This is a genomic window from Phormidesmis priestleyi ULC007, assembly GCF_003003695.1.
GTDB classification, from domain to species: domain Bacteria; phylum Cyanobacteriota; class Cyanobacteriia; order Leptolyngbyales; family Leptolyngbyaceae; genus Phormidesmis_A; species Phormidesmis_A priestleyi_A.
Map to the genome: position 1 here is coordinate 1 of NZ_PVWG01000011.1, position 54757 is coordinate 54757.

The 54757-nt window shown below is 48.8% G+C and carries 60 protein-coding genes and 1 tRNA gene; 39 read left to right on the top strand and 22 right to left on the bottom strand.

All coding sequences use genetic code 11. The annotated features are described in order from the left end of the window. Positions 1-112 precede the first annotated feature (112 nt). Both C7B65_RS11615 and C7B65_RS11620 read left to right on the top strand, forming a co-directional pair. Positions 113-661, top strand: coding sequence for a DUF2808 domain-containing protein (locus C7B65_RS11615; RefSeq protein ID WP_073071243.1), 549 nt, complete (start codon positions 113-115; stop codon positions 659-661). Positions 662-1211: 550 nt separating this feature from the next. Further along, positions 1212-1826 carry a CHRD domain-containing protein gene (locus C7B65_RS11620; RefSeq protein ID WP_073071244.1) on the top strand — a complete coding sequence of 205 codons (615 nt, stop codon included), beginning with the start codon at positions 1212-1214 and terminating at the stop codon, positions 1824-1826. Between the two features lie 207 nt (positions 1827-2033). Here C7B65_RS11620 and C7B65_RS29245 read toward each other — a convergent pair whose 3' ends face one another. After that, on the bottom strand, positions 2034-2156 hold the full coding sequence (locus C7B65_RS29245) for a hypothetical protein (RefSeq protein WP_262983535.1): 123 nt from the start codon (positions 2154-2156) through the stop codon (positions 2034-2036). A 377-nt stretch (positions 2157-2533) separates the two neighbouring features. Here C7B65_RS29245 and C7B65_RS11625 point away from each other — a divergent pair, with 377 nt between their 5' ends. From C7B65_RS11625 to panB, 7 genes are all read left to right on the top strand, one after another. After that, positions 2534-3121 (top strand): sigma-70 family RNA polymerase sigma factor, encoded by a 588-nt coding sequence (locus tag C7B65_RS11625; protein WP_073071246.1) that lies wholly within the window; start codon positions 2534-2536, stop codon positions 3119-3121. Between the two features lie 2 nt (positions 3122-3123). Next, on the top strand, positions 3124-3894 hold the full coding sequence (locus C7B65_RS11630; RefSeq protein WP_223257360.1) for an anti-sigma factor: 771 nt from the start codon (positions 3124-3126) through the stop codon (positions 3892-3894). A gap of 439 nt (positions 3895-4333) precedes the next feature. Further along, entirely contained in the window at positions 4334-4522 is a 189-nt protein-coding gene (locus tag C7B65_RS11635; RefSeq protein WP_073071248.1) for a CsbD family protein, read from the top strand. A 143-nt stretch (positions 4523-4665) separates the two neighbouring features. Beyond that, the gene (locus C7B65_RS11640) at positions 4666-5067 is read left to right on the top strand and encodes a hypothetical protein (protein ID WP_223257361.1); all 402 of its coding nucleotides are present in this window, start codon (positions 4666-4668) and stop codon (positions 5065-5067) included. Between the two features lie 49 nt (positions 5068-5116). Further along, a complete protein-coding gene (locus C7B65_RS11645) occupies positions 5117-5641 on the top strand; it encodes a hypothetical protein (RefSeq protein ID WP_073071249.1) in 525 nt (174 codons plus the stop codon). A gap of 193 nt (positions 5642-5834) precedes the next feature. Further along, entirely contained in the window at positions 5835-6935 is a 1101-nt protein-coding gene (locus C7B65_RS11650) for a ligand-binding sensor domain-containing protein (protein WP_223257362.1), read from the top strand. Positions 6936-6989: 54 nt separating this feature from the next. After that, a complete protein-coding gene (panB, locus tag C7B65_RS11655; RefSeq protein ID WP_073071253.1) occupies positions 6990-7769 on the top strand; it encodes a 3-methyl-2-oxobutanoate hydroxymethyltransferase in 780 nt (259 codons plus the stop codon). 20 nt (positions 7770-7789) lie between these two features. On the opposite strand, the gene C7B65_RS11660 is transcribed toward panB, so the two are convergent. Both C7B65_RS11660 and C7B65_RS11665 read right to left on the bottom strand, forming a co-directional pair. Further along, positions 7790-8374 (bottom strand): D-glycero-alpha-D-manno-heptose-1,7-bisphosphate 7-phosphatase, encoded by a 585-nt coding sequence (locus C7B65_RS11660; protein WP_073071254.1) that lies wholly within the window; start codon positions 8372-8374, stop codon positions 7790-7792. Between the two features lie 4 nt (positions 8375-8378). Then, on the bottom strand, positions 8379-9341 hold the full coding sequence (locus C7B65_RS11665; RefSeq protein ID WP_073071256.1) for a glycosyltransferase family 9 protein: 963 nt from the start codon (positions 9339-9341) through the stop codon (positions 8379-8381). Between the two features lie 106 nt (positions 9342-9447). Here C7B65_RS11665 and ispD point away from each other — a divergent pair, with 106 nt between their 5' ends. Further along, positions 9448-10164, top strand: a complete 717-nt coding sequence (gene ispD, locus C7B65_RS11670; RefSeq protein ID WP_073071258.1) for a 2-C-methyl-D-erythritol 4-phosphate cytidylyltransferase — start codon at positions 9448-9450, stop codon at positions 10162-10164. 8 nt (positions 10165-10172) lie between these two features. Here ispD and C7B65_RS11675 read toward each other — a convergent pair whose 3' ends face one another. Continuing rightward, a complete protein-coding gene (locus C7B65_RS11675) occupies positions 10173-11288 on the bottom strand; it encodes a tetratricopeptide repeat protein (RefSeq protein ID WP_073071260.1) in 1116 nt (371 codons plus the stop codon). A 189-nt stretch (positions 11289-11477) separates the two neighbouring features. On the opposite strand from C7B65_RS11675, the gene C7B65_RS11680 reads away from it, so the two are divergent. Continuing rightward, positions 11478-11807, top strand: a complete 330-nt coding sequence (locus tag C7B65_RS11680; protein ID WP_073071262.1) for a YbjQ family protein — start codon at positions 11478-11480, stop codon at positions 11805-11807. 165 nt (positions 11808-11972) lie between these two features. Beyond that, complete coding sequence (locus C7B65_RS11685) at positions 11973-12626, top strand: hypothetical protein (RefSeq protein ID WP_073071525.1); 654 nt, start codon at positions 11973-11975, stop codon at positions 12624-12626. Between the two features lie 109 nt (positions 12627-12735). On the opposite strand, the gene C7B65_RS11690 is transcribed toward C7B65_RS11685, so the two are convergent. After that, positions 12736-12809: transfer RNA gene (locus tag C7B65_RS11690), tRNA-Arg, on the bottom strand. A gap of 39 nt (positions 12810-12848) precedes the next feature. Here C7B65_RS11690 and moaC point away from each other — a divergent pair. After that, positions 12849-13373, top strand: a complete 525-nt coding sequence (gene moaC, locus C7B65_RS11695; protein ID WP_073071527.1) for a cyclic pyranopterin monophosphate synthase MoaC — start codon at positions 12849-12851, stop codon at positions 13371-13373. Here the strand turns inward: moaC and rsmD are convergent, their stop codons facing one another. Together rsmD and hisH are read right to left on the bottom strand one after the other, a co-directional pair. Continuing rightward, positions 13374-13913 (bottom strand): 16S rRNA (guanine(966)-N(2))-methyltransferase RsmD, encoded by a 540-nt coding sequence (gene rsmD, locus C7B65_RS11700; RefSeq protein ID WP_073071264.1) that lies wholly within the window; start codon positions 13911-13913, stop codon positions 13374-13376. It lies immediately after the preceding gene. 13 nt (positions 13914-13926) lie between these two features. Next, positions 13927-14571 (bottom strand): imidazole glycerol phosphate synthase subunit HisH, encoded by a 645-nt coding sequence (gene hisH, locus C7B65_RS11705; protein WP_073071265.1) that lies wholly within the window; start codon positions 14569-14571, stop codon positions 13927-13929. Between the two features lie 199 nt (positions 14572-14770). Here hisH and C7B65_RS11710 point away from each other — a divergent pair, with 199 nt between their 5' ends. Further along, positions 14771-15658: an alpha/beta fold hydrolase gene (locus C7B65_RS11710; RefSeq protein WP_073071267.1), complete on the top strand. Its 888-nt coding sequence runs from the start codon at positions 14771-14773 to the stop codon at positions 15656-15658. A 12-nt stretch (positions 15659-15670) separates the two neighbouring features. Here C7B65_RS11710 and C7B65_RS11715 read toward each other — a convergent pair whose 3' ends face one another. Beyond that, entirely contained in the window at positions 15671-15925 is a 255-nt protein-coding gene (locus tag C7B65_RS11715) for a hypothetical protein (protein WP_073071269.1), read from the bottom strand. Positions 15926-16529: 604 nt separating this feature from the next. Here C7B65_RS11715 and C7B65_RS11725 point away from each other — a divergent pair. The 4 genes from C7B65_RS11725 (at position 16530) to recJ (ending at position 21144) form a co-directional block, all read left to right on the top strand. Next, the gene (locus tag C7B65_RS11725; RefSeq protein WP_073071272.1) at positions 16530-18023 is read left to right on the top strand and encodes an ATP-binding protein; all 1494 of its coding nucleotides are present in this window, start codon (positions 16530-16532) and stop codon (positions 18021-18023) included. 74 nt (positions 18024-18097) lie between these two features. Continuing rightward, on the top strand, positions 18098-18574 hold the full coding sequence (locus C7B65_RS11730) for a CRR6 family NdhI maturation factor (RefSeq protein WP_073071274.1): 477 nt from the start codon (positions 18098-18100) through the stop codon (positions 18572-18574). Positions 18575-18615: 41 nt separating this feature from the next. Further along, complete coding sequence (locus C7B65_RS11735; RefSeq protein WP_073071276.1) at positions 18616-19038, top strand: hypothetical protein; 423 nt, start codon at positions 18616-18618, stop codon at positions 19036-19038. A 60-nt stretch (positions 19039-19098) separates the two neighbouring features. After that, positions 19099-21144 (top strand): single-stranded-DNA-specific exonuclease RecJ, encoded by a 2046-nt coding sequence (gene recJ / locus C7B65_RS11740; protein WP_223257363.1) that lies wholly within the window; start codon positions 19099-19101, stop codon positions 21142-21144. A 130-nt stretch (positions 21145-21274) separates the two neighbouring features. On the opposite strand, the gene psb30 is transcribed toward recJ, so the two are convergent. Then, positions 21275-21394: a photosystem II reaction center protein Ycf12/Psb30 gene (gene psb30 / locus C7B65_RS11745; RefSeq protein WP_073071278.1), complete on the bottom strand. Its 120-nt coding sequence runs from the start codon at positions 21392-21394 to the stop codon at positions 21275-21277. A gap of 318 nt (positions 21395-21712) precedes the next feature. On the opposite strand from psb30, the gene C7B65_RS11750 reads away from it, so the two are divergent. The 4 genes from C7B65_RS11750 to C7B65_RS11765 all read left to right on the top strand — a co-directional run bounded on the left by C7B65_RS11750 (position 21713) and on the right by C7B65_RS11765 (position 24085). Then, complete coding sequence (locus C7B65_RS11750; protein WP_073071279.1) at positions 21713-22900, top strand: RNA-guided endonuclease InsQ/TnpB family protein; 1188 nt, start codon at positions 21713-21715, stop codon at positions 22898-22900. 53 nt (positions 22901-22953) lie between these two features. Beyond that, on the top strand, positions 22954-23304 hold the full coding sequence (locus C7B65_RS11755) for a YkgJ family cysteine cluster protein (protein WP_073071281.1): 351 nt from the start codon (positions 22954-22956) through the stop codon (positions 23302-23304). A gap of 64 nt (positions 23305-23368) precedes the next feature. Continuing rightward, on the top strand, positions 23369-23773 hold the full coding sequence (locus C7B65_RS11760) for a TMEM165/GDT1 family protein (protein ID WP_244913197.1): 405 nt from the start codon (positions 23369-23371) through the stop codon (positions 23771-23773). A gap of 15 nt (positions 23774-23788) precedes the next feature. Beyond that, a complete protein-coding gene (locus tag C7B65_RS11765; protein WP_073071284.1) occupies positions 23789-24085 on the top strand; it encodes a TMEM165/GDT1 family protein in 297 nt (98 codons plus the stop codon). A gap of 72 nt (positions 24086-24157) precedes the next feature. On the opposite strand, the gene C7B65_RS11770 is transcribed toward C7B65_RS11765, so the two are convergent. From C7B65_RS11770 to C7B65_RS11780, 3 genes are all read right to left on the bottom strand, one after another. Next, on the bottom strand, positions 24158-25525 hold the full coding sequence (locus C7B65_RS11770; protein WP_073071286.1) for an NAD-dependent succinate-semialdehyde dehydrogenase: 1368 nt from the start codon (positions 25523-25525) through the stop codon (positions 24158-24160). Positions 25526-25556: 31 nt separating this feature from the next. Then, positions 25557-25976: a Na-translocating system protein MpsC family protein gene (locus C7B65_RS11775; RefSeq protein WP_073071288.1), complete on the bottom strand. Its 420-nt coding sequence runs from the start codon at positions 25974-25976 to the stop codon at positions 25557-25559. Positions 25977-26183: 207 nt separating this feature from the next. Beyond that, on the bottom strand, positions 26184-26363 hold the full coding sequence (locus C7B65_RS11780) for a hypothetical protein (protein ID WP_073071290.1): 180 nt from the start codon (positions 26361-26363) through the stop codon (positions 26184-26186). A 229-nt stretch (positions 26364-26592) separates the two neighbouring features. Between C7B65_RS11780 and C7B65_RS11785 the strand changes: the two genes are divergently transcribed. Beyond that, a complete protein-coding gene (locus C7B65_RS11785) occupies positions 26593-27195 on the top strand; it encodes an SRPBCC family protein (RefSeq protein ID WP_073071292.1) in 603 nt (200 codons plus the stop codon). Between the two features lie 17 nt (positions 27196-27212). Beyond that, positions 27213-27623, top strand: coding sequence for a PPC domain-containing DNA-binding protein (locus C7B65_RS11790; RefSeq protein WP_073071293.1), 411 nt, complete (start codon positions 27213-27215; stop codon positions 27621-27623). Here the strand turns inward: C7B65_RS11790 and C7B65_RS11795 are convergent. The 5 genes from C7B65_RS11795 to clpB form a co-directional block, all read right to left on the bottom strand. Beyond that, entirely contained in the window at positions 27604-28359 is a 756-nt protein-coding gene (locus tag C7B65_RS11795; RefSeq protein ID WP_073071295.1) for a class I SAM-dependent methyltransferase, read from the bottom strand. The two genes, C7B65_RS11790 and C7B65_RS11795, sit on opposite strands and share 20 nt — an antisense overlap. Before the next feature lie 198 nt (positions 28360-28557). Next, positions 28558-30243, bottom strand: coding sequence for a GIY-YIG nuclease family protein (locus C7B65_RS11800; protein ID WP_073071297.1), 1686 nt, complete (start codon positions 30241-30243; stop codon positions 28558-28560). Positions 30244-30319: 76 nt separating this feature from the next. After that, entirely contained in the window at positions 30320-30691 is a 372-nt protein-coding gene (locus C7B65_RS11805) for a hypothetical protein (RefSeq protein ID WP_073071299.1), read from the bottom strand. A 2-nt stretch (positions 30692-30693) separates the two neighbouring features. Continuing rightward, a complete protein-coding gene (gene mnmH, locus C7B65_RS11810; RefSeq protein ID WP_073071300.1) occupies positions 30694-31761 on the bottom strand; it encodes a tRNA 2-selenouridine(34) synthase MnmH in 1068 nt (355 codons plus the stop codon). Positions 31762-31834: 73 nt separating this feature from the next. Then, positions 31835-34459, bottom strand: coding sequence for an ATP-dependent chaperone ClpB (clpB, locus tag C7B65_RS11815; RefSeq protein WP_073071302.1), 2625 nt, complete (start codon positions 34457-34459; stop codon positions 31835-31837). A 144-nt stretch (positions 34460-34603) separates the two neighbouring features. Between clpB and C7B65_RS11820 the strand changes: the two genes are divergently transcribed. After that, the gene (locus C7B65_RS11820; protein ID WP_073071304.1) at positions 34604-34792 is read left to right on the top strand and encodes a DUF6888 family protein; all 189 of its coding nucleotides are present in this window, start codon (positions 34604-34606) and stop codon (positions 34790-34792) included. Continuing rightward, positions 34779-34982 carry a DUF6887 family protein gene (locus tag C7B65_RS11825; RefSeq protein WP_073071305.1) on the top strand — a complete coding sequence of 68 codons (204 nt, stop codon included), beginning with the start codon at positions 34779-34781 and terminating at the stop codon, positions 34980-34982. Before C7B65_RS11820 ends, C7B65_RS11825 begins: the two co-directional genes overlap by 14 nt. A gap of 115 nt (positions 34983-35097) precedes the next feature. On the opposite strand, the gene C7B65_RS11830 is transcribed toward C7B65_RS11825, so the two are convergent. Then, positions 35098-35913 carry a squalene/phytoene synthase family protein gene (locus C7B65_RS11830; RefSeq protein WP_073071307.1) on the bottom strand — a complete coding sequence of 272 codons (816 nt, stop codon included), beginning with the start codon at positions 35911-35913 and terminating at the stop codon, positions 35098-35100. A 132-nt stretch (positions 35914-36045) separates the two neighbouring features. Here C7B65_RS11830 and C7B65_RS11835 point away from each other — a divergent pair, with 132 nt between their 5' ends. After that, positions 36046-36504, top strand: coding sequence for an EVE domain-containing protein (locus C7B65_RS11835; RefSeq protein ID WP_073071309.1), 459 nt, complete (start codon positions 36046-36048; stop codon positions 36502-36504). A gap of 146 nt (positions 36505-36650) precedes the next feature. Continuing rightward, positions 36651-38447 carry a translational GTPase TypA gene (gene typA, locus C7B65_RS11840; protein ID WP_073071310.1) on the top strand — a complete coding sequence of 599 codons (1797 nt, stop codon included), beginning with the start codon at positions 36651-36653 and terminating at the stop codon, positions 38445-38447. 251 nt (positions 38448-38698) lie between these two features. Here typA and C7B65_RS11845 read toward each other — a convergent pair whose 3' ends face one another. Beyond that, complete coding sequence (locus C7B65_RS11845) at positions 38699-39976, bottom strand: type IV pilus twitching motility protein PilT (RefSeq protein ID WP_083582865.1); 1278 nt, start codon at positions 39974-39976, stop codon at positions 38699-38701. A gap of 225 nt (positions 39977-40201) precedes the next feature. Between C7B65_RS11845 and C7B65_RS11850 the strand changes: the two genes are divergently transcribed. From C7B65_RS11850 to C7B65_RS11880, 7 genes are all read left to right on the top strand, one after another. After that, positions 40202-41344: a DUF58 domain-containing protein gene (locus C7B65_RS11850; RefSeq protein WP_106253996.1), complete on the top strand. Its 1143-nt coding sequence runs from the start codon at positions 40202-40204 to the stop codon at positions 41342-41344. 10 nt (positions 41345-41354) lie between these two features. Next, the gene (locus C7B65_RS11855) at positions 41355-41798 is read left to right on the top strand and encodes a DUF309 domain-containing protein (RefSeq protein ID WP_073071315.1); all 444 of its coding nucleotides are present in this window, start codon (positions 41355-41357) and stop codon (positions 41796-41798) included. Between the two features lie 223 nt (positions 41799-42021). Next, complete coding sequence (locus tag C7B65_RS11860; RefSeq protein ID WP_073071531.1) at positions 42022-42540, top strand: LptA/OstA family protein; 519 nt, start codon at positions 42022-42024, stop codon at positions 42538-42540. A gap of 43 nt (positions 42541-42583) precedes the next feature. Beyond that, the gene (gene lptB, locus C7B65_RS11865) at positions 42584-43312 is read left to right on the top strand and encodes an LPS export ABC transporter ATP-binding protein (protein ID WP_073071317.1); all 729 of its coding nucleotides are present in this window, start codon (positions 42584-42586) and stop codon (positions 43310-43312) included. Positions 43313-43339: 27 nt separating this feature from the next. Beyond that, positions 43340-44524 (top strand): LptF/LptG family permease, encoded by a 1185-nt coding sequence (locus tag C7B65_RS11870; RefSeq protein WP_073071319.1) that lies wholly within the window; start codon positions 43340-43342, stop codon positions 44522-44524. A gap of 103 nt (positions 44525-44627) precedes the next feature. Next, positions 44628-45668: a hypothetical protein gene (locus C7B65_RS11875; RefSeq protein WP_073071321.1), complete on the top strand. Its 1041-nt coding sequence runs from the start codon at positions 44628-44630 to the stop codon at positions 45666-45668. Positions 45669-45769: 101 nt separating this feature from the next. Continuing rightward, positions 45770-46420: a hypothetical protein gene (locus C7B65_RS11880; protein ID WP_143162046.1), complete on the top strand. Its 651-nt coding sequence runs from the start codon at positions 45770-45772 to the stop codon at positions 46418-46420. A gap of 260 nt (positions 46421-46680) precedes the next feature. Here C7B65_RS11880 and C7B65_RS11885 read toward each other — a convergent pair whose 3' ends face one another. Then, positions 46681-47883, bottom strand: a complete 1203-nt coding sequence (locus C7B65_RS11885; RefSeq protein WP_073071325.1) for a phosphoglycerate kinase — start codon at positions 47881-47883, stop codon at positions 46681-46683. A gap of 178 nt (positions 47884-48061) precedes the next feature. Here C7B65_RS11885 and C7B65_RS11890 point away from each other — a divergent pair, with 178 nt between their 5' ends. The 4 genes from C7B65_RS11890 to ispG all read left to right on the top strand — a co-directional run bounded on the left by C7B65_RS11890 (position 48062) and on the right by ispG (position 51506). Then, positions 48062-48469 (top strand): universal stress protein, encoded by a 408-nt coding sequence (locus C7B65_RS11890; protein WP_073071327.1) that lies wholly within the window; start codon positions 48062-48064, stop codon positions 48467-48469. A 76-nt stretch (positions 48470-48545) separates the two neighbouring features. Then, complete coding sequence (gene ylqF, locus C7B65_RS11895) at positions 48546-49382, top strand: ribosome biogenesis GTPase YlqF (protein ID WP_073071329.1); 837 nt, start codon at positions 48546-48548, stop codon at positions 49380-49382. A gap of 575 nt (positions 49383-49957) precedes the next feature. Next, positions 49958-50155 (top strand): hypothetical protein, encoded by a 198-nt coding sequence (locus C7B65_RS11900; protein ID WP_073071330.1) that lies wholly within the window; start codon positions 49958-49960, stop codon positions 50153-50155. A gap of 124 nt (positions 50156-50279) precedes the next feature. Next, positions 50280-51506 carry a (E)-4-hydroxy-3-methylbut-2-enyl-diphosphate synthase gene (gene ispG, locus C7B65_RS11905; RefSeq protein ID WP_073071332.1) on the top strand — a complete coding sequence of 409 codons (1227 nt, stop codon included), beginning with the start codon at positions 50280-50282 and terminating at the stop codon, positions 51504-51506. Between the two features lie 220 nt (positions 51507-51726). Here the strand turns inward: ispG and C7B65_RS11910 are convergent, their stop codons facing one another. Together C7B65_RS11910 and C7B65_RS11915 are read right to left on the bottom strand one after the other, a co-directional pair. Further along, positions 51727-53142 carry an IctB family putative bicarbonate transporter gene (locus tag C7B65_RS11910; protein ID WP_073071334.1) on the bottom strand — a complete coding sequence of 472 codons (1416 nt, stop codon included), beginning with the start codon at positions 53140-53142 and terminating at the stop codon, positions 51727-51729. Positions 53143-53237: 95 nt separating this feature from the next. Next, positions 53238-54665 carry a GAF domain-containing sensor histidine kinase gene (locus tag C7B65_RS11915; RefSeq protein WP_073071335.1) on the bottom strand — a complete coding sequence of 476 codons (1428 nt, stop codon included), beginning with the start codon at positions 54663-54665 and terminating at the stop codon, positions 53238-53240. Positions 54666-54757: the final 92 nt, after the last annotated feature.

The following is a 54757-nucleotide window of genomic DNA, read 5'->3' on the forward strand; positions in this document are numbered from 1 at the left end:
TCCGGAGGGGAGCAGGCATAAGGAGGGGTTAATTAGAGGGTCTTCCTATCTTATATTTAACTTCACCCTCCTACTTATATGATACCAGAATCAAATCTTCGTGGAGGTCACAATGAGCCAGATTCAAGAAATCCTAACACTGGCGATCGCCAGCACGCTACTCGCTACATCAACAACGGTTGCTCAATATAACACTCCGAGTGATGACAGCACCTTAATGCCGGAGGTCACAACTACGAGTGGTTACGAGATGGAGGAGTCTCTAAAGCAAAGTCAGGCAACCGTGAGCGATGACTCTTATTCGTTCACGATGACGTTACCACAAGCAGACAGCGGCTTTACAAAGCTGTCTCTTTCGCTAACTAAGCCCGATCGGGATAACACGATCGTGCCCATTCATCTCAACCTAAAAGGCACTACCGCTTTTGTAGGAACCTCGACGACGGGGGCAGCGATCGCAGTCAAAGACGCATGGATTGATGAAACGGGCACTGTCTGGGTAGAGTTCAATTCGCCAGTGGCTGCCAAAACTACCCTGACTGTTGTGTTCAAAACGCAGAAGCCTCTAGCGGTAGGACAGTATGTTTATAGTATTGCTGCTTACCCAAACACAAAACCTTCCGTTGCTGTTTTCGTTGATAGCGGCACCGTGAAAATTTAGAAGATCTCGATCGCTATCTGAATCTCTAGCTGAAGTAGCCCTATATAGCAATCCTAAATGATTGTGGGATGGGCATCTTGCCCGTACAGGCTGGAAGCCTGTCCCACTCTTACAACTGAAATAGGATTGCTATATTACCAGGGCTACTTTACCCGCATGAATTTCCTTGCATGTAGCAGTTGACACTTGTAGCAACTTCACCTTCTCCAGTCGCGATTGAGACACAGTTGATGTGTTTTAGCAGAGTTTATAGATTTGACAAAAATGGCATGATCAAAACGGTTGTTTTATCACAGTAATTATTTATACCAACCACTACAGATAATAAAACTATTTAGATTTACATAATCGCTAATAAGGGCTACCTAAAGACAGAGAAGCGATCGCGAGTAGAATCCGGTGTAGATTCAGATGCCTGTAGGACAATTTGCAATCCAAATGTGAACCGAGTCCGTAGTACTAACTGAAACCACGATCGATTCGATTGATGTTTTTAACGATACAGCCCTCGATCGGGGGTCAGGTTACTTCACCTTAAACAAACAAAACCATGAACAAAGCAAAACGACTGCTTCGTAATCTTATTTTGAGCGCTATTACCTGTTTGGTCGCAGTTAACATTTCAATCTTTTCTCAACCCGTTCACAGCCAAGAGGCTTCAACACTCACCGCCTCACAAATCCCCGTGGGATCAGAAGCGCTACGCGAAGCTGAGAGCGTTTTGATGGCTCAAGGAATGGAGAGCAAACCCTTTACCCGCTATGTTGCGGTTCTCACTCAAAATGAGGTTGTTCCGACGACTCCATCTAGTTATGCCTTTGGTGCGGCAGGAGCGGTGTTAGTCGGCGATCGCTTAATTGTTCGGGGTGACTTTAGTAATTTGTCGAGTCCTCTACGCGACTATGCAACTGATCCGCTCAATCCGCCCAACCCCAATGTTACGTCTGGCGCGCACATTCACCGAGGCGAACCGACAGGGAATGGCCCATTTCAATATGCCCTACAAGTCAGTCCAGGCGAAAGCGGGCTTCAAGGTCGATTGATGGGAGAATACACGCTGACGAGTGAACAGCTACAAGCGCTGTCAAGTGGCAAGCTGTACGTGGATATTCATACTAAACAGAATCGAGCGGGCGAACTGCGTGGCATTCTCAAACCGCTCTAACTGTCAGAGGGATGGGTTGGGGTAGGGGCAATCCCCCGTGGTCGCCCTCCGTCAGGGGTAGGCACGGGGGCGCTATCCCTACAGCCATTTTATCCCCTCATTCTGCAACGCCCAAACATTCTGCCGATTCGACCTTTAATGAGATGGTGCTTGCTATTGTTGTTAATTTCATAATACTTTTGGTTGGATTAGAGAGGCGTATCGGTTCTAGTGAAGTTGCCAAATCCGAATCGTTGGGTCTTTGCTGCCACCGACGAAATGCTGAGAATCAACCGCGATTAAACGAGTTGCAGAAGTTTGGTCTGAGACAATAGGTTGAACGGTTGCCATCGGAAGCCGCAAGAGTTGAAAACCGCCAAACTTAAGCCACTAGTTCTGTCAACAGTTCAGATTGCACGTTTAAGCGGTTCATATGATTGACCTCGTAAGAGTGTTTGTTGGGATTGGTTGGGGCATGACCTCCAACTGATTGACAGTTTGCCTGGTTCAACTGCTCATTTACCAGTCCAAAAACTGCTCACTCTTTGCTCACTTTTGGCTGTTTCTGTTCATACATCCGATCGCAGGTCGAACACGTACTTAAAGAGATAGGGAAGAATGATTGAATTCTCTCCTTAAAGAAGTAGATTGATTCAAGGCGCATTAATGGCACAATGAGGGCTGAATGATGATTTAAATAATTCGCTTGCAAAAGCCCGATATGCCTCATGCCTGAGCCATCCGACCACCCAGAACAACCCGTTGCAAATCAGACAGATGCAGACCTATATCTGGCACTGAGAGGGGGGCAAACGGCTGCTCTTGGCATTCTTTACGATCGTCACGCTAGATTAGTTTATGGGCTAGCCCTCAAAACCCTCAGCAATGCTCAAGAGGCAGAAGATCTCACTCAAGATATCTTTCTGAACCTCGCCAGATCAACGTCTTATGACCCACGACGAGGATCTCTCAGAACATTTCTAGGAATTTTGACTCGCTCTCGCGCCATTGACCGCATTCGATCGCGCAGCACTGCCTTGTCCCATTTGGAGCGATTGAGATCAGAGCACAACTCAGAAACCCCAGCTCAATCTCCCTTTGACCAGGTTTCTCAAACCGAACAATCTCAGGAGGTTAAAACAGCCCTTGCTCAGTTGTCAGAGAGCGAACAGCAACTGTTGCAAATGGCTTATTACGAGGGTCTTAGTCAGTCAGAAATTGCCGAGCGATTAAGTATGCCGTTAGGAACTGTCAAAACGAGAACTCGGCGGAGTCTCATCAAATTGCGCCAGACCCTTACCGATTACATTGGATAATTATGTCTATAACTGGGTCGGTGTCTTCAGAACACTTACAGCTACTCATTGCCGGATATGTGTTGGGCGATCTCGACCCCAATGAAGCGGCAGAATTTGAGCAGCTTTTGCTAGATCACCCCGCGATCGCAGACGAGGTGACTCAGATGCAAGCCGCGCTGGAACTGTCTGATGATCTGCCCGAAGTCGATCCTCCAACGCATTTGCGGTCAGTCATTCTCAATGCTCAAGCTCAACCAACTCCTTTAGCCGCAGTTCCTGACCCGGCGGTTTCTAGAACCCGCAGAAACCCGTTTCCCTGGAGTAGAGCGCTAAATCTGGCGGCGGCAGTGCTGATTGTGGTGCTAGGAGTCAATAACTATCGTCTCCGACAAACGCTACAAGCCTCACAGACTGAAACTCAGCGATTGGCTGCTCTCAACTATTCGTTAAAAAGCACAGAACCAACTAATCCAGCTTCTGCCACTGTTGCCGTCAACCCCAATAACTTAGAAGCGGTTTTGACGGTCAAAGATTTGCCCCCGTTGCCTCCCGGCAAGGTCTATGTGTTGTGGACGCTGCTCAAGGAAGATGCTCCTTACACCACTGACGCTAAAGGAGCCATTTTGACCGAAGCTTTTAACGTCGATGCTCAAGGAGGCGTGGCTAAACCGATCGTCGTGCCTAGAGCTTTCCGGTCTGAAGCGTTGATTTCAAAAGTTGCGGTGACGATCGAAGATGCGACAGCGCCTCAAAAGCACCAGGGAAAACCCATCATGGTCACAAGTCTATAGTCTAAGAGGATGTTTGAAAAGTTGAAATAAACCCTGCACGTCTGAAGTCACGAAGCTGAGGCATTTATGAATCTTTGCAAATGCAGTGAGCAATCAAGGAGCTCATAGAAACAAATCAAGAGAAAGTTTGGGATGTTGCCTTTAACTTTTATTGATGATGAGATGCTGTCGAAGCCTGACACGATCGCATTAATAGCATTTTCAGACTGCGCGATCAGGATGCGAGAAGTGCTGCGATCGCTCAAATAACAGCAGCTATAGGGACTCGACTCGTGCAATCCTCCATTTAGCAGAGATGACTCAATTAAAATGTACTTATTAATACAACTTCTGGGGGAGCGCTTATTCTAAGCGCTCCTTTATTGTTAAAGGGTAAGCGGTGATTCGGATTACAGCTTACATAAAATAACAGACCAACTAAAGAATAAAGGAGCCTATCATGAGCTTAGAAGATAAAGCTAAAGCAGCAGGCAAGAACATTGAAGGCAAAGCACAAGAAGCTTTAGGCAATGTAACGGGTGATGTTGGCGATCAAGCAGAAGGCAAAGCAAAGCAAGCTGAAGCATCTGCCCGCAACGCTAAAGAAGATGTGAAAGATGGTGTTAAGAACATCGTCGATAAGGCGTAATTAAATCTCAAATGGATTTGGATAATTCGATATTATCCAAATCCATTTTGTTTAGAAAGAAACGTTTTCTAACTCACTTAAAAATAAACTTGGAGGCAATTCTAGTGAGTTTATCTCAGCATTTTCGTAGGGTTTTAATTGCTTTGTCACTAGTCCTATCTTTGACAATCACCGCTTGTGGTGGAACGGCTGTAACTGCCAAGACCACAAACCAACCGGGAATCAGCAACAATCAAAGCTACGGACAAATCGAGCGCGGTACGACTCAACAAGGGCAAAACTTTGGCAATTGGGTGGTGCAAACGAGTCATGGATTAGTTCAAGATGCTTATGTTCGTGGCAGTGACAAACTAGGGGTTGTCATCTCTCCTCAAGTTCGTCCAACCGAAGTGCGAACATTGGCGAAGTCTTTAGTCCAAGGCTTTCGTAAGAATGCCCCCAATCGTGACTTGACTGTCTTGATGTATGCCCCTGACAAGCAGTTAGTTTTAACTGCAAAATATGACAACAGCACCAAGCAAATTCAGTATGGAACTAGCAGCTAAATCAACGCTACTAGCAATTGCTGAAAATTGACACAGGAGTTTATCAAAAATGCCTAGCAGCGACGAATATAAGCGCCAGGTCATGCACGATTTGGCAAAGGGAGATAAAGAGTCTGCGGACGATATTATTCCCGATGATTCTGTAGAAAATTATCAGAATTTTGACGACTTTGCTCAACGATCGTCCAAAGAAGAACGGCGGCAATTGTTTGGCAAATCGTTTCACCCCGATCGCATTCCTTCCAGCCAAATGGAACCCGAATTGCAAAAGGCGATCGCTCAAATCAAACCCAACGAGCGGAATGATGTTGCCAAAGAATTCTTCAGCCAACTAAAAAAGAGAGGGTTGCACGATCGTGACTTAGAAAGGCAACTGGGACTCACCACTCACAACCCCGGTCACATGACTGCTGATGATGTCAGCAAGCTTGCAGCATTCACTTATCACAATCACCCCGATATCTTTCAAGAAGTGTTGGCAGACCAGCCTGCAATGATGAAATTCTTAAGCAACCCGATGGTTGGGGCAGCTTTGGGCGCGATCGCCGCGAAATGGTTCGGCGGTCATAAATAGAGGTCAAGCATCAGGTTGATATCAAAGAGATGAGGGTCTAAAGCTCTCATCTTTTTTGTTTAGCAAAGTTTTGAGAGCGTTCACAAACGAAATTATTGTGATGTCCTGACTTTGTAGCAGTATCATGGGCATCATGAAATTTGCTGGGTTGATCGTTTAGAATCTTCAACCCTCAAAGCTGTGAGGAATGTTTGTGAGAAGGTTTAATCTGTCGTCTCTAATATCTTTAGGAATCGCGGCAAGCTCGATCGGGTTGTTAAGCTTGCTCATACCAGGCAGATTTGCGATCGCAAGTCCTGGTTTCTCCAAAGCGATCGCTCAATCAGCCCCTCAAAAACCGCCCACCTATGTGCCTGTTGCTCCGCCGCCTCTGGCTCCGCCGCTACCAACTCAGCGACAGCCCCAAGATGAGCGGATTGGAGAAGATTATCGAGTCAGTGCCCTTCAGCCTGATTATCAGGGTCATCTTTGGGTTGGCTCTTGGCAAGGGTTGGCAAAGATTAACCCCAACACTGGCAAGATTCTGAGCCGAATTGCGATTCCTAACCGCACGATCGGAGCATTGGCTCAAGACAAAGTAGGACGAATTTGGGTTGGCACTTATGAAGGATTGCTGCGCGTCGATCCCCGCACCAACGAAGTGACTGCACAGAACTTTCTTCTACCGTCCAATCGCGTTTTGTCACTGCTGATTGATCAGCGAGGCTATCTCTGGGTCGGTACAGACCAGGGTCTAGCGCTGATTAGCCCTGATCAAGGCTTGTTAATGACGACCCTCAAAAACTTGCCAGGGGTCAGTGCAAATGCGCTCAGTTTAGATGCAGACGGTCAACTTTGGGTCGGCACACTAGAGAGCTTAGTGCAGGTGGATACTTCTAGCGCTCTGGTCACTAATCAAATTTCAGAGATTCCGGGCGGAGTGGTGCAAGCCCTCACCCTCGATTCGAGAGGGTCTTTGTGGGTCGGCACCTTAGATGGCTTGCTAGAAGTCAACCCCAAAGCCGCACAGATTAAGCGATCGGTGACCCAACTCCAAGGGCGCAACATTCTCTCAGCCCGATTTGACAAAGTAGGTAGCATGTGGGTGGGCACCAATAATGGACTTTTTCGCCTCAACCCCTACAATGGTGCGATCGTGGGGCAGGTGGGCAGTTTGCCGTCGAGTCAAATTCTGGCAGTTTCTCCTGACACTGGAAACAAGCTCTGGGTGGGCACTAGCGATGGGTTAGCGTGGGTAAGCATGAGCAGCTATCAAAGTCAGCCTCATTTCACGTTCAGTCGGAGTAATCCTTGAATGGCAGAAGATCAGTAGGATAGACTCACGCCTTAGTTTACGTCTGTTAACGATATGCCAGTTACGCCACAGCAGTTAATTCAGTGGAAACAGCAGGGACGCACGATCGTGGCCCTCACCGCTTGGGATTATGGGTTTGCCCAAATCTTAGACCAGTCGGGCGTTGATGTGATTTTAGTCGGCGATTCGCTGGCGATGGTGGCGTTAGGCTATGAAACCACGCTGCCAGTGACGCTCGACGAAATGCTGCATCATGCGAAAGCAGTACGTCGAGCGGTCAAGCAAGCGCTGCTCGTGGTGGATTTGCCTTTTCTGAGCTATCAAGAAAGCGTTCAGCAAGCCATTCACTCCGCAGGTCGAACCTTAAAAGAAGCGGGCGCACAAGCCGTCAAGCTAGAAGGCGGCTACCCTGCGATCGCCGAGACGGTGGCTCATTTAGTTCGCGCCGGAATTCCGGTGATGGGGCATATTGGGCTGACCCCACAATCGGTTCGGCAGTTAGGGTTTAAGCAGCAAGGCAAATCACCCGAAGAGGGAGAGCGCATTTTGTCAGAAGCGATCGCCCTCGAACAAGCCGGAGCCTTCTCGATCGTGGTTGAACACGTTCCGGCTGATCTGGCGTTGCAAATCACTCAAAAGCTGACCATTCCCACGATCGGCATTGGTGCCGGAGTTCACTGTGACGGTCAAGTTCTAGTCACCACCGATGTTTTAGGGTTGGGCACCTGGAAACCGCCGTTCGCAAAATCTTACGTAAATCTGCACGAATTGATTACTCAAGCCGTTCAGAATTATTCAGGCGAGGTGCGATCGCGCGAATTTCCAGAATCGTAATTTCCAAATTCAACCCGTTCTTAGCTTTTTTTCTGCAAAATCCATTTCACGGCAGCCGTTAAGTCTGTGGCAATATAGTCGGGCTTGGTGTGATGCTGATAATCACCGCTAAGAACGCGATCGCCATAACCCGTCTGCACCAAGATGCCTACACAGCCAGCGTTGTGTGCCATATCAACATCAGTCGCTTTGTCACCCACCATAAAGCTTTGAGAAAGGTCTAAATCGTGTTCCCAAGCCGCCGCCACCAGCATTCCAGTATTAGGCTTGCGCCACGTCGTCCAGCGCGTAAATTCTGCTTGAGTGCCGCCTTCGGGTGGGCTGAGATGAGGACAGTAATAAAGCGCATCCAATCGTGCCCCCGCTTCAGCGTCGAGTAGACGACAAAGCCGTTGATGCAAAGCTCGTACATGAGCATCAGGATAATAGCCTCTGGCAGGCCCAGACTGGTTAGAGACGAGACAGCAAAATAACCCCGCATCATTGAGCTGCCGCACCGCTTGGGCAACTCCCGACATTAAATGCAGGTCTTCAACCTGGTGAATGTAACCAGCTTCTTGATTGAGAACGCCATCTCGATCGAGATACACGGCGGGTCTTGCCATGACGCTAACCGCCCCAAACTTTCTGTAATATGGTTTGTGGCGAAATATCTGCCATTTCTCCAGTCGAGGACTTGATGCCGATCGCCCGTTCACTCTGGGGCAAAAGCTTTGCGGGATCGGTCGGGCCAAACAGCGCCAACGTGTAGGTTTGAGCCGCGATCGCCAGGTGCATGGGGGCACTATCTGTACACAACATCAGACTGGCCCCGGCGATCATTGCCACTAGTTCACCGATGTTGCTAGGCGAAGTGACTTTAAGCTTTGGAGTCGATCGCAACAGATCTGCGACAAAATCATCATCTTCGGGGCCTTTGACTAAAACCATCGGCAGGTCTGGCTGCTTTTTCTGAAAATCTCGGACGATCGTTCGCCAACTTTCGACCGGATAAATTTTGTCAATGCCCTTCAGCCGCGCAAGTTGACTCGACCCACCATGAATGATCACATAGCCGCCGTTTTGAATGCCTAGCCGTTTCCGTTCGATATCTGCCCATTGCAGATCTTTAGCTGGCACACTGACTGCTAATTCTGGACAGGGCGTATCAATGCCTAAACCCTTCAACAAATCGTGATACATGACTGCGGCATACTGATTTTGATTGAGCGGCACCGGATTAGTGAGAAACCAGTCTCTGCCGCCACTTTCATAGCCCACACGAGTCGGAATTCCACTCAGCCACAGCAAAAAACCAACAGTTTGGCGTTGCCCTAAAGAAATGGCAATGTCATATTCGCGATCGCGCATCACGCCCAGTAGATTTGCAAAATCTGCCAGACTATTGCTGCCCTTAAAATCAAACAAAATTGTGTCGTGAACTGACTTAGAAACCCGATAGGCGCTTTGAGCGCGTGGCTCAACGACGACATCGATCTGAGCGTCAGGGTAAGCTTTTTTTAGATCATCTAGAGTTGGAAAGAATAGGATTTGGTCGCCAATTCCACCAGGAACAAGGGCAAGAATTCTCATATTGATCTCTTTACGGTTCTTAATACCATATTCGCTCTTATTTTAGGGGAAGATACACACAGTCAAACGGTTTTGAAGTTTAGATTTTGAGTTGAAAGGAAAATCTGTGTATCTACTCATACCAGCCGCCGGGTCGGGTCGCCGAATGGACAGTGAATGGCTCCGTCAAGGCACCGCCCAGCGCAATAAGCTGCTGCTCAATCTGTTGGGCAAACCACTCCTCGCCTGGACGCTGTTAGCAGCAGAGGCTTCGAGCCACATTAGCTGGATCGGCATCATCGGGCAGCCGATCGATTGGGATGATTTCACCACGATCGTCACCCAACTCTCTTTCACAAAGCCCATTCACTTAATCGAGGGTGGCTCGACGCGGCAAGAATCGGTCTACAACGGGTTGCAAGCTCTTCCCCCTGATGCCAAACACGTCTTGATTCACGACGGCGCGAGATGTTTGGCAACCCCAGAATTATTCGATCGCTGCGCCCAAGCTGTTTTGACCTGTGCAGGGTTGATTGCGGCGATTCCGGTCAAAGACACGATTAAAGTTGTTGATCAGGAGAAGCTGATTAAAAGCACGCCCGATCGCAGCCAGCTTTGGGCAGCCCAAACGCCTCAAGGCTTCTCGGTGCCGCTGCTCAAAAAGTGTCACCAAGAAGGGCGACGGCAAGGCTGGGAGGTCACAGACGATGCGGCGCTGTTTGAGCAATGCCATCTTCCGGTGCTGATCGTGGAGGGCGAAGAGACGAATCTGAAAGTAACGACTCCGGTTGATTTGGCGATCGCAGAGTTTATTCTCACGCAACGGCTAAATCGTGCCGTATAAACATCGCATCACCTCAACTCTTTCAACGTAGCCTCAGCTTTCTTAGCCTCTTCTGAGTTGTTTTGCTGTTGATACAAATTTTGGGCTTCTCTCAGGGCTGCGATCGCTTCCTCTTTACGATCGCGAGCTTTTAGGGCGATCCCCAACTGATAATGAGCGCGGGCATTCTGAGGATCTAGCTGCACCGCCTCTCGATAAGCGATGATCGCTCGGATGAATTCTCGCTGCTCGATCGCCAAATCTCCTAGCGCTAACTGGGCTTCGATCGATTGAGGATTGACGTTGACTGCCCGTTGATAGGCAGTTAGCGCCCCCGCAGAGTCGCCCACTTCTTGCAAAACTTTGCCCATTTGTAAATGCAGCTTGCTGTTGCTAGGGTCGAGTCTAACCGCACGATTAAAAGCTGCTAGAGCCGCGCGGCGATCGCCTTGACTGAGCCAGCCAACCCCCAAGTTAACTTGAATGCGGCTACTGCGAGGGTTCAGTTCTGCGGCGCGTTGAAGGGAAGTAATTCCTTCTCCGATCTGGTCTTTTTGCAACAGCATCAAGCCGAGCATCTCATAAGCTTCTGCATTTTTAGGCGCGATCGCGGTGACTTTTCGATAGGTGGCTAATGCCTGATCATATTGACCCTGCCGCGACAAGACAGCGCCCAAACCGAGATAGGCATTTAAGTTTTTAGCATCCAGCTTAGTTGCGCGCTGATAAGCGACGACTGCGGCTTTGTCATTTCCTGCACTCGCCAGACTAAACCCTAAAGCATATTCAAAATCAGAATTGCTAGGATCGAGGACGATCGCTTGCTGATAGGCGATAATCGCTTCTTGAAAGTTGCCCGTCTGCGCCTGAATGTAGCCAATTCCAGAATAGATGCGAGGGTTTTTTTCATCTAACGCGGCGGCTTGTTGAAACATAGGCAGCGCTCCTGCCCAGTTTTTGGCATCAACTAACTCACGCCCCTTTTGCAGCAAGTCATCTAGCTCTTGCTTAGTCTGATCACCGGGCTGAAGATCGGTCGCCTGAGCAAAAACAATCTGGGGCGATAAGGTGAAGGTGGCTCCGATTAAGAGGCAGATCAGCGTCGATCGCCAACGGAGATTAGGTCTTTTAAGACTACAGATCATGAGTTGTGGACGTGAAAGAATAGATTGGATTGAATGGCAAGTCACACCGCAGCTAAGATGAATTTAATGCCAATCAACGCATAAAAACAATCCAAGCAGGTGATTATTCTTGCTGCTTAAACAAAAAGTAGATCGTTGCTCGATCGTGAGCGATGCTACTATCACTAAGTTTTCTTGAGCGGAAACCCCATGATTGTCACTACAACTGATGTTATTCAAGGAACGACGATCGAGGCTTATTTAGGCATTGTCACGGCTGAGGTCGTCTATGGCAGCAACGCGCTCCGAGATTTCTTTGCCGGAATTCGAGACATCATCGGTGGGCGCACCGCAGGCTATGAGCGTGTGTTTGAGCAAGGGCAGCGAGAAGCGATCGCCGAACTTGAACAACGTGCCCAGCGTCTTGGCGCAGATGCTGTGATTGGCGTTGAGATTGATACGGGAACGATCAACATCGATCAGTCAGGTGTCTTGCTTCTAATCACTGCCACCGGAACTGCTGTCAGGCTTCGTCAATAAAGTTCATTCAAAAACGTTTTACCCCAAGTCCATCCCTCAATTCACTCTAACGATAGACTCCTATACTCATTCTGCTGGTAGAGATATCTCACCTGTAGAGGGCTTAGAGTAATGCTCAAGTGTAAATCCTTTGCAAAAAACTATCGACTTGGGGAGCTAATTAACATGGCGTATGCTAACAGACCTATCACTGATCAGACTATCGTTCAAACTTCGGGTGAATACCACGATCGAGTCCGTTGGGGCCCGATTCTCTCTGGACTCTTTGTCGCGCTGGCTTCTCAACTGATTTTGAGTGCTTTGGGCGCGGCGATCGGAGCGACGACGATCGCGAATTCTGGCGCTCCCAGATCAAACCTGGGAGATGTTAGTCAAGCTGTCGGCTGGTGGGCGATCTTGAGCCTGTTGATTTCGCTATTTATCGGTAGCTGGGTGATGGCGCGGGCTTGCGGCCCAATGAACCGCAGCACAGCACTGCTGAATGGAGCAATTTTGTGGGCAACCACACTGGCTTTGAGCGCGTGGTTGCTAACCAGTGGCGTGACGGGTGCATTTGGTTTAGCTGCGTCTTCGGCCTCTAATGTTGCCGGGGCTGCGTTGCCACAAACTGGGGTTCCCAATGTGAATCCAACTGCAATTCCTAGCCCGACCGCTCAAGATACCCGCAACATTGCAGACGGAGCGGCGAAGGCTGGCTGGTCTTTTGTATTGGGTTCTTTGTTGGGCTTGGTTGCCTCTCTAATTGGCGCGGCAACTGGCGCTCGCAGCCCTCGCGATGTCACGGTTTACGCAGAGCCAACGACGACGACCACTCGATAAACCTGAGCTAAACCTTCAGCGTCTTCTCTTCCCTTTGTCTAAACATTAGACTGAGGGAATTTTTTTGACAAAAATAGGGACGCTGTTGATAACGTCCCTATCTTATGAACGGGCTAGGAGGGATTCGAACCCCCGACACCGTGGTCCGTAGCCACGTGCTCTAGTCCACTGAGCTACAAGCCCCCGTGTTGATAAGATCATCATACTATCACAATGCACCCGATGACAAAGAATTCTTCAATTTCTTCTAAAAATTCTGCAAATTCTCTCAGTCATCTAGACGCAGATGGACAGGCACAGATGGTTGATGTCTCTGCCAAAGCGGTGACGGCTCGGCAGGCGATCGCCATCGGAAAAGTGCGAATGTCGCGAGAGACGCTGAACACGATCGCGGCTGGCAATGCGCCTAAAGGGGATGTGCTAGGCACTGCAAGACTGGCCGGAATCATGGCAGCCAAACAAACCGCGCACCTGATTCCGCTTTGCCACCCCTTGCCTTTAACCAAAGTCAAAGTGGTGATCACTCTTGACGAAGACTTGCCGGGCTATCAAATTCGCGCTGAGGTCAAGACAACGGCAGAAACCGGAGTCGAAATGGAGGCACTCACGGCTGTCTCGATCGCAGCTTTAACGCTTTATGACATGGCAAAGGCGCTAGAAAAATCAATTCAAATCGAACAAATTTATCTAGTCAGCAAAACGGGCGGCAAGTCAGGAGACTATCAAGCTGATACCGACGCAAGTTAATCAGGGTTCCGTCTGGTAAAACGTCAGGGCTGTACTTCCGTAGTGCTTTTGACGGCAGATCTCTAAACCTGCAATCTCATGCAGTTGACCCGGACTGTGTTCGATCGCAAGTTCTCCATTAGCCGCTAATAAGTGATGGTGGACGATCGCAGTCAACACAGGCTGATATAACCCACTCGCATAAGGCGGATCAAAATAGATGTGATCAAACTGCTGACCAGAAAGGTTTTCTAAACGTTCTAGCACTTCACCTTTCATGACTCGATAGGTTTGCTCTGGTTTAGCGACTTGTTGCCAATTTTGTTGAATTACGGCACAAGCATCTCTCGATCGCTCAATTCCTATCACTGTCTTTGCACCCCGACACAGGGCTTCTGCGCCCATTGAGCCACTTCCGGCACACAGATCAAGCCAGCGGCAATCGACGATCGTGCCTTGCCAAATGTTAAACATCGCTTGTCGCACTCGTGCAGCAGTCGGACGCGTTTCCTGTCCGGGAAGCGTTTTAATTAAACGATTGCCGTAAATTCGTAGACTCATGATTTCGTCGAGACTACCTCGCGGCTAATTGCTGACGATCAAGGACTAATTGCACGAAGTTAGAGAGAACTTTCAGTCCACCCGTCGAAGATTTTTCAGGGTGAAATTGCACCGCCATGAGGTTGTGGTCAGCGATCGCAGCCGTCACTGTTTGACTACCGTGGGTGATCGTCGCTGCACAGATTTGCGGATCACTGGGTTCTACATAATAAGAGTGAACAAAATACATCCAAGGATCGGCAGGAAGTTGATGCCAGAGAGCGCACTGGGTTTGCGTCAACTCCAATTGATTCCAACCCATGTGCGGAATCGTGATTCCAGGCTCATGACGAAATCGCTTCACCTGTCCAGGAATGATCCCTAGCCCAGGTTCGGTGCCTTCTTCACTCGCGTCAAACAAAATTTGCAATCCCAGACAGATGCCCAGAAAGGGTTTGCCACTCGCGATCGTTTTCCTGATCGGCTCTTCTAAATGCCGCGATCGCAGATGTTGCATAGCTGGATCAAATGCCCCGACCCCTGGCAGCACGATCGCATCTGCCTGCTCAATCTCTCGTGGAGAATCGGTGATTTTGGTAGTCGCGCCTGCATTGGCTAACCCTTTGCAGGCAGAGTGCAGGTTTCCCATGTCGTAATCTATGACTGCAATGACTGGCATTGTCTCAACCCTCGATCGCTTAACCTATTGAAGATTGTAGTCGGTTCATCGATCTAAACTCTACCGCTCCCGTATCCTAGTAAAGAGATAGAACGACCCTCAGGAATGAATCTCGGTAATCAGTCAAAATCTGCTCTTCTAGGCAAGCGCAAAATAGTATGATGAAGTTGTCTTAAGAAAACTTCATAGAACCATCATCGTGACTGTACAACGCTTAACATCAGTTGCTCTTGAGAAGCAAACCTGGGAATGGCAAGGACACCAGATTCAATATACGTCGGTTGGCAGTGGGCAGCCTTTGGTGTTGATTCATGGCTTTGGAGCCTCGATCGGGCACTGGCGCAAAAATATTCCCGTCCTGGCGGCTGCCGGATATCAAGTCTTTGCCCTTGATTTGCTGGGCTTTGGCAACTCTGCAAAGCCTGCGATCGATTACACGCTAGAGCTTTGGGTGGAGATGATTCGCGACTTTTGGCTGGCGAAGATTCAGCAGCCTGCGGTTTTTGTCGGCAACTCGATCGGCGGTCTGATCTGTCTAATGATTCTTGCAGAACACCCTGAAATGGCGGCGGGTGGAGTTTTGCTCAACTCAGCAGGTGGACTCAACCATCGCCCCGACGAATTAAACTTGCCACTGCGGTTTGTGATGGGCAGCTTTGCAAAACTGGTGGGTTCTAAAGCGATCGGTGCCTGGCTGTTTAATCGAGTTCGCCAAAAAGCTCGAATTCGCGGCAGCCTCAAACAGGTCTACAAGAATCCCGAAGCCATCACCGACGAATTAGTCGATCTGCTGTATCTTCCCTCTTGTGATCCGGGTGCTCAGGCGGTGTTTGCGTCTGTTTTGACTGCCCCCGCTGGGCCCAGACCAACCGAACTGTTGCCCCGTATTCAAGCTCCGCTTCTGGTTCTATGGGGAGAAGCCGATCCGTGGACTCCGATCGCAGGGTCACAAATCTATCAACAGCTAACAGAAACTCACAATGTTCAGTTTGTGGGAATTCCTGACACGGGGCATTGTCCCCATGACGAGCGACCCGAAGTAGTTAATCCGCTGATTCTCAACTGGCTCAAGACGATCGCACACTAACTTAAATCACGCTCAACGGTCTACGATCGCTGAGGCTGTTTGAGTGGGAGCGATCGCATAGGCTTGTGCAGTAGGCACCAACGTCCAACCCGCTTGTCTGAGTCGTTGATAAGTTGTCCAGCCTTTAGAAGCTCCAGGGATGGTCAAATCAGGAACTCGATAGTGAGATGCGGTGTAGGGCAACCAGGGTCTGTTTGGGTGTTCTCTTAAATGCAACACTTTATTTCCACCGCCCAATCCAGCCAGCCAGCACATTTGTCCATTCATAAATCTTTTCCTTAAAGTACTAAACACGTTTTGCTGAACCCTGGTTACTCAGCTTGTGATTATTTTTGACCCAGAGGGTTAGACGAGTTTTAGAGGTGTAACCAGACTGTTATCCAAACTTCATCGGTTTATGGTCTGATTACGCTTAGGTTATGTAAATCTTTGTTAAAGCGAATTGATAAAAAGACAGACTTATGCACACCAGCCAATTACTCTAAAGTTACATAGAAGATTCACTCTATAGCAGGATGTTTAAGCGGAATCTACTGAGTAAAAGAGGCATCTGCGAGTCAGATTGGAAATTTGTTGGGTCAATATACTGAAAAGCTCGGATGCGATCTTTAGAGAATTTAAGTATTAATTGACTGTTAATCAAATATCGATCGAGCGCTGGGGTCAAAAAAAGCTGTTCTTCCATGAAGGTAGCGATCGAAGGCTTCATGTTCTAAGATTCAAATTTTTCACTACAACCTCAGTTCTACGCAAATCGCGATCAGTCTCAAGATCAAGTAATTAATAGCCGCGATCCCAAAAAGTTCATCTGTTTTTGAGCCTTGATTTCATGCCTGAGTCGCAACTTCACAACACCCTGTTCTAACTTCTTATGACTTTATTAGTCGCCCCAGAAATTTCTCTCTATGAATTAGCGGCTGACTCTGGGCAAACTCCCTTTGTCCAAGTTAGTCCCGCTACCTTCAAGTCGATGGTGAGTAACCTGATCGATTTATTGATTGAGCAGCAAACTTTGGCTGCGGTTTGGTCAAAGATGCCGCGTGGCCAAGCTTGGCAAACTGTACTCGATCGCTATTGCAGGCTTTCTGACCTTCCTCAAGCAGTTTATTTGTTGAAAAATCAGCGAGAGGAAATCTTTGACGACAGCATTCAGTCATTTGAACAGGGCGATCGTAATCTCGCAAATCACCCACTCATCACTTCAATCTCGCTGGCTCCTGAAAGTCAGCTTAGACGTGAGTATTTTTTGCTGATTTGGTCAGAGCAGTTTTGCTGCTTGCTGATGGCTCACCGTTTTAAATCTCCTCAAGCGACGATCGAGCCTCCAGTTTTAGAAAGTGGGCCAGAAGATTCTCCTGACAAAAAGCAATCATTGAGCGTTCTGTTCTCGTTAGATCAGGCAATGATTCGACAGTTTCTCAGTCAATTAAATCGAGAATTGCCGCTTCTAGACGCTTCTAGATGTGAGATTCGGGCACCTTGGGAGATGTTGATCGATCGAGTTCAACCCTTGCCTTTAGATGCAAAGTTGATGGGGCGGATTTTCACAAAACAAATTCAGCGTCAAGAAGAACTCTGGCAGCGATCGACCACTTACCGCAAACAAGCCGAACTCGCATCGCTGCTGCAAAGGCAAAATGAGGAGCTATTGACGGCAATTCGGTTAAAAGATGAGTTTCTCAACAACGTGGGACAAGAGTTGAGAACGCCTTTGACTAACATGAAAACTGCCATCACTTTGCTCAACTCGCCCAATCTCAAGCCACCTCAAAAGCAGCGATATATGGATCTGCTGGTGAAAGAGTGCGATCGCCAAAGCACTCTGATTACGAGTCTGCTCGATCTGGTGAACCTCGATCAAAGGGCAGAACACACCACGATCCAATCGCTACAGTTGAGCGATGTCGTGCCGGGAGTCGTTAGCACCTATCAACCCCTGGCAGAAGAAAAAGGGGTGAAATTGGCTTACATCGTGCCCGAAGGCTTGCCACCTGTCGCATGTCTGAGTATGTGGCTCAAGCAAATTGTGATTAACCTGCTGCACAACGCGGTTAAATTTACGCCTAAGGATGGGCAGGTTTGGGTGCGGGCAAAACAGCAGGGCGACTATGTGCAGCTTGAGTTTCGCGATACGGGAATTGGAATTGCGCCCAGTGAAATTCCTAAAATATTTGATCGCTTCTATCGAGTGCGTCAAGCGATCGAACAAGAGACAGGGGGATCGGGTTTGGGGTTGACGATCGTTCAGCAACTTTTGCTGCACTGTGGCGGTTCCATCTCGGTGAAAAGCCGAATCGGTGAGGGTTCTACCTTCAATGTTTTGTTGCCAATCTATCAAAAACCAATAGAGCAAGAGGAGATCTAAAGAGTTTTGAATTGAGTCTGTCTGCTGAGATCAGTGAGACTATTGAAGTGTGAACTTCATGACTCATCATCTTTATGTCTATCTCGATCACCCTTCACGCCGATCAGATTAATAGGTTAGACCTGTCTCCAGCGATCGCGGCAATCAATCCCCTGCTGTTGGAGATTCTTGCTTATGAGCAGCAGCTTCAGTTTACGATCGATTACCCGCTCGAACCCGATGACCCCAGAGAGCTATCTGAGATTCCAGAGGTGCGTTTGTGGTTTATCCGCTTGGATGCGCTGTATCCCTGGCTGCCGTTTTTAGTTGATTGGAAAGCTGGAGAACTGGGACGATATACAGCAATGCTGGTGCCGCATCAGTTCCACCCCAAAGAGGGAATTCAGTACAACCCAGAGGCGCTAGAAATTTTTGTGATGAGTAAGACGTTTGTGCTGATGAATTGGCTCAAGCAGCAGGGCATTGAGAGTCGATCGCGCCTCAAAGCGATGACACAAATGTTGGGCTATGAGTTAGACGACGCATTTTTTGATTTACTGGTCGAGAATTGATCGCTGATTCTGAATCGTAAACTCTACTTGGAATAGGTGCCATGACTTCTAAATTTTGGACGATCGCGCTGACAACAACTTTTCTGCTGGTCAGCCCAATCGCCAGCCTCAACGCCCGAACCTGCAAAAATAATTGTCCTGCCCCAGTTCTTCAATTTACGCCAGGTCAGCGCATCGTCGTGCAAGTTGTCAACCGCACCGAAAATCGAGTTGAAGTCGAAAAGGTGTTGGGCACGAACCCGATCTCAGTCGCACCAGGTCAGCAAATCGAATTTGAGCGCGGCGGCAGCACCGATCCTAATTTCTCGGTCGTGTTTTGGGATGTCACAGCATTGGCAATGAAATCGTCGCTTTCTAAGCCCAACCCCAACACATTACGAATCGAACTCAAATCAGAGCGCAAATATCCTCCGGGCGATCGCTCGGTCTACATCCGCAACGATGGCCGAGTCGATGTTTTTTAAAGAGTCAAGAGAAAGTTTTATGATTTGCGCTTTTATGTCGGTAAGATGGGCTGAGTCTTTTTGGATCGATCGCCTGTGTTAGAGCTACCTGTTTCTCGATCGAGTCTGTCTCCCCGTGCTGCAATTCCTGACCAACGTTGGAATATTTTTCCCAGTCAGGCAGAACGAGCGGAGCAGCTTGCTCAAACAACGAGCTTGTCTCCCTTGTTAACTCAGGTGTTGCTCAATCGAAAAATCCAGACACCCGAACAGATCAAGGTTTACTTAGATCCCGACTCTCAAGATTTACCGTCACCCTTAGAAGACTTTCCAGATCTGCCCATCAGCTTAGAGTTGCTGATCAACGCCATCAATCAACGCCAGCGCATCGCGATTTGTGGAGACTATGACGCAGACGGTATGACTAGCACGGCTCTGCTGCTGAGAGCGTTGCGGTCTTTGGGTGCGCGAGTCGATTATGCAATCCCCAGCCGGATGAGTGAGGGATATGGCATTAACGAACGGATCGTTGAAGACTTCCATGAAGAAGGAGTTTCACTCATTCTCACCGTCGATAACGGCATTATGGCGCACAAGCCGATCGCCAGAGCAAGAGAGTTAGGGTTAGCTGTGATCATCACCGATCACCACGATTTGCCGCCTATTTTGCCCGATGCCAACGCGATTCTCAACCCCAAGCTGATTGCCGAAACGTCGCCTTATCGCAGCATGGCGGGCGTGGGTGTCGCTTATGTTTTGGCGCTATCGCTGGCACAGAGTTTTGACCAAACGCGAGAACTTCGAGATGTTTTATTAGAACTCTTTACGCTGGGCACGATCGCCGATCTCGCACCACTTCTGGGCGTAAATCGTCGCTGGGTGAAACGGGGCTTACAACTGTTGCCGAAGTCCAAACTATCAGGCGTTCAGGCGCTCATTCAAGTCGCAGGATTGAGCGGTGAGAAAAATCTGAAGCCAGAAGCGATCGGCTTTCGCTTAGGACCACGCATCAATGCAGTGGGTCGTTTAGCAGATCCCCAAATTGTGATCGAACTGCTGATTACTGACGATGATGGGGTCGCTTTAGAACAGGCGATGAAGTGTGAGCAGATTAACAAACAGCGTCAGCAACTCTGCGAACAGATTGAGCGAGAAGCGATCGAAGCTTACGAACAAGGCTCACTAGATGCAAAGGACGATCGGGTGCTGCTGCTCGTGCAACCGGGCTGGCATCATGGCGTGATTGGCATCGTGGCATCTCGGTTAGTCGAGCGCTATGGCGTTCCTGTGTTTATCGGTACTTACGAAGACGAGGCTCAACAACACATTCGAGGATCAGCTCGCAGCATTCCAGAGTTTAATGTCTTCGAGGCGCTGGAATTCTGTAAAGATCTGATGCTCAAATGTGGGGGGCACAAAGCAGCAGGCGGGTTTTCGTTTGAGGCGAGTCAATTGGATGCGATTCGATCGCGCCTCCGCACCTTTGCCCATCAATCCTTAAAACCAGAACACCTCAAGCCGCTCGTCACCGTTGACACTCAGGCAAATCTCAATCAAATTGACTTAAGCTTCTATGCTCAAATTGATGCCCTTCACCCCTGCGGCATGGAGAACCCCGACCCCGTATTTTGGACTCCGAATGTGCGGATTAGTGACCAAAAAATGATTGGCAAAGGACACCTCAAATTAATGGTGTGTCAAGAAGATTTGGCAGCCGATGAATTTGCAGCAGGTCAAAAACTGCAAGCGATCGCGTGGCGTTGGGGCGAATATTATCCCTTACCCAAGCATTTGGATATTGCCTACCGAGTTAGAACCAACGAGTGGAATGGAGATATTTCGGTTCAGCTAGAAATCATTGGAGTCAGGCTGCCTTCTCAGTCGGCAAATTCTGGCGTTGAATTTTCTCACAGTCAGCGCAATTACACCTGCGTGATTTTAGAGCGAGACGGCATCAAAGAACTCAGAATTCGCAACTTTAAAGGCGAGGTTCTAGCCATTCAAAAAGGGCAAAAAACGGGGACTTTAGGGAAGACTCCGCAGACGACGAAAGAGGTAGACGTTTCTCAACCGCAGTTCTATCACTTGATCAAAGCAGCGATGCAAGTCTTAGGAGTGGGCGAGTAATTCACATGAAAAAGCCCGATCGTGACGATCGGGCTGTGGAGCTACTCTCTCTTAAACTTTATAAAACTTTGTCAAGCTAGCTGAATACCCTCAGCTACGGCTACTGACCTAAACCACCTTTAGGAAACTTTTAAAGATTGCCGTTCCGCAAAGCGAGCAAGAAAATCACAGCGGGCCCTGCAATCACGATCGCTGCAAGCATTGACAACTGAGCAATCGCCTCAAAATTGATATTGCTTAGAAACTCCATTTCCCCTCCCAACAAGCCTGATAACGTCTGAACCGAAACCGCAACCGCTAATATCTTATCGGTACGATCGCACCTTTCTTAAAGAACTTTACAAAACTATAAAAGACTTAAACTGCGTCAGCTAACCATTATGTTTTGTTAAAGTGGATCATTCGCGCTTGTTCAGTCTCTCATATTCTTGATCGGCTTCAGCGCCACCAAAAACCGCTATCCCCCTACGACCCGCTTCGCTGAGGTCGTAGGGGGATAGCGGGGCAAATGCAGTGAAACGGAATTTGCCAATTGTCTTTGCCTCCCACAAGTGGTATTATTGTACTCATGAAACAAGTCCTGACAATCGTTGTAAAGCTTCAACCTACCCCTGAGCAAGTGTCTAAAATGGATGCTTCGCTCCAGGCGTTTGCGAATGCTTGCAACTATGTCAACGACAATACCGATCCTAAAATCACCAACAAGATTGCACTGCAAGCCCTGACCTACCAGACCATCAAAGCCGAGTTCGACTTGGTGGCAAACATGGCAGTCAGGGCGTGCGCTCGTGTCGGTGCAAATCGCAAAACGGCAAAGCTTAAAGGCAAGCCAGTTAAAAAGTTTGCACCAACCAGCATGGACTGTGACAAAGACTTGTTCACCTTCAGGGAGAAGGATTGGGAAGTCAGCCTCGCCACCGTCCAGGGCAGAGAACGAGTCAGACTGAATGCTGGCAACTATCAGAGAGGGAAGCTCAAGGGCTGCAAGCCAACCTCGGCTCAACTGTGCAAGCATCGTGACGGCAAGTTCTATCTGCACATTCAACTCAAGGATGAAGCGCCAGAGCCAATTCAATCGCGCAATGTGATTGGCGTTGACTTTGGACGCAGAGACATTGCCGTTACGTCTGAAGGAGAAAAGTGGGACGGTCAGGACATCCAGCAAGTTCGAGATAAATTCTCCAAAGTCAGAGCATCGCTGCAAGCAAAAGCCTCGAAAGGCACAAGGTCTACTCGCCGTCGGGCGAGACAGATCTTGCAACGGCTGTCGGGCAGAGAGCGACGCTATCAGCAATGGTTGAACCATCGAATCAGCAAAGCAATTGTGCAGCAAGCCAAAGCGCTTGAAGCGGTGATTGCGGTAGAGGATTTGACAGGCATTCGAGAACGCACCAACGAACTGCGGCGCAACAAGACTGAGCGCAGACGTTCTAATAGTTGGGCGTTCTATCAGTTGCGCCTGTTCATTGCTTACAAAGCAATTCAGGCAGGCGTGGAGATGGTCGCGGTGAATCCGGCTTATACCAGTCAAACCTGTCACCAATGCCTGCACATTCACCCCGTTAAAGGCAAGTCTTATCGTAGTGGTAAGCGCTTTCAGTGTGGTCATTGCGAGTGGTCTGGGGATGCTGATTTGAATGGGTCAAGGATGATCAAGATTTTGGGGCTGTCTGTAAACCAGCCTAGAGGTTCGGAGCTTGCTTGTTCTTTGAACAGTCACGCTTCAGGGCTACTAAAAGCTCCCCGTTCAGCGTAAGCGACGGGGAGTAGTTTACTCTGAGATCAAGATTTTTTCCCTCTCTAAAACCTATGGCAACCTGGCTTTGTGTAAAACAGTGTGGTGCTTGCTGTCACCTCGACCCAACCGATCGCCCCGATTTAGAAGACTACCTCTCTGCCGCAGAACTTGAGCTTTACCTCAGCATGGTTGGCGACGATGGCTGGTGTGTAAATTTTGACCAAGACAGCCGAGAGTGCCGCATTTATGAGAAGCGCCCACGCTTTTGCCGGGTGGAAACCAAAACTTTTGAAGAAATGTTTGGGGTTGAGCCAGCAGAACTTAATGATTTTGCGATCGACTGCTGCCGTGAGCAGATCGAAGGGGTTTATGGCGATCGCAGTTTAGAAATGCTGCGCTTCGATCAAGCGGTTGGCATCTAAAAAACATTGCCAATCGCAGCAAAGTCTAAGATAATGAAAGAAATGTGAAAAGCAGTGTCCCTTCATGCCACTACCCGAACTTTCTGTATCCGGTCTGCCTGACTCTTCATTAATCGAGTCTGACTTCTCTGATCAGTCTATGGTGCTTGAGATCGAAACTCCGTTGAGCGCTGCCCAAGCCCCAACCTGGGACTTTTGGAAAGTGTTTGGCTCCACTTTCGTCACGATCTTCTTGGCAGAACTGGGAGACAAAACTCAAGTCGCAACGCTGCTGATGAGCGCTCAATCTCAAAATCCCTGGGTGGTGTTTGCGGGTGCGGCATCTGCTTTAGTCGCAACAAGTTTGGTCGGTGTATTAGTCGGTCGCTGGCTGTCTACCCGTCTTTCACTCAAAACCCTTGAGCGCGCCACAGGAATGCTCTTACTCGTTATTTCAGCCCTGCTGGTTTGGGATGTTGCACGAATGTAGTCAGGAGTCACAGCGATGGATTGGCATCTTTTAGGGTTGAGTTTTATTACCGTTTTTTTGGCAGAGTTGGGAGATAAAAGCCAGCTTGCCGCGATCGCCCTGAGTGGCGCAAACGCTAAATTTCCGAGAGCGGTTTTTTTAGGCACGATCGCTGCCCTAATTTTGGCAAGCTTTTTGGGTGTGATTGTGGGTGAAGGCACCGCTCAAATATTGCCTGCTCAATATGCCAAAGCGATCGCCGCCGCAGGGTTTGCAATCATGGCAGTTCGGCTACTCTGGTTTAGCGCTGAAGAATCAGAATCGATCGAGTAAAAGCCGCCGATTTTCTGCATTTGAGGCGATAGAAAATAGGTGTAGATTCAAAATTATTCATTTTGCACCGTCCTATTTTTCCCAAATTGTTTTGATGTTGACAAACTCATGAATTCCTTCTTTGCCTAGTTCGCGCCCATAGCCCGATCGCTTGATGCCGCCAAACGGCAACCGCACGTCAGATTTGACCATGCCGTTGATAAAAACTGACCCCGCTTCGATTTCTTCAATGAAGCGATCGCGCTCTTGTTGATTGGTCGTCCAAGCACTCGCACCCAAGCCAAACGGGGAATCATTAGCGCGTCGAATCGCGGCATCTATGTCAGGAACTCGAAACAGTAGCGCCACAGGCCCAAAGAATTCTTCGTGTTCTGCTAGACAGCCAGCCGGAATCTCACTCAAAATTGTTGGCGGATAAAAGTTACCTGGACGATCGGATAAAGGTTCACCGCCGATCAAGACTTTTGCGCCTTGCTGAACGCTCATTTTGACTTGCTGATCTAAATCTTTAAGAATTCCAGGGGTGGCGAGCGGCCCAATATCGGTGTCTGGCAAGAGAGGGTCGCCAATTTTTAGCGCACGATATTTTTCGACCAAGCGATCGATAAATTCATCAGCGATCGCGTCTGCCAGAATAAACCGTTTGGCAGCAATGCAAGACTGTCCATTATTAATCATCCGCGCGGTCACTGCCGTTGAGATAGCTGTCTCCAAATCTGCACTAGGCATGACAATAAACGGATCGCTGCCACCCAGTTCTAAAACGACTTTTTTAAGGTGCTTTCCTGCCGTCGAAGCTAAACTGATGCCCGCAGGTTCGCTGCCTGTCAGAGTTGCGGCTTTTACTCGATCGTCTGCCACGATCGCCGCTACTTGGTCGGCTCCGATCAACAGCGTTTGAAACGTCCCCGTTGGGAAGCCAGCCCGATGCAGAATCTCTTCGATCGCGAGAGCAGACTGGGGCACATTTGAGGCGTGTTTAAGCAAGCCAACATTTCCTGCCATCAGCGCTGGAGCCGCAAATCGAAACACCTGCCAAAGTGGAAAGTTCCACGGCATGACTGCCAAAATGATTCCGAGCGGCTGATAGCGAATAAAACTATGACTCGCATCGGTTTGAACAGAAACATCGGCTAAAAGCTGAGGGGCATTTTCAGCATAATAACGACAGACCGACGCACATTTTTCGACCTCGGCGATCGCAGCTTTGAGCGGCTTTCCCATTTCTAGCGTCATGGTTTTGCCAAAGCGATCGCGCTCTGCTTCTAAAATCTCAGCCGCCCGATTCAGCCAACTCGCTTTTTGCTGCATTGGCACCGTTCGATAGTTAAGAAACGTTTGCTGCGCGAGATCGAGCTTGGCTTCAAGATCGCGATCGCTCAACGGTTCAAACGTTTTCAAAACGTCTCCATTAGCTGGATTTGTAGTGGCGATTCCCATAACGACGCTCCTGACGATCTTGAACTAGTAATTATTCTGTATCTTCTGCACTTGCATCACTCCTAAGTTTGCGAGTCGCTTGAGGCTCACGAAACTGGGGCGTATCGGCTAAAACCGCGATCGTACCCATCCGCCCGGTTTTAAGGGTGGCATCCGTTAAAACATCAACGACTTCAATTCCAATCACTTCTCGAATCAACTCTGTCAGTTGAGGATTGAAAGCTTTGTCGAGATCGTCTCGCACTTGTTCTGCCAAATCTTCTTGACCACTTGCAACCAAAACTTGCTCAGTTTTAGTAATAGAATCTTCTAAAACAATAACAACTTTACCATCAAAAATTTGACACTGAACTCGACTTGGCTGCTGCCCAAGCTGAGTGCGATAGAGGGCTTGAATGCGCTGAGAAAGAGTACGTTCTAGCTGTCCACGGGTTTGGGTTTCAGAATTCATAGTACATTAATCTGAAAATACAGGGTTTTAATAACTAGATAGAAGTTGCTAACTTAGTGCTGTTATTATCGCGATTGCTGAATTTAGAACAATCCATCTGAGGGCGGGTTTGAAGTCACCAAAGATTAACCAATAAGCTCTACTTTGGACTCAGAAGTCCCTAGTTTGAGTTGAGAGCGTAACTCTAAATTGGGAGTGATTTAATGTTTATCTCGTCTCAATGAGTCCATTGACGATCGCTAGCACGAGGGTTAACAAAATTAATGTCCACAAAACAAATCCAGGGATAAAGGTGAGTAGCCCTACTCCTCTCAGAAGCCAAACCAGAGCCGTTAGCCCAATGACTCCCAAAAAGACAACAACCCTTGAGTTAGATGACTTGCTCATAGTTTTTCACGCAATAATGCTTGTGTTTCTTGTCTCCTCACCTTTAGCAAATTTCTCTGAATCTTCATCAGAAAACAGCAGATTTTTATGGCAAGGCATCAATTATATTGATAACTTAACGTTGGTAGGAGCGCGATCGACGACTCGTTACAATTTTTGTCGTCTACTCTGCCGCACTTATAAAATTGCCTAAATCGCCCCGTTGACCTTGCTTGAGGAGTGCTAGACCATGATGACTGCATCGACAAAACCCAACCTACTTCAGGAATCTACCGAAATTTCGTTCACCATTCCAGAGATTCGTGCTGCTCAACGCGACTCGTTGCTAAACGGTGAAATTCTACTCAAAACTCGCTCTTACACCGCTTGGGGAGGAGCCGTTACTGCCCAAATGTACCTCCCTGTCTCTCCTGCCCAAGTCTGGCAGCAGTTGACCGATTATCCTCGCTGGACGCTGTTTTTTCCTGACATCACCCGTAGCGAAGTCGTGCATAACGGAATCAGTGGCTCTAGTACAGTGCTGAAGCGGCAGGTTAAACGCATTTATCAAAAAGCCAGCAAAGCGTTCTTGTTTCTGACGGCGCAGGTTGAGATTCATCTTAAAGTTTTAGAAACTCAACATCAGCGCATTCAGTTCTATCTTGAGTCGGGAAGTTTTCGCGATTTCAGCGCTGACTTGCAGTTACAAGCGTGTGGAGATGGCACGATTCTCACTTACTCGGTTCAGGCGACTCCGACGATTCCGATTCCGGGAGTGTTGATTGAGCAAGCCATTCAATTTGATTTGCCAACTAATCTTAAGCAGATGCGGCGAGTCATTTGTGGAAAGTGATCAGAGCGATCGTCCTCATGAAAGTCTTTGCTTTGCGACTGAAGCCCGATCAAGATTTGCGCCAAAGTTTGAAAGAGTTTGCGCTTTCAAATAATATTCAGGCGGGGTTTGTTTTGTCGGCGATCGGCAGTCTTAAACAAGCCGCAATTCGATTTGCTGACCAACCAAAGAGTCAGATTTTGCCAGGAAAATTTGAAATTCTCTCGCTCAATGGCACCTTATCAGTGAATGGGCTGCACTTGCATATTACGATCGCCGATTCAGTCGGGAACACGATCGGCGGGCACCTCGACAACGACAGCATTGTCTACACCACTGCTGAAATTGTGATCGGAGCCAGTGAAGATTTGATCTTTTTACGATCGTCCGATCCCCAAACTGGGTTTCTAGAACTCGAAATTCAAGCGGTTAAGCAGCGCGTCGAATAGCCCGAAATCTCGACCGAGTGTAATCAGCAATCCATCCTTGACCTTCTTGGAAAAGAGTCGGACGCAGGCGATCGCGAACTTCCTCAACACAAGCCTCCCAATTGTCTGGAGGAAGCGCACAAAGAAATGGTTGGGCAAAGGTTTCGAGCCACCCAGAGATATCACCCGGAAGCGGCGTTGGACGAGAAAAGAGGACGATCGAATCCACTTCAAAGCCCTGATCTTCTAAAAGAACGCGATACTCATCTGCTGTTGGGAAAAACCAGGGATCGTATTCTTGCGGGTTGATGCTGCGATTTTGAAGGGCTGTGTGAAGTGCGTTGCGGATCGTTGCCACATTGCCAAACCCACCCATTTCAGCAACAAATCGACCGTTTGGTTTGAGCGATCGATAGACTTTAGCGATCGCTGTTGGTTGATCTTTAACCCAATGCAGAACGGCATTGCTAAAGACCGCATCGAACTCCTCAACGAAGGGAAGATTTTCAGCAGTGCAGACTTCAGCTTCGAGTCCGCGCTGACGGGTCGCCTGCACTTGTTCAGCGCTGGCATCCACTCCCAGGACAAGCCCACCTGCGGCAACCAGTTTTTCTGTCAGCGCTCCGTCTCCACATCCGAGATCAAGAATTCTCTCGCCAGGAACCAATTGCAGTAAATCGAGCAGCGGTTCGCCAAGGTCAGAGACGAAACGCGCGTTCTTGGCATAACTTTCTGGATTCCAGGTTTGTTGAGTCATGATCCGATTGGTTGTTTAGGCACAGTTGAGCGACGACAAATAGCACTGATACGAAGCGCTAAGACTTTACTCACCCACTCTGACCAATGTTTAGGCACAGTTGAGCGACGACAAATAGCACTGATACGAAGCGCTAAGACTTTACTCACCCACTCTGACCAATTGCTAGGCACAGTGACCGCTCAAATCCGCAGCTTCCTATACTCGCAGAGCGTTTTTTCTTCCTAGCTTACCTTTTTTCTTCATATACTCAGCATTTATGATACTCGACTCACTCTTGGTCAGCCAAGCACAATTATCTGGAAAGAATCCTTCATCCTTATCTATCCTAGAGAACGCCATGCTCTCTTCGGGGGGATTTCCAACATCTCGTAAGAATTGTTTGAAGTCGCGCCATGAATCATAAATTTCTAATCTAGGAATATATTCTTTAGACTTAGGGTTGAGTGCGCCATGGATAATCCTACTCCATGCTTTGTAAGCCTTTGTTTTAGTTAGGCTCTCACCGGGTTTTGCAATTGTCTTAACGTTCACCCGACACTGACTTATTCTCTTCTTTGCCGCAGAGAGACTTATATTCCGAGTCTCAGAAAGATATATCGCTGCTTTTTCTACACTTTCAAAGCGGATATCGTCAATACAAGTAACTTTTTTGTTTGAGCCACCGCTTACGCCACCAGTAGAAATATTATACCCATTAGGAATCAAGGTTCCAAGCTTTTTAATCCACTCCCTTTCTTTCTTTTCCAAGTCTTTTTTGGAAGTACCTCGGTCTATTTGTCGTATTTCAAAAGCATCTGAACCATTTTCTCGGAGCGCGTAATGTAATGATTCATTTCCCTTGATATATCCAGCGAAAGCTTGTTCAACATGATATTTCCATCGACGCTCTAGAGTCTGAATCGTCAATCCAACATATTGTTTACCGGATTTCTTATGTGTAACTAAATAGATAATACCTTCAGCATAGCCTGGGTTAGGAATACGATCAAAAGCTTCTTCAGGTGGTATGCCCGCTCTGATCCACCGAGCTATGGTGCGCCTGCTAGCTAGTGGATTTAAACACCTTATTGCTTCCTTAAGATTGGGATACTTAACTCCAAATACTATGATCTCGCCAACTTTTCGTGAACCGCGAACATATTCTTTATCAAATATCTTTTCTTCAGATAATCCGGCTTCACGCCTTTTAAGAGATCTCCAATAATTCACACCTAATTCCTTACATTTATTCTTGAAAGTAGTTTCGCGTTGACTATCACGGGAACAACTTGGACAATTAGTACCTCTCAAGTGGTTGCTTGGAGTTTGCCAAAACTCCCCATGTTTTGGACAGAATATTCTTCCTTTTTTGTCTACAGTTAGATACTTAAATTGACTGTAGTCATATTTATTGCCATGAACATTTCTAGCTCGTTCAACAAACAAATTATTCAAATCTTCTTTTGATTTAACTTCACCTCTTTCCTGCTGAGAGCCAGCTAACGTAATCGATAAGCATTCGGGACATCCCGTATGTCCACCTATATGATTTCTAGGTTCTTGCAAAAAGATTATGTTATGCTCTCTACACAAAATGCTTACTTGTTCGCCGCTTTTAGGAAGCTCGATAAAAAGTGAATAGTCATATCGATTTCCGAAGTGCTTCTGCGATCGGTGGACCAACTCCTCCTTCAATATTTTTTGAGATTCAAAATAGCACTTACGACATCCAACTCCATTTTTATGATGTCCAGGAGAAATTTCAAACTCACCATGAATAGGGCATATTACCCTTATTTTTAAAGGCGAGTTGACATATTCTACCGATGAGTAATCGTAGTAATCCCCATGAGCTTGATGAAACTCTGCAATTAACTGCTGTTGTGTCTTTTTGCTGGGCATTTAGAAAATCATTCAGCTACTACGTTCATACAAAAAAGCTCAAAAATCGGTATAACTCATAACCTGAGCAGTACAACTATTGATCGAATGGGGCGATCGCTCCCTTCTCTTGATTAATCCGATCGCGCCAAATTTGATTCTGTTCGATCGTCAAAACAATTTTCTTATAAAACTCATCATCTAGTTCAAGCGTCAAATAGTTTTCGTCATGTGTGGCATACCAAAACTCGCGCCCGTGACTCGTATAATAAGTACCCGCCTTAATCACACCCGGAAGAAAAGTGCCTGGTAATCGGACATCTTTCCAATCAGTTTCGGGCTTTGAAATTGTTGCTTGACGAATATGATTGAGAGGAATTTCGAGCGTTTGATTAAAGAAAAATGCTAAGATTCTTTCCCAGGGATTGAGATCAATTCGTAAGCGATCGCGTTCAATTGATAACTCCATAGTCACCTCCGGTTTATCACTAATTCTTGTGCAAATTGAGATTGATTTCCGACAAAAATCTCTCTAGACTTTTCAATCAGTCGATCGACACTTTCGGCAATAGAAATCCCAGAAACATCGACTGGATAAATAGAAACCTCTCGCTTTTTCAAATCAAATAAATAGCTTTTATCGTAATAGTTCAAAACGAGATCAATTGCAGGCGCTAAGTCACCTTGACGAATATGAGCGATCGCCGCTTGTGCATTTTGTCCGCCCAGCTTTCTACTAATTCGCTCAGTTGCGGCAATTAGTTCTTCAGGGTCAGCCGAACCGTAGACTTCTAGCAAAATGCCGATGCGCTCAGAGCGCGAGCGCTCAACCTGCACGACAGGCGACTCAACCATTCGCAAAAAAATCTCATCCGGCACACGACACAATCCGACGCGATGGCTTTCGGCTTCGATCCACACGGGGCGATCGCGATCGAGCGTCACCCACTGCATCGCAAGTAGATTTTCATAGTGCTCATTGGTCGGCTGTGGAGGTAGCCCCAGACTTCCATAACTGCTGCCGCGATGATTTGCCAGATGCTCTAAGTCGAGAATTTGCTCTCCTCGATCCGCTAAAGCATTCAACAGAATCGTTTTTCCGGTGCCCGTCATGCCGCCGAGAGTGACGATCGCTTGCGGCGTTGCTAAGGTCGATCGCGCCCAACGCCGAAACGCTTTATAGCCCCCTTCTAGCAAAAAGACTTCCAGCCCCGCCGTTTCGAGCAGCCACGCTAGACTGCTGCTTCGCATTCCGCCGCGCCAGCAGTGGAGTCGAACTCGACGCTCGTCAGCCAGTTTTTTAGCCGTCTGCACCAATTGGGTGAGTTTTGGGCCGACGAGCGTTAAGCCAAGCTCGATCGCGACTTCCTTACCTTGCTGCTTATAACAAGTTCCAACTTGTGCCCGTTCGTCGTCGCTGAATAGTGGAAAACTAGTCGCTCCGGGGATGTGTCCATGTGCATATTCAGCCGGACTGCGGGCATCTAAGATAATTCCAGAAGCGTCGAAAAATTCGTCGGGAGACAGGGTTTGCGGCATGAAGACAGTTAAAGCAGCCAGGGTTGATCATCAACAAAAAGAGGGCAGGACTTTGCCCACCCTCAACCATACATTACTGAGTTGTTAGCACTTCGGACGGCAAGCGTCGAAACTCTAACCGCTCCGTTTCCCCAACATCCACGAAGATCGTGTCGCCCTCGCTAAACTCGCTTCGCAGAATTGACTTGGCGATCTGAGTTTCTAACTCGCGCTGAATGGCACGCTTAAGCGGACGTGCCCCAAACACGGGATCAAAGCCCACCTCCGCTAAGAAATCTAGCGCCGAATCAGAAAGTTTGAGCGACATCTTCCGGTCTGCCAGTCTTTTCTCCAGCCGTTGCACTTGCAGTTTAACAATCTCACGCAACTCAGACTTGTTGAGACTGTGGAAGATGATGATTTCGTCGATGCGGTTGAGAAACTCAGGACGGAAGCTCGATCGCATCGCATCCATGACGCGCGATCGCATCTCTTCATATTGCGTATCATCACCAGCCAGATCCAAAATATATTGCGACCCGATATTGCTGGTCATGATGATGATGGTGTTTTTAAAGTCCACCTTGCGACCCTGCGAATCGGTGACGCGACCATCATCCAAAATTTGCAGCATGACGTTAAACACATCAGGATGCGCTTTCTCGATCTCGTCAAACAAAATCACTGAGAAAGGACGACGACGCACTGCTTCGGTTAACTGTCCGCCTTCTTCGTAGCCCACATATCCCGGAGGCGCACCGATTAAACGAGACACAGAGTGTTTCTCCATATACTCAGACATATCGATTCGCACCATCGATTCTTCGGTGTCGAAGAGATAGGCAGCAAGGGCTTTTGCGAGTTCGGTTTTACCTACGCCCGTCGGGCCTAAGAAGATGAAACTCGCGGTGGGTCGGTTGGGGTCGGCAAGCCCGGCGCGCGATCGCTGAATCGCATCTGCCACTGCCGTCACCGCTTCGTCTTGACCCACCACTCGCTGATGCAACTCATCTTCTAATTGCAGCAGCTTTTGCATTTCCGATTCCACCAGCTTACTGAGCGGGATGCCCGTCCACTTCGAGATGATCTCGGCAATGTCAGCTTCGGTGACTTCTTCGCGCAGCAGAGATGAGCCACTCTTTTGAGTTTGAGCGGTTTGGGCTTCTGCTTCTTGAAGTCGGCGATTCAGATCTGTGAGCGTGCCATACTTCAATTCAGCCGCTTTGTTGAGGTCATAATCGCGTTCTGCTTGCTGAATTTCGAGATTGACCTGCTCGATCTCTTCTTTCAACTCCTTGATCTGATCTCTACCGCCCTTTTCAGCTTGCCACTGAGCATTTAAGCGGCTTTGCTCTTCTTTAAGGTCTGCCAGTTCGCGATCGAGGCGCTCTAATCGATCGAGAGAAGCCGGGTCAGTCTCTTTTTTGAGAGAAAGTTGCTCCATCTCCATCTGCAAGACTTTGCGATCGATTTCGTCTAGCTCGTCTGGCTTTGACGTGTTTTCCATTTTCAGCTTGGCAGCGGCTTCGTCTACGAGATCGATCGCTTTATCGGGGAGGAAGCGATCGCTGATGTAGCGAGTCGAAAGCACGGCGGCTGCCACTAAAGCACTGTCAGCGATTCTGACTCCGTGGTGCAGTTCGTAACGATCTCTTAGACCCCGAAGAATCGAGATCGTCTCTTCGACGCTAGGCTGATCAACATAGACTTGTTGGAATCGCCGCTCTAGCGCCGCATCTTTTTCGATGTACTTACGATATTCATCGAGCGTCGTTGCCCCCACACATCGCAGTTCACCCCGCGCCAGCATGGGCTTGAGCAGGTTTCCGGCATCCATTGCGCCTTGAGTTGCACCTGCGCCCACCACAGTATGAATTTCGTCAATGAATAAGATAATGGTGCCTTGAGATTCTGTGACTTCTTTGAGAACTGCCTTTAAGCGCTCCTCAAATTCGCCCCGATATTTCGCGCCAGCAATCAGAGAACCCATATCGAGGGCAATCAGTTTGCGATCGAGCAAAGATTCTGGTACATCTCGATTGATGATTCGCTGTGCCAATCCTTCGGCGATCGCGGTTTTGCCCACGCCAGGTTCACCAATCAGCACCGGGTTATTCTTCGTCCGGCGCGAGAGAATTTGAATCGTGCGCCGAATCTCATCATCGCGCCCAATGACGGGATCTAGTTTGCCTTGACGAGCATACTCTGTGAGATCTCGTCCATATTTTTCGAGTGCTTCGTACTTACCTTCCGGGTTTTGATCCGTCACCTTTTGACTCCCTCGTATCTGTTCGATCGCGGTTCTGAGTTTAGTTTCGTCAAGCTTAAATTCTGCAAATAGCCCTTTTCCAAACCGATCGTCCTTCGCATATCCCAGCAGCATATGCTCGATCGAAATGAATTCATCCTCAAACTGTTTGCGGTAGTCTTCGGCTCGATCGAACAGCGTGTCTAAGCTGCGACCAAGATAGACTGATCCACCGCTGCCAGAAATTTTTGGCTTACTACTGATAAATTCGTCGGTGCGATCGCGCAACCGCTGCACATTGATTCCTAGCTTGTTGAAGACACTGGTGGCTAGTCCATCTTGCTCTAGCAGAGCGCGCATCAAGTGTTCGCTTTCGATCTGCTGCTGCTGATATTGCTTTGCGATTTCTGGGGTGCGAACGATTGCTTCCCAGGCTTTTTCTGTAAATTGATTGGGGTTGGTTGGCTGCATCGTGTCCCCCTCTGACCTTAGAGTTTTATCTTGTATATCGCTATTGTATAGACGTGAACAATTTTAGAAGGTCGGTGTTCACACCTCTTTAGATGGGTATTGCCGAAAAGAGGTACGAAAGATGAGCCTTGGAGGAAGTGATGAATGCCAACCAACGCACAATTGAGAAGCCTGTATCGAATCAGCTACCGACTAACCTACATCATGTTTCAGCCAATTCATCTCGTTTGTATCGATCGACGGACTCAGAATCTCTTTGTTCTGTCAGGTCATCATGAAGGAATCGAATTTGAAGTCACTCCAGACGGGCAGGTAGTCAATGAGCCAAATTGATTATGCAGCAATGACCGATCAGCAGTTAAAGCAGTATTTTTTAGAACATCGTAACGATAAAGCCGCACTGCAAGCTTACTTAGATCGTCGTAATCAACGCTCAAAAGTTGTGATTACAACCATAGATGATCCTGATTTTGATCAAAAGATTCAGGCGGCGATTGAACAACAGATCAGCAAGAGCTTATAGAAGTGGGAGAGTTCGGGAACCCTCAAAATCCACATGGTTCACCTGTGTTTGTAGTTCGGGAACCACAGACCAAGTGCAGGAGAAGGATTACATGCCCTTCCCCTGGGCAAACTCTCTAACTCGTCACCTGTTGAACAAGATCGATCACTTGACTGCGACTGAGCTTCTCAGATCCGTGCAGCATCGCATCTAACGTGGCATGACCCAGCGTCAGAATAATCTGACAAAAATCAGAAGCAGGGCTTCCCAAGGGCAACGAAGCCGTATAAGCATCGGCTAACTGAATGTTGCGACGAGCGTAGTTTTGCAGATCGTCACTTGTCCAGCCAGAGGGATAGAAATCAACGCCACGAGTCAGATCTTCGCCGTGATTGCGGAGAATGTTAACCGCTTGCAAGCCGCGACCAAATCCGATCGCTTCAGTGCGATCGGTCTGAGTGCCGTCATACCAGCCCCACAGATCTGAAAGCAGCAGACCGACAGAACCCGCCACACTGAAGGTATAGCGATCGAGATCTGTCTCGGTCTGAACCGTCCAGTTGCAGTCTGCCCAATGCGCCATGCGGTCTGACATCGCTGCGGTCGATTCCCAGATGCGGGGCGCAATATCGGCAGGGGCAAGCGTTGCCCATTCGCCAATTCTCAGCGAGACTTCGGGTAGCTGCTCGGCATATTCGCCAAACGCTGAGTCAAAATCACCATCTTTAAACCCAATTACGCCTGACTGCAAAATCAGACTAATTTCTCTCAAAATCTTGGCTTTGATGGAATTCTCTAGATCCGGGTCATCTTCGATTTCGTCGATCGCTCGCATACACAGATAAGCAGACGCAACTGCTTCTTGTAGACCTGATGGCAACCGACTGATGGGAATATAAAACGTCCGACTCGTCTCTTTAAGAATCTCTAATGCGTCTTTACGTAGGTTCATGCTTGTGTTCACTCCTCTCCGAAACCTTTATAGCAGGTTGTGATTTAAAAAGGCGTTTTCCTCTGATAAACCCCGTTTTCTGGGTGCGTCTTCGGCTAGACTGCTAAGTCGCCTTAGCAGAAAGTTTTTGCCATGAATTACTGGTTGATGAAATCTGAACCTGATGTCTATGGGATCGCTGATCTGAGACGCGATCGTCAAACGATTTGGGATGGGGTGCGAAACTATCAGGCGCGAAATTTTCTGCGGTCAATGCAGCCAGGTGATCTAGCCTTTTTTTATCACTCAAACGCCGCTCCTCTGGGCATTACTGGCGTGATGAGAATCGTTGAATCAGGCATCGCTGACCCAACGCAATTTGATTCCACTAGCAACTATTACGATGTCAAGTCTACAAAAGAGTCACCCCGATGGCAGACGGTCTGTGTTGAATTTGTCGAAGAATTGCCTCATTTAGTTTCCTTGGATACGTTACGATCGCAGTTCTCACCCGATGAGCTACTAGTCGTCAAACCAGGCAATCGCCTTTCGGTGATTCCGGTTGCCCCTGCGATCGCCCAGCGCATTCTCACCCTGGTTACTGCGACTTAATATTGCGCCTTCAAGTCATTTATTTATGTAACCGCTAAGATAGAATTATTAAGGCTTCTTTACTATTTTCGACGCATGATGCCAAACCGTGATGGCGATCGAAGCCTCCTAACGCAAAATTTCTAACCCTTTTCACTGGAACTTCTATGACTCTCCCGATTCGCAACGTTGCTATCATTGCCCACGTTGACCACGGCAAAACAACGCTCGTGGATGCACTGCTCAAACAATCTGGGACGTTCCGAGAAGGAGAAACGGTTCCAGATTGCGTGATGGACTCGAACGATCTTGAACGAGAACGCGGCATTACTATTCTGTCTAAAAATACGGCGGTTCACTACAAAGAGACGCTGATCAATATTGTCGATACACCGGGGCACGCTGACTTTGGGGGCGAAGTTGAGCGCGTGTTAGGCATGGTGGATGGGTGTCTGCTGATCGTCGATGCCAACGAAGGCCCGATGCCGCAGACGCGCTTTGTGCTGAAGAAAGCACTAGAGAAAGGGCTGCGCCCGATCGTATTCATCAACAAAATTGATCGGGTTCGCGCTAACCCTCACGTTGCCGTTGATAAAGTATTAGATCTCTTTTTAGAACTGGGTGCTGACGATGATCAGTGCGAGTTCCCTTATCTGTTTGGTTCTGGCATGGCAGGGTTTGCTAAGGAAACCCTCGAAGAAGAGGCATCCGATATGCAGGCGCTCTTTAATGCGATTCTGCGCCACGTTCCGCCTCCGGTCGGCGATGCGTCAAAGCCACTGCAACTGCAAGTCACGACTTTAGACTACTCTGATTATCTCGGTCGAATCGTGATCGGCAAGATTCATAACGGCACGATTCGCGTCGGTCAGCAAGCCGCGATCGTCACCGAAACAGGCGCGATCGTCAAATCTAAAATCTCGAAACTAATGGGTTTTGAAGGGCTGAAGCGCATTGACATCGAAGAAGCAACCGCTGGAAACCTCGTCGCGGTTGCCGGATTCGCAAATGCCAACATCGGCGAAACGATTACCGACCCGAACGATCCCCAGGCGTTGCCGCTAATCAAAGTTGACGAACCGACCTTACGGATGAATTTCTCAGTCAACGATTCGCCGTTTGCAGGTCAAGAAGGTGATTTCGTCACATCAAGACAGTTGCGCGATCGGCTCTTCCGGGAGCTAGAAACCAACGTCGCTCTCCGCATCGAAGAAACCGACTCTCCTGACAAACTGGCGGTTTCGGGCCGGGGCGAACTGCACCTCGGCATTTTGATCGAAACCATGCGTCGTGAAGGCTATGAGTTTCAAGTTTCTCAGCCTCAAGTCATCTATCGCGAAGTCAGCGGTCAGCCCTGTGAGCCGTTTGAAACCCTTGTTTTAGACGTGCCTGAAGAAGCAGTTGGCGGCTGCATTGAGCGGTTGGGTCAGCGCAAGGGCGAAATGCAAGATATGCAGGTCGGCACCTCGGCTCGTACCCAGCTAGAGTTTGTGATTCCGGCACGGGGTCTGATTGGCTTCCGGGGTGAGTTTATGCGAATGACTCGCGGTGCAGGCATCATGAATCACAGCTTCCTAGATTACCGTCCGATTAGCGGCGAGATTGAGATGCGACGCAATGGGGTGCTGATCTCCTTTGAAGAAGGCGTTGCCACGTTCTACGCGATGCAAAACGCCGAAGATCGCGGAGTCTTCTTTATCAGACCCGGTGTTAAAGTCTACCGGGGCATGGTTCTTGGCGAGCACAATCGTCAACAGGACTTAGAGTTAAACGTCTGCAAAGCGAAGCAGTTGACCAATCATCGGGCTTCGGGCGGTGAAGAACTAGTGCAGTTGAAAGAACCGATCGACATGAGCCTCGAAAGAGCGCTAGAGTACATCGGTGGAGACGAGTTGCTAGAGGTCACGCCTAAGTCAATCCGCCTCCGCAAGGTGGCTAAGGCGAAAAAACTCGCGAAGAAGTAGAAATAGGGATTGTGTAAATCCCTAATAAAAAGGGGCGTGTCAAGTACGCCCTTTTTTATTGCTCGAATATTTCGCTAATCTAAACTGATGTCAGCTCGATAGAAGCGGTTCGTCACGAGCGTGAATTCGGGAGAGCCCCCCAAATCCCCCAAAATTGGGGGACTTCAAGCCAAAATCTCTGAGTCAAAGTCCCCCAGAATTGGGGGATTTAGGGGGCGCGACGGACTAGTAACGAAGTCGTCGAATTCACGTTAAACAGGGTTATATTCTCGCGCCGTTGGATCAAACTCACGATTAGAAGACCGTCCGGGATCATAGCCCTCGTTGCGAACTCGGCGACGTAAATCTCCCGCATCAGGAGACGCTTTCACCGCGTCATCTGGGCTAATTCTACCCAACAAAATCAGTTCACAAAGTGCCTGGTTCATCACTTGCATTCCTTCATTCGTGTCAGTCTCCATCAACTGGAAGGCATCGGTTTCTTGACCTTTGAGCAAGTAGTCTTGCATCGCGGCAGTGTTAAGCAAAACTTCGTGAACAGCGGTGCGTCTGCCGTCGGTGGTCGGCAACAACTGCTGAGACACCACCGAGATCAGAGACTCTAAAATCTGAGTCCGCATCGCCTGCTGCTCATCAGGATTGTAGATATTGAGCAATCGATTAACGGTGCCGATCGCGCTCTTGGTGTGCAGCGTTCCTAAAACCAGGTGCCCTGTTTGAGCTGCTTTTAGTGCTGTATCGACGGTGATGCGATCGCGCATTTCCCCGATCAAAATCACATCGGGATCTTCCCGCAAGACTGCCCGTAGCGCCTCATGAAATTCGTGAGTGTGTAGCCCCACCTCTCGCTGACTGATTAGACACTTGCCCGAAGCGTGGACATATTCAATCGGGTCTTCGATCGTCACAATATGGCGACTATCTGACTCATTCAATTCTCGAATCATCGCTGCGATCGAAGTAGATTTGCCCGACCCAGTAGGACCCGTTACCAAGATCAAACCCTGCGGATAGGTGACCAAATGCTTGAGTACCGGAGGCAACCCCAACCCATCGATCGACGGCACATCAAGCGGGATCAGACGCAGCACGATCGCGCCGCCCGTCAAGGTCTCAAAGCAGTTTACCCGACAGCGCAAAAAGCCTGGATAGTAGATGGCGGTGTCTAGCTCCTTTTTCTCAACAAACTGCTTTTTCTGTTGCTCACTCAGCATTTCAGTCAGATATTTTTCAAATAGTTCGGGTGACACTGCGACATGATCTGACAAACAGACAATTTGACCTCGAATTCGCAGACGGGGCGGCTCACCCACGCGAATGTGAATATCAGACGCTTGGCGAGCATGGGCATCTCTGACCATTTGCTCGATCATGAGCTGAGTGCCATCGGGTCTTGAGCGAGGAGCAGCCAGTTGAGCCAGGGGCGGCGGAGGTGGAAAAGCAGGATCAGCCTGGGGGCGAGCGGCAGGAGTGCCCTGCATGGGTGATTCCTTTTTAGCTTTCTCGTCTGATGGGTTGAAGTTAGTCATAATTAATCAGGCTGAGTCCGGTTGGTAAGCTCCCTGCTCAAGCTAGGTTGAGCGCATCAAAACGCTAGAGTTTGTGCAAAACTTTTCTAGTTTTTTTGAATGTATCTAAGATTCTATCGATCATAGATAGTATGGCTCAGGTTTTTTGCGATTTTTTCAACCCTTCTAAAAGATTAAGCTGAGTCGCAGAGAACGCATCAATTATTTATAGAATCACGAGCGGCGATGAGCATCAAATTTCGGCTGATCAATTGGCTAGAAACTCACTGGGTTAACCCGGCTTATATTGGGTGGGTGCTGGGTGGGCTTGCCCTATTCTTTTTCATCGCAGCTACTAACACGCTATCGGGTTGGCTTTATGTGATTAGCGGGGTGATCATGGCGCTGTTAGCGATCGCCACCACCCGATCGACCCAAAACCTACAAGGGATTGAAATCATTCGCCGTCCCATCTACCCAGTAAGCGCAGGCGATCCTCTCACTGTAGAATTGCTGATTCAAAATGCAACCGCTAAAGCCAAAAATCTCCTGCAAGTGTCTGACCTGGTTCCGCACCGATTGGGTAAACCCGTTACTAAAGTTATTGAAAGCCTGAATGCCGATGCTACTCAATATTGGGTCTATCAGCACCCAACTCAACAACGAGGCGTTTATCGCTGGCAGACAGTGCAACTGCGATCGGCGGCTCCTCTGGGATTAGTTTGGCGACGACAGGATCAGCAAGTTGAGGCAACGGCGATCGTCTATCCAACCGTTCTTCCTTTAGCGCATTGCCCGTTAATTGATCAAATCGGACAGGAGTCAAAGGCACAATTCACCAGTGACCAGCGTGCTAAAGCTGCCCAAGAGGGATTGACGCGATCGCTGCGCCCTTATCGATGGGGCGACCCGACCCGGCTGATTCACTGGCGCACCAGTGCCCGCTATGGAGAACTGCGGGTTCGAGAACTCGAACTTTTTACGGGCGGTCAAGAACTTGTAGTCTGTTTGGATAGCGCCACCGCATGGAAGTCAGAATCGTTTGAGGAGGCAGTGATTGCAGCCGCGTCTCTTTATTTCTACGCGGCTCGTCAAGCGCTCACCATTAAACTTTGGACTGCCAAGACTGGACTTCTGCAAGGAGAACAAGCAGTGTTAGAAGCCCTTGCAGCGACCTATGCTGGGGAAGATACTCACAGCACTAACCCGCCGAATCTGCCTTTAATTTGGCTGACTCAAAACCCTGAAAGTCTCAACGCAATGCTTTCAGGAAGCCGCTGGGTATTGTGGACTCAACCCGCGACCGAGCCGCGATCGTCCCCTTTTCCAGGACTCGTGATTCGCCCCGAACGATCGCTGCAATCACAGCTTCAAGATTCTCTTAGCTAGAGTTCATCTGATGACAGACCAACTACCAGAAGCCTTTTGGCAAGCCATTGAGCAGTTTAATCAAGGCGAATTCTACACCTGTCACGACACCCTAGAAGCCATTTGGATGGAAGCGCCTACGTTTGAAAAAAACTTCTACCAGGGAATTCTGCAAGTTGCGGTGGCGATCTACCACTTAGGCAATCGCAACTTGCGTGGAGCCGTAATTCTACTAGGCGAAGGGCTAAACCGCCTGCGGAAATATCAGCCAGAATATGGAGGGATCGAGGTCGATCGCTTCATCAATGACAGTACAAACTTACTTACTACTTTGCAGCAGATGGGAGCCGAGGAAGTGGGAAATGTTATGTTATGTCAGTCTTTAGGAAAAGCAAGTTCTAGCACAACTGATCAGGATGGCAAGATTATTCTACAGATTCCCATTGTCCGGAAGTTGACTGCATCAGTGGAATAATCGGATTAGGACTGATCCGCGTCAAGACTATATTTGTAATCATTAGAGAAGACTGGATCATCTCGAAACTTCTCTAAACAAGCATCGTCTTTGAGATTAAGCAACCTATCTAGTTTCCAACCCTCAAGCGAGATTTGTTAAACTCTCTATGATGATATATTCGAGGTCATCAAAGGTTGCCTCGTGCGATCGCTCTCTCACTGCTCTGTTTGCCATCAACCTAATGATATTTTTAAAGCGCTTCTCACTCGATCGTTTAGGGCTGGCGTTGCTGCTTCCGGCAAGCTTGACGTTAGGCTTAACTGCCTCAAATCTTTCTGCCGATGCGGTGCCTAGCCGAGTTGCTCAAGCTGCACCTGCCCAGCCGCTGACGCTGCGAGCCAACAGCACCGAAGCCAATGCCAAAACTGGGGTTGTCGTGGCACGGGGCAATGTGCAAATCAATTATCCTTCTCGTCAGATTCAAGCCACGTCAGCTCAAGCTATCTACTTCAGCAAAGAGCGCCGAATCGTTTTGACGGGTGACGTTTATGTCTTGCAGCAAGGCAACAGTTTGCGAGGAGAAAATATCACCTACCTGGTTGACGAAGGGCGATTTATCGCATTGCCTCAGGCAAGCAAGCAGGTCGAAGCCATTTACCTGATCACCGATACGCCTGCTGTTTCTAGTCCGAGTGCTGCTAAATCTACCCCGTTTAGCCCTAGCCCACAATTTCAGTCACCCACTTCCGGCAAGCGCTGACTTCCTAACCCGATTCACTTTGGCTATTCTGAGGAGCAGGTTATTGAGGATTGTATTAGAAAATATTCATAAATCTTATGGCGCACGATCGGTGGTGAATCGGGTCAGCCTTTCTGTGTCTCAAGGTGAAGTTGTGGGTTTGTTGGGTCCTAACGGGGCAGGCAAAACGACGACGTTTTATATTGCAACAGGCTTAGAGAAACCCGATAGCGGCAAGGTTTGGCTAGACGGTCAAGAAGTCACTGCCCTCCCGATCAACAAACGGGCGACGTTAGGAATCGGCTATCTGGCACAAGAACCGAGCATTTTTCGATATCTCACCGTTCAAGAAAATATTCTTTTGGTTTTAGAGCAAACCAAAGTTCCTCGCTGGCAATGGAACGATCGCTTAAGCGGGTTGCTTAAAGAATTCCGACTAGAGAAAGTGGCATCTACGCTAGGAGTGCAAGTGTCTGGAGGCGAACGTCGTCGCACAGAGTTGGCGCGGGCACTTGCTTCTGGAGTTGAAGGCCCCAAATTTCTGCTACTAGACGAGCCGTTTGCCGGAGTTGACCCGATCGCCGTGGCTGAAATTCAAGATATTGTGGCTCAACTGCGCGATCGACAAATCGGCATTTTGATCACCGACCACAATGTGCGCGAAACTTTAGAGATCACCGATCGAGCTTACATCATGCGCGATGGGCAGATTCTCGCGTCGGGCAACGCTGAAGAACTCTATGCAAATCCTTTAGTGCGGCAATATTATCTGGGAGACAACTTCCAGCGTTAATTTCTCTAGCCTCTCACTCTTTTCCCCATGTCCTCCGGGTTTTCTCAGCCTCCTCAGCCTTCGTTTCGACCTGTCAGCCGACTCTCTTTTTTGTCGGTGATGGATCGCTACATCATCACTCAACTGATTCCGCCGCTTTTATTTGGGGTGGCCGCTTTTTCGTCGGTGGTGTCCTCAGTAGGGACGCTGTTTGACTTGATTCGCAAAGTTACTCAGTCGGGGTTGCCATTCTCGATCGCGCTTCAAGTCTTCTTCTTGCAACTGCCTTATTTTGTGAGTCTGGCGTTGCCTATGTCGATGCTGTTGGCGGCGTTAATCGTCTATAGTCGGCTCTCAACAGACAGCGAACTGATTGCGCTCCGCAGTGCTGGGATCAGCGTTTATCGGCTGATTTCGCCCGCGATCGTGCTCAGTCTCATTGTGACTGGGGTGACTTTTGGGTTTAACGAAGCGATCGTGCCTGCCGCAAATTATCAAGCAGCCCGGACGCTTGACTTAGCGCTTAAAGAAGACAAGCCGACGTTTAGAGAAAAAAACATTCTGGTGACGCAGTTTAGCAACGGCAAACAGGCGAATGGCTCAAGTGATCAGACGTTAGAGCGGATCTTTTATGCCCGACAATTTGACGGGCGGCAAATGAAAGGCTTGACGGTTCTCGATTTTTCGCAAGGTGGACTCAATCAAATTGTCGCCTCAGAGTCGGCGGTTTGGAACCCGAAAGACAGCACCTGGGACTTCTTTAACGGCACGATTTATGTGGTGGCACCTGATGGGTCTTATCGCAACATCGTCAAGTTTGTGCAGCAGAAACTTGAATTGCCTCGCACTCCCCTAGATCTAGCAAATCGCAAGCAAGACTCAGCCGAGATGAATATTGCAGAACTGCGGGACTCGCTCAACATTGTGACTCAGAGTGGAGATGAAAAAGAAGCTCGTAAAGTGCGGCTGCGAATTCAGCAGAAGCTTGCGTTTCCTTTTGTGTGTTTGGTGTTTGGGTTAACGGGCGCAACGCTAGGCACTCGCCCCCAGCGCGGCGGCAGAGGCGCAAGTTTTGCCATTAGCATTGTGATTATTTTTACTTATTATTTGCTGTCGTTTGTCTGTGACTCTTTGGGGCTTCTAGAAATTTTGTCTCCCTACATTGCGGCTTGGCTGCCAACCGTGTTAGGACTGGTTGCAGGTGGGTTTTTGCTAGTTCGGGCGGCTCGGTGAACTGTATAGATCTGCCGATCGCCGATGCCTGCAATGAGTTCGATCGGCTACAATTCCTGTTATCAGGGCTAGTCTGGGCTGAGTTCTCTACGGTCTTCAAATCATGCGCCGCCAAACGTCTCCTGTTGCTGCTCGATATCTGTTGGCTAGGTTGCGTCCTCTAACTCGACCCATTTTCTGGGGCCCTGCGATCGCGCTGATGTTTGTGATTCTGTTCACCTGGCAATATTGGATGCGCCCTGAATGGCTCAGTTATTTTGGGGTCAACGCTAGTTCGGGTGACACCAGTGGGCTGTCGCCAGAAGACCGGGCGATCGGTGCAGACATTGACACGCTGCCGATGCTGTTTAACGACTTTGGGGTTGCTAACTCGGCTTCTAAACAGGCTGACCCCGCTAAATCTGACCTCGCAACTTCAACTGATCTGGCAAAGCTTCCTCAAATTCCGATACCGGGTTCGGCGATCGCTCCTCAGTCCTCTGATAAGAGTGTTGGCAATAGCAATGTCTTTGGGGCAACGATGCAGAAACTTGGGCTGCCTGATCTGGGTTTAACGGGCAACTCAACGATCGGCGGAGCGGCCAACTCCACTCAACTGCAAAACTCCAATAATCTGGGTAGTGTTCTGGATTTGAACAATCTGTTGAAGTTTCCGACTGTTGGCACGTCTACAGAAAATTCGTCACAGGCTGCTTCAACAAACTATGGCACTTCTCCTGAAGGGTCGGTGACTCCTTCTAATAATCGTCCGACTCAAACGCCTTCTAGCTTTACTTCGATCGCGCCCTCTACTCCGATCGAAGGCGCAACCAGTCTGGGCAACTTTGGCGTAAATGCCGCCCCAACGACTCCCTACACCAATTCTTATACCAGCATTGTCGAAGGTACTCAGCCTCTTCCGGTCAATGGGACTGTGCCAGTTGTGCCTCCGATCGTGCCTATTTCCCCTTTATCCACGCAGCCGCAGCCAGTTCTATCGCCTCAACCCTTGAGCAATTCGTCAAGCTTAAATGCGATTCCTGCGCCTTTGGTGCCTCAACAGCCTCAAAGCTTTCCGACCAATGACGTTCCGTTCACGGCTCCGCGTCCGATTCCGGGTCGAGTGTTAGGGGGCGGCCAGATCAATACCTTCTCGAATCCTTAAAACTAGCCTTGTGGGGGAGTTAAGGATTTCTATGCTTGAGCAGACTTAGCATAATTAGTCTGCTAAATTATTCACCACAAGAGCACATTGCACGATCAACCATGAACCGACGACTGGTAATAAGTCTGATGATTGGTTTGGGTTTGACGACGGCAGGGTGGACAGTTGCACTGGTAGCTGCCACCCCAGAAGAAGCGCTTCGTCGTCCATTTTCATGCCCAGGACAGCCTGAAGTCGAGGCAAAAAATGTCCAAGTGTTAACGACTCGCAAATGGTCAAAGGGCATCCTGGCACTCTATCGAGGAAACTGTCTGACAGGAGATAAACACAGCTCAGACCAGCAAGTTTTGAGCTATCGGGTGATGAAGCAAATAGGAATGGAATGGCGACTCAGCAGTAGTGGTAGTCGTTTCACCACAGCCGAGAAGTCTAAGTCTAAACCCGTCTCTTTGATTGATTATGGAGTTGGGCACACCGTTGGCAAAGGGAACGATCGTCAAACAATTCTCTATGGTCAGGTGCTCTCGCCTCAAGTTTCAGCCATAGAAGTCACTTTTAATAATGGCAAAAGTCTTCGCGATGAGAGTCCTGACGGGCTATTTGCCTTAGTGGCTCCGGGCGCGACAGGCATTTGTGATATTCGAGTATTTGGGTATGACAATCAGATTTTGCAGCGAAACGAACTGATATCACCTCAAAAATCTGACCCTCATGATGGAAACACCTGTCAGGCAATCTCAGGACAGTTGTAGATTAAGGATCAGCTTTCAGATCCCTGAATTAAGATCGCAGATTAAATAACTATCGGTCACTTGCAACGCCAAGGGGCAGTGCCATGCCCGTACACAGATTCCTGCTTTATTTAACCTGAGTTCGATAGCAGTGGTTCACTCCGATGATGAATTCAGGAGAGCTACCTAAGTCTCCCAATTTGGGGGACTTAGGGGGCAGAAGCCGCTGAGAACGAAGCGAAAAAACTCGTCGAACTCACGTTTATTTAAATTTACGCTTCTTACGCCTCGTCTAGGGCTGCAATTCCGGGGAGTTCCTTCCCTTCTAGCAGTTCTAAACTTGCGCCACCGCCCGTTGAGATGTGGCTCATTTGGCTGGCAAGCCCAACTTTCTCAACGGCTGCTACCGAGTCACCGCCGCCAATGATCGTCGTGGTGCCTTTGGGAGTTAAATCTGCCAATGTGCGCGCGATCGCTTCCGTTCCCGCAGCAAATTTATCAAATTCAAACACACCCATCGGGCCATTCCAAATCACGCTTTTGCACTGATTGAGCGCATCCTGGAAGACTTTGATCGAGTCGGGTCCGATGTCTAAACCCATCCAGCCATCGGGAATGTTTTCGATGCTGACGGTTTGAGCATTGGCATCTGGAGAGAAGTTGTCAGCGACTACCACGTCCGTCGGCAGCAGCAAGGCAACGCCCCGCTCTTTGGCTTTGGCTTCGAGGGTTTTTGCTAGTTCTAGCTTGTCTTCTTCGACTAGAGACTTGCCCACGTTTAGCCCACGAGCTTTATAGAAGGTGAAGATCATGCCGCCGCCCATGAGCAGATAATCGACTTTATCGAGCAGGGTGTCGATCACGCCGATCTTGCTGGAGACTTTTGAGCCACCGACGATCGCAGCCAACGGGCGCTGAGGATTCTCGATCGCGTTTTGCAAATACTGCAATTCTTTTTCAACGAGTAATCCTGCTACCGAGGGACTCAGATAGTGGGTTACACCTTCGGTCGAAGCGTGAGCGCGGTGAGCCGTGCCAAACGCATCATTGACGTAAAGATCGGCGATCGAAGCTAACTTCTTTGCAAATTCTGGATCGTTCTTTTCTTCTTCTGGGTAGAATCGAACATTTTCTAGCAGGATCACGTCTCCGTTATTCATGGCGCTGACTTTAGCAGCCACTTCATCGCCAATGCAGTCGTCGCACTTGACCACCGATTGCCCCAACACTTCAGAAAGGCGTTCTGCTACGGGAGTGAGACGCAGTTTGTCATCGGCTCCTTTGGGACGACCAAAGTGACTGCACAAAATCACCTTTGCCCCTTTAGAAGTCAAATTTTGAATGGTCGGCAACGCGGCTCGAATGCGAGTGTCGTCAGTAATCTTGCCCTGATCGTCTACCGGAACGTTAAAATCAGCCCGAACTAAAACTCGCTTTCCTTGTAAATCAGAGGATGATAAATCGTTTACAGTCTTCTTGGACACAGAACCAGTCTCCTGAATAAGTCTTTCTACCCGTCCTTATTTTCCCTGAAAGTGTCGTGATGTCGATCGCAAATCTGGTCTTGATGCGCTAAGTTCAGAAACATAGAGCCAATAAGCGTCAAAATAAAAGACGAAGCTCCTTGAATTCTCGCTTCTAGCCTTTCGGAAATGAGATCTTATGTTTAAGACTGTTTTATTCCCAGTTGACCAAAGCCGAGAATCGCGGCAGGCGGCTGAAACCGTTGCTACCCTCGTCAAAACTCATCAGAGCCGATTAATTATTCTCTCGGTTGTCGAGCCGCCCGAAGCCGAAGTCCCGTCTACGGATGCGATGGAGTCACCCCAGGTAGTTGCTGAGTTGCTGCAAAACGCAAAGAAGTTATTTTCTCAACAAGGCATCGAAGCCGAAGCGTTAGAGCGAGAAGGCAAACCTGCTTTCACGATTTGCGATGTGGCTGATGAACTGGATGCCGATCTGATTATCATGGGCTGTCGAGGATTGGGACTCACCCATGAAGGCACTTCTGAAAGCGTGACCAATCGAGTCATTAGCTTGTCGCCCTGCCCAGTGCTGGTCATTCCCTAAGAAGCTGAGGGATGAGGGGTGAAAAGTCACCTAAGATAGAGGTTTGCCGTCAAATTCTCTCTCGTCTCTTTTCCCCATGTCTTCCCCTCCTATTCAGTGGTATCCCGGTCACATTGCCAAAGCAGAAAGAGCGCTTTTTGAGCAGCTTAAGCGCGTTGATGTGGTCTTAGAAGTGCGGGATGCTCGAATTCCGAGGTCAACTCATCACCCACAGGTCGATCAGTGGATTGGCACCAAGGGGCAAGTGTTGGTGCTTAACCGCACGGATATGATCCCGGCGCAAACTCGTCAGCAGTGGACACAGTGGTTTCGATCGCAGGGGCAAGAACCCAATTTTACCGATGCTCAACACGGCAAAGGCATCGAAGCGGTCGCTGGCGCAGTGCAAGAAGCGGGGGCACAGGTCAATGCCCGGAGGCGCGATCGGGGCATGTTGCCCAGACCGATTCGTGCGGTGGTGATTGGCTTTCCCAACGTGGGCAAGTCGGCGCTGATCAATCGCTTGCTGAATCGGCGAGTGGTTGAAAGTTCTCGTCGGGCGGGGATCACTCGTCAACTCAGATGGGTGAGAATTTCTGATCAAATCGAGTTGTTAGATGCACCCGGCGTTTTGCCCAACAAGCTCACTGATCAAGAAGCTGCCATCAAGCTGGCGATTTGTGATGATATCGGTGAAGCCGCCTATGACAATCAGCGCGTTGCGGCATCGCTGGTCGATTTGCTCAAACAGTTGCATCAAGATCGCTGTTTAGAGGCTCGATATAAAGTCGATGCGGCTGAGTTAACGGGGGAGAGCTATTTGCAAGCCCTAGCAGAGCGGAAATATAAAGGAGACGTTGAGCGATCGGCGCGTCAGATTCTCAACGATTTTCGCAAAGGAATTTTGGGCACGATCGCGCTTGAACTGCCCTAGTTTAAGCAATTGTTTTTCAGGGTTGCGACTTGCTTGATTGAGAGTAAACTCGTTAATAAAATTTATTGTTCTTGCTTAATAGAAGTCTTTTATCAAATTGAAGAAATGTGACTTTTGCAACATTTTTATCTGAGATAGCTCTATCTATTAAGTCAACTCCTAGAGTTAGAAATCTCAGCTATCCACCTGATTCACGATCGGTTAACCCTTCTGCTACCATTAAACGCAGCGACAAATTTATAGGACAGGTGATCTAAGATACAGGTATCTTATTCTCTGAAACCCTTACTGACATAGAGCTATCGCTTCTGAAAAAAGCTGGGAACCTTTTAGGTTTGATCTCCGTCGCCTCTTTAAGTGCGGTCGCGAAATCGGTAGGTAGCTTGGTTGCTTCCAATCAATTGGTTTAAGTCTTTTTATAGAAATCTATTGCTTAAACTCAAAAACGGCTCACTCAGTTAAAAATTAAATTGAGTTATCTGTCTCCTAACTTGCATAAACATTCAAGTTAATAACTATAAGACTTACAAGACCTAAGACCGTTGTTTTATATCAAAGTTTGCTGGGGTGTTCTTATGGCATTAATTCGTGAAGTGGTGCAACAGGCTCTGATCACTGGCTTATTGACGATCGAAGCTGAAGACCAACTGCGACAGCTTCTGTCAACCAAGTATGACCGAGAAGATTTGCGAGCCTTTATGACCCTGCAAACGGCGGCAATGGCTGGCTCGGTGAAGCAAGAATCTCGATGCTGCGTCTCATCGGCTCGATAGCCAAATTGAGGCATTTTTTGCACTGTGCGCTACAAATCAGACAAAACGGCTCCATCTATGGCAATCTGAGAGACAGAGAGAATTTTCCCCTATTTTCATGCTGTCGAGTCTTAACAACAGCCGTATGCAAACTTTGCCAATTCCTGCTACTTCTGCTCCGATTTCTAGCGAGCTATCTACAGACCCCGCCATTCAGCGTCGCAAAACCCGTCCCGTCCCGGTTGGCAGCATCACGATCGGAGGCAGTCACCCGGTTGCTGTTCAGTCCATGATCAACGAAGACACGTTAGACATTGAAGGATCAGTGGCAGCGATTCGGCGACTGCATGAGATTGGCTGCGAAATTGTCCGCGTGACCGTGCCGAGCATGGCCCACGCCAAAGCGATGGAAGAGATTCGCGATCGGCTGCACAAAACCTATCAGCCCGTGCCCCTCGTCGCTGATGTGCATCACAACGGCATGAAAATCGCGCTAGAAGTGGCGAAATATGTCGATAACGTGCGGATTAATCCCGGACTTTATGTGTTTGAAAAGCCTAAGAGCGATCGGACTGAATACACACCCGCAGAATTTAAAGAGATTGGGGACAAGATCTACGAAACCTTAGAGCCGCTGGTGGTGTCACTGCGCGACCAAAACAAATCTATGCGGATTGGGGTCAATCATGGCTCACTCTCAGAACGGATGCTGTTTACCTATGGCGACACGCCTGAAGGCATGGTCGAGTCGGCGCTAGAATTTATCCGGATTTGTGAATCGCTCAACTTTTACCACATCGAACTCTCGCTCAAGGCATCTAGAGTGCCTGTGATGTTGGCTGCAAACCGCCTGATGGTCAAGCGCATGAACGAGCTAGGCATGGACTATCCCCTTCATCTAGGCGTGACTGAAGCGGGAGACGGCGAATATGGACGCATTAAATCTACGGCAGGCATTGGCACCCTTTTAGCAGAAGGAATCGGCGACACCATTCGTGTTTCTCTGACTGAAGCGCCTGAGAAAGAAATTCCGGTCTGTTATGGCATCCTGCAAGCCTTGGGTCTGCGGCGAACGATGGTCGAATATGTAGCATGTCCGTCTTGCGGACGTACGCTATTCAACTTAGAGGAAGTCTTGCATCAAGTGAGAGACGCAACTCAGCATCTGACGGGGCTAAACATTGCTGTCATGGGTTGCATCGTCAACGGGCCGGGTGAAATGGCTGATGCTGACTATGGCTATGTTGGCAAGCAAGCTGGATTCATTTCTCTTTATCGTGGTCGAGACGAGATTAAAAAAGTCCCTGAAGCAGACGGCGTTCAGGAGTTGATTAATCTGATTAAAGGCGACGATCGCTGGGTTGATCCCTAACAAAATGTCAGTTCGATGAGTTCTTTCGCTTCGTTCTTCAAGGCTTCTGCCCCCTAGATCCCCCATTCTGGGGGACTTTGAACCGGAAATCTTGGCTTGAAGTTCCCCAAACTTGGGGGATTTAGGGGGCACGACAAACTGTAACGAAGCCGTCGAATTCAGGCGTTCAAATCATACGATCTGAACGCCTTTTTTATAGGTAGGGTTCTGCAATCAATTTTTATGATTCAACCAATGGGCTATCTAGACGCGGTTGGTAGGTGTAGAAACTGGCAATCAACCCGATCGTCAGCCACCAAAGTGTATTCACCGCCGGACGGTAAAGCACCGTATCGACCAAACCATGCCCCAACATAGCGGCTAGGGCACCAATAATGCCAATCAGCCAAAAACCATCGCGATCGCCCAGTTGTCTGAGTCGCTTGAGCTGCACAAAGCCCTGACTAAACGTCACCAGCAATAGCCACAAGAACGCAAATAAACCAATGATTCCGGTTTCAACCGCCACTTCTAGCAGAATTGAGTAAGCACTCAGCGCACTAAATCGCGCTCTCTGATAAAGCGGATAGATCTTCTTAAACGGCGGATCACCGGGGCCGATTCCCAAAACTGGATAGTCTTGAATCATTTGCACAACCGAAGTCCACACATTGAGTCGGAAATTATTGCTGCTGTCGCCCCGTCCGGCAAAAATGCTGCTGACTCGATAGCGCAACTGAGGTATCAAGACTACGGCGAGAATAAACAAGCCTGCGATCGTCCCCAAGGCGATCGGAAGTGCCCAAATTCTCCAAAAGCGCGGCAGTGCTGCACTCCACCAATACAACAGCAAAATCAGCAGCGTTAGCATCAACACGACCAAGCCGATCCAGCCGCCTCGACTCCCGGTGTAATAGAGACACATAAAATTGACGATCGTCATCGTGATCGCCAAGAGTTTTGGCACCCAACTGCGCCAGGCAAAGATCGCGGCAACACTCAACGCGATCGCAGGCAGCAAATATCCTGCTAATAGATTGGGATTGCCCAAAAAGCTGTAAACTCTCACCACTTCAGCGTTTGGAGATTCTGGATCAACCCAGGTTGCTAAAGCCTCCGCGCCAAAAAACTGTTGATGAATGCCGTAAACGCTCATCAACAGCGCAACGTGTAGATAAAGCGAAATCAGCCACGATCGCAGCCGAGACGACCTTAACACCCGCGCGGCTAAAGCAAATAGCAGCACATAGAGCGTCAGTTTGCTCCATCCGGTAAACGCCAACTTTTTGACCGGAGACATCGCCGCCGCGATCGTGGCCACTCCCCAATAGAGCGACACCATCAGATGAATCGGTGTAAACCCCGAACCCAAAACCGCTTTTTGCTCTGAGTCAAAGCCCCGATCGTCCGAAACGGTTAACAATGCCCAATAACAACCGCAGGCAAAGAGCAAAACTCCTGCCAAGTCACTTGAGACAAACGGAGTCAACCCAAAAACCGTGCCGAGGAGTGCCGCTCCGATCGGGTCTGCCCACTGCATGAACACACTGCGCTTACGCCATGCTTGCAGCGGCCCGACGAGTCGATGCAGATAGCTAGAGCCGCGCCACCGATAGAGCGGCAGTGCTGATAGGGTGATCTGTTGCCACGGATTCATACGCGATTTCCAAAGCTTTAGAGAATAATAGCCAAGCCGCCTTTGGGCTATGGTCAATTATCCTCAAAAACGGATCGTTGGCAAGCGGTAGTGACTTATGGGTTAACTGCGCTTAATCGAGGCAGCGTCACTACATATCGATGTCCCGGCTCAGAGCCGCCTTGAATGAGAATTTTTCCGCCGTGCATCTCTGCCAGTTGGAGGCTCAACAATAGCCCCAAGTTTTTGCGAAGAACTTCTGCCTCGATCGCCTCTGAGACCGCTTCATAATCTGCGATCGTCGCCGTTGACATCAGGTTATAGTCCGACAATCTACTGCCATTGCCGTTTGCGTAATCGCCGTAGCCTAAGCTCATCAGAGCCACAGACCCCGCAGGCTGGGACGCATAAATCTCTGAATAGCCAAGTTCTTCATCAAAGCACGGATGCGATGACCAAACGGTCAATCTCAGCCCACTACCCTTATGAGAAACATGGAAGCGAATCAGACTCCCGGCATTAGACGCTTGAATCACACTAAACATCAGGTGATAAAGCATCTGCCGAATCTTTTCTTTATCTAACATCCAGATGCGGCTGCCAGGTTCGACTGAGAGCCTGATTTTTTGCTCTCGGCGGTGAGCGGCTTGCTCTAGAGTGCCGATCGCTTGCTGACAGAGCATCTCAATATCGACTGACGAAAGATTAAGCGACTGGGCGCTATCCTCCATTTGAGAGAGTTCTAAAATTTCTTTAACCAGAGAGAGCAGATATTGTCCACTTTGATGAATGATGTCTAAGTATTCTTTCTGTTTAGGGGTTAGAGGGCCGTATATTTCTCGACTTAAAACGCTTGCCATGCCCATCACTGACGTGAGGGGAGTCCGCAGTTCTTGAGCAAGCTGGGCGAGTAGCTCGAACTTAATAGAATGGGTTGAAGAGTTCTGGGGCTGAGGGTCGATCGCCGCTGACTCAACGCTAACTTGATTTTTGGTTAGGTAAGTGCGCTCATATTCACTCATGCTGAGGCGAGCCGTGAGAGCCAAAAATTCTTGATCTTTGACCGTGAAGATTCGTGGCACCAGATCCATGACCGCCAGTGAGCCAATACACTCTCCGCTAGAGGTGATGAGGGGTGCGCCCATGTAGGCACGAATTCCATATTGTTGAGCAAGAATGCTATTGGCGAAGGCAGGATAATTTAGGGTGTCGTCGATCGCCACCACTTGATGACTGTCTATGACATGAATGCAAAACGACTCATCACGGGGCAGTTCACGAGAAACCGCCAAGTCATTCATCAAGCCTAACCGCGCCAGCCCTACAGCCGACTTAAACCATTGGCGATCTTGAGCGATCAAGCCCAAGATTCCGATCGGAGCCTCTAAAAAATGAGCAGCGGTCTGAGTTGCCTCCTCAAAAATTGGAACGCTATCTGTTTCTAGCAAGCCCAACTCTGTCAATATCGACAGACGCTGCTGCTCACGTACCGCAACCGTTAAACCATCTAAGCGACAAAAAAGTCTGCTTTCAGGGATTCCCATTCCAACCCCAGCCCCTATAAATAAATCCGTGAGATTATGCAATCGAGGAGACTTCTTTATAGAACAGTCTTCATCTACACCAAGACTGCCCT

What these genes read in the sequence shown, in the direction of transcription:
- C7B65_RS11615 (WP_073071243.1), top strand. Translation starts at nt 113, where the DNA reads ATGAGCCAGATTCAAGAAATCCTAACACTGGCGATCGCCAGCACGCTA.
- C7B65_RS11620 (WP_073071244.1), top strand. Translation starts at nt 1,212, where the DNA reads ATGAACAAAGCAAAACGACTGCTTCGTAATCTTATTTTGAGCGCTATT.
- C7B65_RS29245 (WP_262983535.1), bottom strand. Translation starts at nt 2,156, where the DNA reads ATGGCAACCGTTCAACCTATTGTCTCAGACCAAACTTCTGCAACTCGT.
- C7B65_RS11625 (WP_073071246.1), top strand. Translation starts at nt 2,534, where the DNA reads ATGCCTGAGCCATCCGACCACCCAGAACAACCCGTTGCAAATCAGACA.
- C7B65_RS11630 (WP_223257360.1), top strand. Translation starts at nt 3,124, where the DNA reads ATGTCTATAACTGGGTCGGTGTCTTCAGAACACTTACAGCTACTCATT.
- C7B65_RS11635 (WP_073071248.1), top strand. Translation starts at nt 4,334, where the DNA reads ATGAGCTTAGAAGATAAAGCTAAAGCAGCAGGCAAGAACATTGAAGGC.
- C7B65_RS11645 (WP_073071249.1), top strand. Translation starts at nt 5,117, where the DNA reads ATGCCTAGCAGCGACGAATATAAGCGCCAGGTCATGCACGATTTGGCA.
- panB (WP_073071253.1), top strand. Translation starts at nt 6,990, where the DNA reads ATGCCAGTTACGCCACAGCAGTTAATTCAGTGGAAACAGCAGGGACGC.
- C7B65_RS11660 (WP_073071254.1), bottom strand. Translation starts at nt 8,374, where the DNA reads ATGGCAAGACCCGCCGTGTATCTCGATCGAGATGGCGTTCTCAATCAA.
- C7B65_RS11665 (WP_073071256.1), bottom strand. Translation starts at nt 9,341, where the DNA reads ATGAGAATTCTTGCCCTTGTTCCTGGTGGAATTGGCGACCAAATCCTA.
- C7B65_RS11675 (WP_073071260.1), bottom strand. Translation starts at nt 11,288, where the DNA reads ATGATCTGTAGTCTTAAAAGACCTAATCTCCGTTGGCGATCGACGCTG.
- C7B65_RS11680 (WP_073071262.1), top strand. Translation starts at nt 11,478, where the DNA reads ATGATTGTCACTACAACTGATGTTATTCAAGGAACGACGATCGAGGCT.
- C7B65_RS11685 (WP_073071525.1), top strand. Translation starts at nt 11,973, where the DNA reads ATGGCGTATGCTAACAGACCTATCACTGATCAGACTATCGTTCAAACT.
- moaC (WP_073071527.1), top strand. Translation starts at nt 12,849, where the DNA reads ATGACAAAGAATTCTTCAATTTCTTCTAAAAATTCTGCAAATTCTCTC.
- rsmD (WP_073071264.1), bottom strand. Translation starts at nt 13,913, where the DNA reads ATGAGTCTACGAATTTACGGCAATCGTTTAATTAAAACGCTTCCCGGA.
- hisH (WP_073071265.1), bottom strand. Translation starts at nt 14,571, where the DNA reads ATGCCAGTCATTGCAGTCATAGATTACGACATGGGAAACCTGCACTCT.
- C7B65_RS11715 (WP_073071269.1), bottom strand. Translation starts at nt 15,925, where the DNA reads ATGAATGGACAAATGTGCTGGCTGGCTGGATTGGGCGGTGGAAATAAA.
- C7B65_RS11725 (WP_073071272.1), top strand. Translation starts at nt 16,530, where the DNA reads ATGACTTTATTAGTCGCCCCAGAAATTTCTCTCTATGAATTAGCGGCT.
- C7B65_RS11730 (WP_073071274.1), top strand. Translation starts at nt 18,098, where the DNA reads ATGTCTATCTCGATCACCCTTCACGCCGATCAGATTAATAGGTTAGAC.
- C7B65_RS11735 (WP_073071276.1), top strand. Translation starts at nt 18,616, where the DNA reads ATGACTTCTAAATTTTGGACGATCGCGCTGACAACAACTTTTCTGCTG.
- psb30 (WP_073071278.1), bottom strand. Translation starts at nt 21,394, where the DNA reads ATGGAGTTTCTAAGCAATATCAATTTTGAGGCGATTGCTCAGTTGTCA.
- C7B65_RS11750 (WP_073071279.1), top strand. Translation starts at nt 21,713, where the DNA reads ATGAAACAAGTCCTGACAATCGTTGTAAAGCTTCAACCTACCCCTGAG.
- C7B65_RS11755 (WP_073071281.1), top strand. Translation starts at nt 22,954, where the DNA reads ATGGCAACCTGGCTTTGTGTAAAACAGTGTGGTGCTTGCTGTCACCTC.
- C7B65_RS11760 (WP_244913197.1), top strand. Translation starts at nt 23,369, where the DNA reads ATGCCACTACCCGAACTTTCTGTATCCGGTCTGCCTGACTCTTCATTA.
- C7B65_RS11765 (WP_073071284.1), top strand. Translation starts at nt 23,789, where the DNA reads ATGGATTGGCATCTTTTAGGGTTGAGTTTTATTACCGTTTTTTTGGCA.
- C7B65_RS11770 (WP_073071286.1), bottom strand. Translation starts at nt 25,525, where the DNA reads ATGGGAATCGCCACTACAAATCCAGCTAATGGAGACGTTTTGAAAACG.
- C7B65_RS11775 (WP_073071288.1), bottom strand. Translation starts at nt 25,976, where the DNA reads ATGAATTCTGAAACCCAAACCCGTGGACAGCTAGAACGTACTCTTTCT.
- C7B65_RS11780 (WP_073071290.1), bottom strand. Translation starts at nt 26,363, where the DNA reads ATGAGCAAGTCATCTAACTCAAGGGTTGTTGTCTTTTTGGGAGTCATT.
- C7B65_RS11785 (WP_073071292.1), top strand. Translation starts at nt 26,593, where the DNA reads ATGATGACTGCATCGACAAAACCCAACCTACTTCAGGAATCTACCGAA.
- C7B65_RS11790 (WP_073071293.1), top strand. Translation starts at nt 27,213, where the DNA reads ATGAAAGTCTTTGCTTTGCGACTGAAGCCCGATCAAGATTTGCGCCAA.
- C7B65_RS11795 (WP_073071295.1), bottom strand. Translation starts at nt 28,359, where the DNA reads ATGACTCAACAAACCTGGAATCCAGAAAGTTATGCCAAGAACGCGCGT.
- C7B65_RS11800 (WP_073071297.1), bottom strand. Translation starts at nt 30,243, where the DNA reads ATGCCCAGCAAAAAGACACAACAGCAGTTAATTGCAGAGTTTCATCAA.
- C7B65_RS11805 (WP_073071299.1), bottom strand. Translation starts at nt 30,691, where the DNA reads ATGGAGTTATCAATTGAACGCGATCGCTTACGAATTGATCTCAATCCC.
- mnmH (WP_073071300.1), bottom strand. Translation starts at nt 31,761, where the DNA reads ATGCCGCAAACCCTGTCTCCCGACGAATTTTTCGACGCTTCTGGAATT.
- clpB (WP_073071302.1), bottom strand. Translation starts at nt 34,459, where the DNA reads ATGCAGCCAACCAACCCCAATCAATTTACAGAAAAAGCCTGGGAAGCA.
- C7B65_RS11820 (WP_073071304.1), top strand. Translation starts at nt 34,604, where the DNA reads ATGCCAACCAACGCACAATTGAGAAGCCTGTATCGAATCAGCTACCGA.
- C7B65_RS11825 (WP_073071305.1), top strand. Translation starts at nt 34,779, where the DNA reads ATGAGCCAAATTGATTATGCAGCAATGACCGATCAGCAGTTAAAGCAG.
- C7B65_RS11830 (WP_073071307.1), bottom strand. Translation starts at nt 35,913, where the DNA reads ATGAACCTACGTAAAGACGCATTAGAGATTCTTAAAGAGACGAGTCGG.
- C7B65_RS11835 (WP_073071309.1), top strand. Translation starts at nt 36,046, where the DNA reads ATGAATTACTGGTTGATGAAATCTGAACCTGATGTCTATGGGATCGCT.
- typA (WP_073071310.1), top strand. Translation starts at nt 36,651, where the DNA reads ATGACTCTCCCGATTCGCAACGTTGCTATCATTGCCCACGTTGACCAC.
- C7B65_RS11845 (WP_083582865.1), bottom strand. Translation starts at nt 39,976, where the DNA reads ATGACTAACTTCAACCCATCAGACGAGAAAGCTAAAAAGGAATCACCC.
- C7B65_RS11850 (WP_106253996.1), top strand. Translation starts at nt 40,202, where the DNA reads ATGAGCATCAAATTTCGGCTGATCAATTGGCTAGAAACTCACTGGGTT.
- C7B65_RS11855 (WP_073071315.1), top strand. Translation starts at nt 41,355, where the DNA reads ATGACAGACCAACTACCAGAAGCCTTTTGGCAAGCCATTGAGCAGTTT.
- C7B65_RS11860 (WP_073071531.1), top strand. Translation starts at nt 42,022, where the DNA reads ATGATATTTTTAAAGCGCTTCTCACTCGATCGTTTAGGGCTGGCGTTG.
- C7B65_RS11870 (WP_073071319.1), top strand. Translation starts at nt 43,340, where the DNA reads ATGTCCTCCGGGTTTTCTCAGCCTCCTCAGCCTTCGTTTCGACCTGTC.
- C7B65_RS11875 (WP_073071321.1), top strand. Translation starts at nt 44,628, where the DNA reads ATGCGCCGCCAAACGTCTCCTGTTGCTGCTCGATATCTGTTGGCTAGG.
- C7B65_RS11880 (WP_143162046.1), top strand. Translation starts at nt 45,770, where the DNA reads ATGAACCGACGACTGGTAATAAGTCTGATGATTGGTTTGGGTTTGACG.
- C7B65_RS11890 (WP_073071327.1), top strand. Translation starts at nt 48,062, where the DNA reads ATGTTTAAGACTGTTTTATTCCCAGTTGACCAAAGCCGAGAATCGCGG.
- ylqF (WP_073071329.1), top strand. Translation starts at nt 48,546, where the DNA reads ATGTCTTCCCCTCCTATTCAGTGGTATCCCGGTCACATTGCCAAAGCA.
- C7B65_RS11900 (WP_073071330.1), top strand. Translation starts at nt 49,958, where the DNA reads ATGGCATTAATTCGTGAAGTGGTGCAACAGGCTCTGATCACTGGCTTA.
- ispG (WP_073071332.1), top strand. Translation starts at nt 50,280, where the DNA reads ATGCAAACTTTGCCAATTCCTGCTACTTCTGCTCCGATTTCTAGCGAG.
- C7B65_RS11910 (WP_073071334.1), bottom strand. Translation starts at nt 53,142, where the DNA reads ATGAATCCGTGGCAACAGATCACCCTATCAGCACTGCCGCTCTATCGG.
- C7B65_RS11915 (WP_073071335.1), bottom strand. Translation starts at nt 54,665, where the DNA reads ATGGGAATCCCTGAAAGCAGACTTTTTTGTCGCTTAGATGGTTTAACG.